Source organism: Flavobacterium zhairuonense (assembly GCF_004352915.1).
In the GTDB taxonomy this organism is placed as follows: Bacteria; Bacteroidota; Bacteroidia; order Flavobacteriales; family Flavobacteriaceae; genus Flavobacterium; species Flavobacterium zhairuonense.
Map to the genome: position 1 here is coordinate 403,700 of NZ_SJSY01000076.1, position 57,671 is coordinate 461,370.

Annotated in this window: 48 protein-coding genes and 1 riboswitch (2 of these 49 running past the window's edge); of the genes, 14 read left to right on the forward strand and 34 right to left on the reverse strand. The window is 34.3% G+C overall.

From position 1 onward, the window contains the following. The 4 genes from EYY60_RS20755 to EYY60_RS20770 all read left to right on the forward strand — a co-directional run. A protein-coding gene (locus EYY60_RS20755) for a PKD domain-containing protein (RefSeq protein WP_132991185.1) crosses the window boundary here: on the forward strand, positions 1-4,220 show its end. The gene continues 8,569 nt to the left of window position 1, outside the view; the window shows 4,220 of its 12,789 coding nt (coding positions 8,570-12,789); its start codon lies off the left edge, out of view; the stop codon is at positions 4,218-4,220. 55 nt (positions 4,221-4,275) lie between these two features. Then, positions 4,276-5,199 (forward strand): PorP/SprF family type IX secretion system membrane protein, encoded by a 924-nt coding sequence (locus EYY60_RS20760; protein WP_132991186.1) that lies wholly within the window; start codon positions 4,276-4,278, stop codon positions 5,197-5,199. An 11-nt stretch (positions 5,200-5,210) separates the two neighbouring features. Then, positions 5,211-7,139 (forward strand): OmpA family protein, encoded by a 1,929-nt coding sequence (locus tag EYY60_RS20765; RefSeq protein WP_132991187.1) that lies wholly within the window; start codon positions 5,211-5,213, stop codon positions 7,137-7,139. Between the two features lie 209 nt (positions 7,140-7,348). Continuing rightward, complete coding sequence (locus EYY60_RS20770; RefSeq protein WP_132991188.1) at positions 7,349-7,924, forward strand: phospholipid scramblase-related protein; 576 nt, start codon at positions 7,349-7,351, stop codon at positions 7,922-7,924. A 289-nt stretch (positions 7,925-8,213) separates the two neighbouring features. Here EYY60_RS20770 and EYY60_RS20775 read toward each other — a convergent pair whose 3' ends face one another. After that, a complete protein-coding gene (locus tag EYY60_RS20775) occupies positions 8,214-10,175 on the reverse strand; it encodes a sensor histidine kinase (protein ID WP_235832372.1) in 1,962 nt (653 codons plus the stop codon). Positions 10,176-10,411: 236 nt separating this feature from the next. On the opposite strand from EYY60_RS20775, the gene EYY60_RS20780 reads away from it, so the two are divergent. Continuing rightward, positions 10,412-11,083, forward strand: a complete 672-nt coding sequence (locus tag EYY60_RS20780; RefSeq protein ID WP_132991190.1) for a response regulator transcription factor — start codon at positions 10,412-10,414, stop codon at positions 11,081-11,083. Positions 11,084-11,203: 120 nt separating this feature from the next. Further along, positions 11,204-11,824: a hypothetical protein gene (locus EYY60_RS20785; RefSeq protein ID WP_235832373.1), complete on the forward strand. Its 621-nt coding sequence runs from the start codon at positions 11,204-11,206 to the stop codon at positions 11,822-11,824. Positions 11,825-11,986: 162 nt separating this feature from the next. Here the strand turns inward: EYY60_RS20785 and EYY60_RS20790 are convergent, their stop codons facing one another. Genes EYY60_RS20790 through EYY60_RS20810 form a run of 5 tightly spaced genes read right to left on the reverse strand, consistent with a single transcriptional unit; the run spans position 11,987 to position 17,821 of the window. Further along, entirely contained in the window at positions 11,987-13,084 is a 1,098-nt protein-coding gene (locus EYY60_RS20790) for an AI-2E family transporter (RefSeq protein WP_132991191.1), read from the reverse strand. Positions 13,085-13,122: 38 nt separating this feature from the next. Then, positions 13,123-13,812 (reverse strand): ion channel, encoded by a 690-nt coding sequence (locus tag EYY60_RS20795; RefSeq protein WP_132991192.1) that lies wholly within the window; start codon positions 13,810-13,812, stop codon positions 13,123-13,125. Positions 13,813-13,842: 30 nt separating this feature from the next. Beyond that, complete coding sequence (locus EYY60_RS20800; RefSeq protein ID WP_132991193.1) at positions 13,843-15,411, reverse strand: efflux MFS transporter permease; 1,569 nt, start codon at positions 15,409-15,411, stop codon at positions 13,843-13,845. Positions 15,412-15,414: 3 nt separating this feature from the next. Next, entirely contained in the window at positions 15,415-16,476 is a 1,062-nt protein-coding gene (locus tag EYY60_RS20805; protein WP_132991194.1) for an HlyD family secretion protein, read from the reverse strand. A 10-nt stretch (positions 16,477-16,486) separates the two neighbouring features. Beyond that, positions 16,487-17,821 (reverse strand): TolC family protein, encoded by a 1,335-nt coding sequence (locus tag EYY60_RS20810; RefSeq protein ID WP_132991195.1) that lies wholly within the window; start codon positions 17,819-17,821, stop codon positions 16,487-16,489. Between the two features lie 258 nt (positions 17,822-18,079). On the opposite strand from EYY60_RS20810, the gene EYY60_RS20815 reads away from it, so the two are divergent. Continuing rightward, positions 18,080-19,153 carry a BamA/TamA family outer membrane protein gene (locus EYY60_RS20815; RefSeq protein WP_132991196.1) on the forward strand — a complete coding sequence of 358 codons (1,074 nt, stop codon included), beginning with the start codon at positions 18,080-18,082 and terminating at the stop codon, positions 19,151-19,153. Positions 19,154-19,156: 3 nt separating this feature from the next. Here the strand turns inward: EYY60_RS20815 and EYY60_RS20820 are convergent, their stop codons facing one another. The 5 genes from EYY60_RS20820 to EYY60_RS20840 all read right to left on the reverse strand — a co-directional run bounded on the left by EYY60_RS20820 (position 19,157) and on the right by EYY60_RS20840 (position 24,657). Next, positions 19,157-19,900, reverse strand: coding sequence for a ZIP family metal transporter (locus EYY60_RS20820; RefSeq protein WP_132991197.1), 744 nt, complete (start codon positions 19,898-19,900; stop codon positions 19,157-19,159). A 209-nt stretch (positions 19,901-20,109) separates the two neighbouring features. Further along, positions 20,110-21,177, reverse strand: coding sequence for a type II asparaginase (locus EYY60_RS20825; RefSeq protein ID WP_132991198.1), 1,068 nt, complete (start codon positions 21,175-21,177; stop codon positions 20,110-20,112). 24 nt (positions 21,178-21,201) lie between these two features. Further along, entirely contained in the window at positions 21,202-22,650 is a 1,449-nt protein-coding gene (locus EYY60_RS20830; protein WP_132991199.1) for an aspartate ammonia-lyase, read from the reverse strand. A 46-nt stretch (positions 22,651-22,696) separates the two neighbouring features. After that, on the reverse strand, positions 22,697-23,920 hold the full coding sequence (locus EYY60_RS20835) for a DcaP family trimeric outer membrane transporter (protein WP_235832374.1): 1,224 nt from the start codon (positions 23,918-23,920) through the stop codon (positions 22,697-22,699). 485 nt (positions 23,921-24,405) lie between these two features. Beyond that, a complete protein-coding gene (locus EYY60_RS20840) occupies positions 24,406-24,657 on the reverse strand; it encodes a hypothetical protein (RefSeq protein ID WP_132991200.1) in 252 nt (83 codons plus the stop codon). 474 nt (positions 24,658-25,131) lie between these two features. On the opposite strand from EYY60_RS20840, the gene EYY60_RS20845 reads away from it, so the two are divergent. Then, entirely contained in the window at positions 25,132-26,316 is a 1,185-nt protein-coding gene (locus EYY60_RS20845; RefSeq protein WP_132991201.1) for a hypothetical protein, read from the forward strand. Positions 26,317-26,402: 86 nt separating this feature from the next. Here the strand turns inward: EYY60_RS20845 and metQ are convergent, their stop codons facing one another. The 11 genes from metQ to EYY60_RS20900 all read right to left on the reverse strand — a co-directional run bounded on the left by metQ (position 26,403) and on the right by EYY60_RS20900 (position 36,857). Continuing rightward, the gene (metQ, locus tag EYY60_RS20850; RefSeq protein WP_132991202.1) at positions 26,403-27,215 is read right to left on the reverse strand and encodes a methionine ABC transporter substrate-binding lipoprotein MetQ; all 813 of its coding nucleotides are present in this window, start codon (positions 27,213-27,215) and stop codon (positions 26,403-26,405) included. A gap of 37 nt (positions 27,216-27,252) precedes the next feature. Next, positions 27,253-27,906, reverse strand: a complete 654-nt coding sequence (locus EYY60_RS20855) for a methionine ABC transporter permease MetI (RefSeq protein WP_132991203.1) — start codon at positions 27,904-27,906, stop codon at positions 27,253-27,255. Next, on the reverse strand, positions 27,899-28,930 hold the full coding sequence (metN, locus tag EYY60_RS20860; protein WP_132991204.1) for a methionine ABC transporter ATP-binding protein MetN: 1,032 nt from the start codon (positions 28,928-28,930) through the stop codon (positions 27,899-27,901). Before metN ends, EYY60_RS20855 begins: the two co-directional genes overlap by 8 nt. 260 nt (positions 28,931-29,190) lie before the next feature. Next, on the reverse strand, positions 29,191-30,666 hold the full coding sequence (locus EYY60_RS20865; RefSeq protein ID WP_132991205.1) for an aminotransferase class V-fold PLP-dependent enzyme: 1,476 nt from the start codon (positions 30,664-30,666) through the stop codon (positions 29,191-29,193). A 190-nt stretch (positions 30,667-30,856) separates the two neighbouring features. Next, the gene (locus EYY60_RS20870; RefSeq protein ID WP_132991206.1) at positions 30,857-31,846 is read right to left on the reverse strand and encodes a TlpA disulfide reductase family protein; all 990 of its coding nucleotides are present in this window, start codon (positions 31,844-31,846) and stop codon (positions 30,857-30,859) included. Positions 31,847-32,139: 293 nt separating this feature from the next. Continuing rightward, a riboswitch (SAM riboswitch) is annotated at positions 32,140-32,240 on the reverse strand. Between the two features lie 684 nt (positions 32,241-32,924). Further along, a complete protein-coding gene (locus EYY60_RS20875; RefSeq protein WP_132991207.1) occupies positions 32,925-34,010 on the reverse strand; it encodes an NAD(P)H-dependent flavin oxidoreductase in 1,086 nt (361 codons plus the stop codon). A 17-nt stretch (positions 34,011-34,027) separates the two neighbouring features. Further along, entirely contained in the window at positions 34,028-34,477 is a 450-nt protein-coding gene (locus EYY60_RS20880; RefSeq protein WP_132991208.1) for a nuclear transport factor 2 family protein, read from the reverse strand. A gap of 2 nt (positions 34,478-34,479) precedes the next feature. Then, positions 34,480-35,214 carry an SDR family NAD(P)-dependent oxidoreductase gene (locus tag EYY60_RS20885; RefSeq protein ID WP_132991209.1) on the reverse strand — a complete coding sequence of 245 codons (735 nt, stop codon included), beginning with the start codon at positions 35,212-35,214 and terminating at the stop codon, positions 34,480-34,482. A 5-nt stretch (positions 35,215-35,219) separates the two neighbouring features. Continuing rightward, complete coding sequence (locus EYY60_RS20890; RefSeq protein ID WP_132991210.1) at positions 35,220-35,438, reverse strand: tautomerase family protein; 219 nt, start codon at positions 35,436-35,438, stop codon at positions 35,220-35,222. 4 nt (positions 35,439-35,442) lie between these two features. Beyond that, on the reverse strand, positions 35,443-35,997 hold the full coding sequence (locus EYY60_RS20895) for a YceI family protein (RefSeq protein ID WP_132991211.1): 555 nt from the start codon (positions 35,995-35,997) through the stop codon (positions 35,443-35,445). A gap of 287 nt (positions 35,998-36,284) precedes the next feature. Further along, positions 36,285-36,857 carry a Crp/Fnr family transcriptional regulator gene (locus EYY60_RS20900; RefSeq protein ID WP_132991212.1) on the reverse strand — a complete coding sequence of 191 codons (573 nt, stop codon included), beginning with the start codon at positions 36,855-36,857 and terminating at the stop codon, positions 36,285-36,287. Positions 36,858-37,020: 163 nt separating this feature from the next. Between EYY60_RS20900 and EYY60_RS20905 the strand changes: the two genes are divergently transcribed. Together EYY60_RS20905 and EYY60_RS20910 are read left to right on the forward strand one after the other, a co-directional pair. After that, positions 37,021-37,419, forward strand: coding sequence for a DoxX family protein (locus EYY60_RS20905; protein WP_132991213.1), 399 nt, complete (start codon positions 37,021-37,023; stop codon positions 37,417-37,419). Positions 37,420-37,631: 212 nt separating this feature from the next. Next, positions 37,632-39,221, forward strand: a complete 1,590-nt coding sequence (locus EYY60_RS20910; protein WP_132991214.1) for an ABC-F family ATP-binding cassette domain-containing protein — start codon at positions 37,632-37,634, stop codon at positions 39,219-39,221. A 207-nt stretch (positions 39,222-39,428) separates the two neighbouring features. Here EYY60_RS20910 and EYY60_RS20915 read toward each other — a convergent pair whose 3' ends face one another. The 7 genes from EYY60_RS20915 to EYY60_RS20945 all read right to left on the reverse strand — a co-directional run bounded on the left by EYY60_RS20915 (position 39,429) and on the right by EYY60_RS20945 (position 45,763). Next, positions 39,429-40,196 carry a LytR/AlgR family response regulator transcription factor gene (locus EYY60_RS20915; RefSeq protein WP_132991215.1) on the reverse strand — a complete coding sequence of 256 codons (768 nt, stop codon included), beginning with the start codon at positions 40,194-40,196 and terminating at the stop codon, positions 39,429-39,431. Then, complete coding sequence (locus EYY60_RS20920; protein WP_132991216.1) at positions 40,177-41,193, reverse strand: sensor histidine kinase; 1,017 nt, start codon at positions 41,191-41,193, stop codon at positions 40,177-40,179. The genes EYY60_RS20915 and EYY60_RS20920 overlap by 20 nt, the downstream gene beginning before the upstream one ends. A 345-nt stretch (positions 41,194-41,538) precedes the next feature. Next, positions 41,539-42,297 (reverse strand): DUF1223 domain-containing protein, encoded by a 759-nt coding sequence (locus EYY60_RS20925; RefSeq protein WP_132991217.1) that lies wholly within the window; start codon positions 42,295-42,297, stop codon positions 41,539-41,541. A gap of 55 nt (positions 42,298-42,352) precedes the next feature. Further along, complete coding sequence (locus EYY60_RS20930; RefSeq protein ID WP_132991218.1) at positions 42,353-42,763, reverse strand: organic hydroperoxide resistance protein; 411 nt, start codon at positions 42,761-42,763, stop codon at positions 42,353-42,355. A 125-nt stretch (positions 42,764-42,888) separates the two neighbouring features. Next, the gene (locus tag EYY60_RS20935; RefSeq protein ID WP_132991219.1) at positions 42,889-43,896 is read right to left on the reverse strand and encodes an alpha/beta fold hydrolase; all 1,008 of its coding nucleotides are present in this window, start codon (positions 43,894-43,896) and stop codon (positions 42,889-42,891) included. Between the two features lie 297 nt (positions 43,897-44,193). Next, the gene (locus tag EYY60_RS20940; RefSeq protein ID WP_132991220.1) at positions 44,194-44,607 is read right to left on the reverse strand and encodes a cupin domain-containing protein; all 414 of its coding nucleotides are present in this window, start codon (positions 44,605-44,607) and stop codon (positions 44,194-44,196) included. Positions 44,608-45,019: 412 nt separating this feature from the next. Then, positions 45,020-45,763 carry an SDR family NAD(P)-dependent oxidoreductase gene (locus tag EYY60_RS20945; protein WP_132991221.1) on the reverse strand — a complete coding sequence of 248 codons (744 nt, stop codon included), beginning with the start codon at positions 45,761-45,763 and terminating at the stop codon, positions 45,020-45,022. A gap of 261 nt (positions 45,764-46,024) precedes the next feature. Here EYY60_RS20945 and EYY60_RS20950 point away from each other — a divergent pair, with 261 nt between their 5' ends. Together EYY60_RS20950 and EYY60_RS20955 are read left to right on the forward strand one after the other, a co-directional pair. Next, positions 46,025-47,050: a BT4734/BF3469 family protein gene (locus tag EYY60_RS20950; RefSeq protein ID WP_132991222.1), complete on the forward strand. Its 1,026-nt coding sequence runs from the start codon at positions 46,025-46,027 to the stop codon at positions 47,048-47,050. Positions 47,051-47,188: 138 nt separating this feature from the next. Then, positions 47,189-48,976, forward strand: coding sequence for a reverse transcriptase domain-containing protein (locus tag EYY60_RS20955; RefSeq protein WP_132991223.1), 1,788 nt, complete (start codon positions 47,189-47,191; stop codon positions 48,974-48,976). A 74-nt stretch (positions 48,977-49,050) separates the two neighbouring features. On the opposite strand, the gene EYY60_RS20960 is transcribed toward EYY60_RS20955, so the two are convergent. Together EYY60_RS20960 and EYY60_RS20965 are read right to left on the reverse strand one after the other, a co-directional pair. Then, positions 49,051-50,724, reverse strand: coding sequence for an AIPR family protein (locus EYY60_RS20960; protein WP_162847915.1), 1,674 nt, complete (start codon positions 50,722-50,724; stop codon positions 49,051-49,053). 354 nt (positions 50,725-51,078) lie between these two features. After that, positions 51,079-53,601, reverse strand: a complete 2,523-nt coding sequence (locus tag EYY60_RS20965) for a hypothetical protein (RefSeq protein WP_235832375.1) — start codon at positions 53,599-53,601, stop codon at positions 51,079-51,081. Between the two features lie 370 nt (positions 53,602-53,971). Between EYY60_RS20965 and EYY60_RS20970 the strand changes: the two genes are divergently transcribed. Together EYY60_RS20970 and EYY60_RS20975 are read left to right on the forward strand one after the other, a co-directional pair. Next, positions 53,972-54,388 carry an OsmC family protein gene (locus tag EYY60_RS20970; RefSeq protein WP_132991226.1) on the forward strand — a complete coding sequence of 139 codons (417 nt, stop codon included), beginning with the start codon at positions 53,972-53,974 and terminating at the stop codon, positions 54,386-54,388. 177 nt (positions 54,389-54,565) lie between these two features. Next, positions 54,566-55,336, forward strand: coding sequence for an alpha/beta hydrolase (locus EYY60_RS20975; RefSeq protein WP_132991227.1), 771 nt, complete (start codon positions 54,566-54,568; stop codon positions 55,334-55,336). Between the two features lie 381 nt (positions 55,337-55,717). On the opposite strand, the gene EYY60_RS20980 is transcribed toward EYY60_RS20975, so the two are convergent. The 3 genes from EYY60_RS20980 to EYY60_RS20990 all read right to left on the reverse strand — a co-directional run. Further along, a complete protein-coding gene (locus tag EYY60_RS20980) occupies positions 55,718-56,686 on the reverse strand; it encodes a hydrogen peroxide-inducible genes activator (RefSeq protein ID WP_132991228.1) in 969 nt (322 codons plus the stop codon). 270 nt (positions 56,687-56,956) lie between these two features. Beyond that, positions 56,957-57,439 (reverse strand): MarR family winged helix-turn-helix transcriptional regulator, encoded by a 483-nt coding sequence (locus EYY60_RS20985; RefSeq protein WP_132991229.1) that lies wholly within the window; start codon positions 57,437-57,439, stop codon positions 56,957-56,959. A 2-nt stretch (positions 57,440-57,441) separates the two neighbouring features. After that, positions 57,442-57,671 carry the end of a GNAT family N-acetyltransferase gene (locus EYY60_RS20990; protein WP_132991230.1) on the reverse strand. It continues 262 nt past the right edge of the window, so the window shows 230 of its 492 coding nt (coding positions 263-492); its start codon lies off the right edge, out of view; its stop codon occupies positions 57,442-57,444.

Here is a 57,671-nt window from a genome sequence, read left to right on the forward strand (position 1 = left end):
ATTATGCAACGGCAACAATTACGCCAACAGCTCAATCTTCAGATTTATCTTTAACTAAAACTGTCAATAATGCTACTCCATTAGTTGGCGGTCAAGTCACTTTTGAAGTCGTTGTAACCAATAATGGTCCGCAAGACAATACTGGAGTTACCGTAACGGATTTACTTCCAACAGGATATAGTTATACTAGTTTTACAGCTACAACTGGAACTTATAATCCAACAACTGGATTATGGACAATAGGCAATTTAATCAATGGAAAATCTGAAACATTGCAAATTACGGGAACTGTAAATCCAACTGGAGATTATCTGAATATTGCGGAAATAACTGCTGCCGGTCTGCCTGATCCGGATTCAACTCCAAATAATGGAATTACAACTGAAGACGATTACGCAACAGCAACAATTACACCTACTGCTCAATCTTCTGATTTATCTTTAACTAAAACTGTCAATAATGCTACTCCATTAGTAGGTTCTCAAGTGACTTTTGAAATTATTGTTACTAATAATGGCCCACAAGATAATACTGGTGTGACAGTAACTGATTTACTTCCGACAGGATATACTTATAACAATTTTACAATTTCAACAGGAACTTATGATCCTGCAACAGGATTGTGGAACGTAGGGGAACTAAAAGCGGGAAAATCACAAACATTACAGCTTTTAGCAACGGTTAATCCAACTGGAAATTATACAAATGCGGCCGAAGTCACTGCAAGTGATATTCCTGATCCTGATTCGACTCCAAATAATGGAGCAAATGCAGAAGATGATTATGCCGAAGCTACAACTGTTCCGGTACAGCAAGCCTCTGATTTATCTTTATCTAAAACAGTCAACAATGCAACTCCATTAGTAGGCGGTCAAGTGACTTTTGAAGTCGTTGTTACTAATAATGGTCCACAAGACAATACTGGAGTGGAAATAACTGATTTACTTCCTACGGGATATACTTTTAGCAACTTTACGGCGACAACTGGAACTTATAACGCGACAACAGGATTATGGACTGTTGGTAATTTAATCAATGGAAAATCTGAGACATTGCAAATTACAGCAACTGTAAATGCAACAGGAAATTATCTAAACATTGCTGAGGTTTCTTCTGCGGGACTTCCTGATCCTGATTCGACTCCAAACAACGGAGTTGCAACAGAAGATGATTATGCAACTGCCACGATTACACCAACAGCTCAGTCTTCTGATTTATCATTGACAAAAACAGTTAACAATCCAACACCATTGGTAGGCAGTCAGGTTACTTTTGAAGTTGTGATAACCAATAATGGCCCACAGGACAACACTGGCGTTACAGTAACTGATTTGCTTCCTACTGGATACACTTACAACAATTTTACAGCTACAACAGGAACTTATAGCGCAACAACAGGACTATGGACTGTTGGCAATCTAATCAATGGAAAATCTGAAACGTTACAGATCACAGGTACTGTAAACCTAACTGGTGTTTATTCAAACATTGCTGAAATAACAGCGGCCGGACTTCCTGATCCCGACTCAACACCAAATAATGGCGTTACAACTGAAGATGATTACGCAACCGCAACCACAACACCAATTACTCAGGCTGCGAACTTATCATTAACCAAAACAGTTAACAACCCTACTCCATTAATTGGTTCTCTAGTAACATTTGAAATTGTGGTTAGCAACAACGGCCCTCAAAATGTAACTGGTGCTGAAGTGACTGATTTATTACCTTCTGGATATACTTTCCGCAGTTATACTGCAACTAAAGGAACTTATAACAAAACGACAGGTAAATGGAATATTGGTTCTTTAATCAATGGAGACTCCCAAACACTTCAATTAACAGCATCTGTAAACGCAACCGGTAATTATACCAATACTGCTGAAGTTACTGCGAGCAATCTTCCAGATCCAAACTCAACACCAAATAATGGAGTTACAACTGAAGATGATTACGCCATGGCAACAACTACTCCTGTTGCTCCTGTCGCCGATTTATCATTAACAAAAATTGTCGTTGGAGGAAATCTAAGTCCAATATTTGGAGCGACAGTAACATTTGAGATAACAGTAAGAAATAGCGGTCCGCAAGCCGCAACCGGAGTAAGTGTAAAAGATATACTTCCTAGCGGTTTTGAATATGTAGTTTACAGTTCAACTTCGGGACAATATTTTAATCCGACTGGAATATGGAACATTGGAACAATTCCAAATGGAGGATCAGAAACACTTTTAATTGGTGCGAAAGTCAATACTACTGGTAATTATAATAATCTTGCAGAAGTTTTCTCATCAAACGAATTTGACCCTGACAGTACTCCAAATAATGGTGTACTAAGCGAAGATGATATGAATGGAGTATTGCTTACTCCTGTTCCTGCTGTAACTGATCTTTCGATAGAGAAAAATGTAGTTGGCAATAATCTCACTCCTGCTGTTGGATCACAAATTACATTTTCAGTCACGGTGACTAATGACGGCCCAAGCGTTTCAACTGGTGTAACCATCAAAGATATTCTTCCTTCTGGTTATCAATATGCCTTTTTTAATTCGACATCTGGAAGCTATAATCCGGCAACAGGAATCTGGACTCCTGGAATTATTTTGCCAGGAAATAGTCATACGTTATTGATAAATGCGTTTGTAAAAGCACCAACAGGCACAGCAGATGAATACTTAAATACTGCCGAAATAATGACTTCAGATCAATTTGATCCCGACAGTACTCCAGGAAATGGCGTCACTACAGAAGATGATTATGACAGTATTTTTGTAACGCCTGTAATTGTCATGGCCGATTTATCCCTCACTAAAACAGCATTAAATGCTAATGCAACCTATGATGTTGGATCGACGGTTATATTTACTGTTACCGTTAAAAATGATGGTCCTGCAAATGCCAGCGGTGTTTCTGTTAAAGATTTACTGCCTCCTGGATTCAAGTATTTAACTAGCGCTCCTACAAGCGGACTTTATAATTATATTACCGGTGTTTGGAATGTGGGTATTGTTACTGCAGGGAACGATGAATCTCTGGACATCTATACAACTGTAAATCCTCCTACAGGAGTTGCAAATGAATATACAAATACAACCGAAATCATCGCCAGTAATTTACCTGATCCCGACTCAACTCCAAATAACGGAGTGATTACGGAAGACGATTATGCTAGCCTTCAAATTAATGTAGCAGTTGCCGATTTAAGTCTTGACAAATCTGTAAGCAATAAAAATGCAAATGTAAATGAAGTAATTACGTTTACATTACAGCTTAATAACGAAGGGCCGAGCACCGCAACTGGGGTAAATATTGATGATATAATTCCGTTAGGCTACCGCAATATTTCAAACATTAGTAATGGAGGATTATTCAGTAACAATACTATAAAATGGGCAAACCTTACAGTCCCTGTTGGAGGTGTAACATTGACTTACCAAGTTACCGTTAATAATCCAAAAGGGCTTGAACAGGAAGATTATAAAAACATGGCGCAGGTAACTGCATCTAATCAATTTGATCCAGACAGCAAGCCAAATAATGACAATGGCGATCAAAGTGAAGATGATGAAGATTCTGAATTCATAAACATTCCATCAACTGATATTGCCATCATCAAAGAAGTTGATAAAACAGATGTTGCCATGTACAGCAGTGTCGTATTTACGATTACCGCTCAAAACCTTGGAAATCTAGCAGCAACAAATGTTGCGGTGAAAGATCTGTTGCCAAAAGGATACGAATTACAATCGGCTACGACATCGTCTGGAACATACGACAGTGCAACCGGAATTTGGGAAATTCCAAATGTTGCCCCTAAAGGTATTCAAACGCTAACTCTTAACGTAAAAGTAGTTGATTTTAAAGATTACCTGAATATTGCTAATCTAGTTTCGATGGATCAAATCGATACAAATGCATCTAATAACCAAGACAGTGCTACCGTATCGCCAAGCTGTTTGAAAATTTGGAATGAATTCTCTCCAAATGACGACGGACAAAATGATACTTTCTATATTGATTGTATCACACAGTACCCTGACAATCAATTGTCCATATTTAATCGTTGGGGTAATTTGGTTTATTTCAAAAAAGGTTATGACAATACTTGGGATGGAAAAGCGGAAGGATCTGCTAAAACACTTCCTGAAGGCACCTATTTCTATATTCTTGATCTAGGAGACGGTTCTCAAAAAACCTCTGGATGGCTTTATCTAAAATAAAAACATCGGAGTACTAAAAATTAAGAATTAGGATTAACCAAAATATGAATTGGCTATGATTAAAAATATTAAAAAAGTTTTCACTATACTCGGTCTGATGACATTCTCCGGAGCATTAGCACAGCAAGATCCGCAATACACGCAATATATGTATAATACAATGACGGTAAACTCTGCGTATGCAGGATCATTAGGGCATTTAACGGTAACTGGACTTATAAGAACGCAATGGGTTGGTATTGATGGTGCGCCAGATACGCAAAGCTTTTCATTAGATACCCCAATTGCAAAAAATCTAGGTTTGGGAATCTCGATTGTAAATGAAGAAATTGGTCCAATGGAAGAACAATATCTAGATGCCAACTTCTCCTACACCATTCAGTCCGGTCAAACACACAAGCTATCGTTTGGTATCAAAGGAGGCGGAAGAGTTTTAAATATTGACTGGACAAAAGGAAGTCATAGAGATCCTGATGTTCAGTTTCGTGAAAACATCACAAACAAGTTTCTGCCTGTAGTTGGCGCTGGATTATACTGGCACGGTGAACGCGATTATATTGGATTATCAGTTCCTAACTTTTTGACGCGAGAGCGCTATAATTATGATGATATTGCCGATGATCTTATTAACGAAAGAATGCACCTGTACCTTATTGGAGGAATTGTTTTTGACTTATCAGCACACACAAAATTCAAACCGGCCGCCATGGTAAAATATGTAGCAGGTGCACCGCTTATTGCTGATATCTCGGCCAACTTTATGTTCAATGATGCCATTACGCTTGGAGTTTCCTATAGAACTTCAGATTCAGTAAGCGCTATCGCAGGTTTGCAAATTTCACCAATGTTTATGGTTGGGTATGCTTATGACTATACTCTAACTGATCTTCAAAATTACAACAGCGGCACGCATGAAATTGTGCTTCGATTTGAATTGGTTAACCGTAAAAAAGGACTAAAATCACCAAGATTCTTTTAATACAATTGTCTATGAAAAGAAGAATTACTATACTCGTACTGCTAGTCATTCAATTGGCATTTTCGCAGACCAAAAACAAAACAGCCGACGCACTTTTTGATAAAATGTATTACGTCGAAGCTGCAAAGTCTTATGAGCTTTCTGTAAACAATGGGGACAATTCTAAAGAGATGCTACAGAGGCTTGGCGATTCATATTATTTCAATACAAAAATGTCAAGCGCTTCAAAATGGTACGAAAAACTAATTTCTGCCTATTCAAATGAAGTTTCTGCCGAATATTATTTTCGTTATGCACAATCATTACAGGGAGTTCAAAATTATGAACTGGCAAAAAAATGGATGAAGCTTTACGCACAAAAGCAAAAATCAACCGATTCAAGAGCTCAGAATTTCTCTCTAAAAAACGTAACATTGGAGGATATCGAAAACATAAAACCTTCCTTTTTACTTGAAAACTTAGACATCAACTCTGCTTATTCTGATTTTGGGCCAATGTTTTACAAAGGCGATCTCGTTTACTCTACTACAGTCGATTCTTCATTTCTAAAAACAAATAAATACGGATGGAATGATCAACCTTACTTGAACATGCAATTGGGCAAAATAAACGATATGCAGTCGAATGTCACTTTCAAAGAAAAATTCGGAAAAGACATTACAACGCAATATCATGAAGCCTGTGTAGCATTTTCTCCAGATGAAAAAACAATCTATTTTACTCGAAACAATTACAACGGAAAACTAAAACGAGACAGCAAAGGTGTCAATAACATCAAAATTTTCTCGGCAACTGCTGTCGAAAACAATAATGGAACTGTTTCCTGGAAAGATGTAAAAGAACTTCCTTTCAATAGTGATGATTATTCTGTTGGACATCCTTCTGTGAGCAAAGATGGCAAAAAACTTTATTTTGTTTCAGATATGCCGGGAACACTTGGTTCAACTGATATTTTTGTAGTCGATATTTTAGGAAACAACCAATTCTCTCAACCTAAAAATTTGGGAGAAAAAGTAAATACAACCGGACGCGAAATGTTTCCATTTATAACAGATCAAGCACTTTATTTTGCTTCTGATGGTTTCTTGGGACTTGGCGGTCTCGACGTTTTTGAGAGCCGAATAAATGATGGTGTTTTTGATACTCCGGCTAATCTAGGCGCACCTTTAAACAGCAACAGAGATGATTTTGCTTACATAGTAAATGAAGACACAAATAAAGGTTTTGTATGTTCTAACCGAAAAAGTGGTAAAGGCGACGATGATATTTATTCGTTTGAACGTTTTTGCGTGCAAGGCGTAAAAGGATATGTTTTTGATGCAATTTCGAATAAAAAAATTGCGGGTGCTGTAGTGACCTTAAAAAATGCTGGCGGAGTTGCAATTGAGGAAACCGTTTCACAAATCGATGGAAAATATGAATTCGGCAAAACATTAGATTGTGGTACTTCTTATACTATTGAAACTGCGAAAGATAATTATGCCCCAAGCTCAAAAGTGATTCTGATGCCAAAAAACTCAGGAAAAACCGAAGTGCCGATTGGTCTGGATCCCGCTCTTATTGTTCGTGAAAATGGTCTTTTGAAAATCAAAATCGGAATTATTTTCTTTGATCTTGATAAATCTGATGTTCGATATGATGCAGCAATTGAGTTAAATAAAGTGGTGCTTTTAATGACACAATATCCAAGTGTTGTTATTAAAATTGAATCCCATACTGATTCAAGAGCAAACGATCAATATAATCTTGAACTTTCCGACCGAAGAGCTAAAGCCACCAGAGATTATATTATTTCGCAAGGAATTGCTCCTGAACGTATTGAAAGTGCAATTGGTTATGGTGAGACACAACTTTTAAACAATTGTTCAAATGGAGTTCCATGTACCGAAGCTCAACATCAAATGAACAGACGAAGCGAATTTATCATTACTAAAATGTAATTTCAAACTTTTAAAAACTTCTTTTAAGAAAGTTTGAATCATACACTCTAGTGCAATGATTATCAGTGTAGTTATTTTCTTTCAGAGTCGTTGTTTATCTTATTTTTTTGAGATACAAACAGGTATTTATACTTGTTTGTACTTGTAATTTAAATTCTAATTTTGAGCATCAAAAACTAAAAATAACCAAAACCAACCAGCTCAAAACTATGATTTCAGATTTCTTTGAAACTAATAACTATTTTGTCGATAAAAAAGATGGCTTTCAGGAAAGTTGCCATATTTATAACGAAAAAAAAGAAAGAATAGGCCGAATTAAACAAAAATTCAGTTTCATTCAAAAAGTGCTTCCAATAGCTTTTGTAAAATCAATACTTCCTTTTAATATTGAAATTAGAAGTGCAAATGGTGGATTAGAAGCTACTATTTCTAGAAAAGGCAGTTTCTTAAAATCTGAAATTGTGATCCAAGATGCTTCTGGAAAAAAAATAGGTGCTATAAACCCAAATTCCAGCTTTTCTAAACCTGTTTTCAAGATTCTAAACACTTCCAATCATGTCATTGCAGAAATTTGTGATGTTTGGAAAAAATCTAATTTCATTATTAATGATTCTTCCGAAAACCAGATTGGCTCAATTGATAGTAAGTGGAGCGGAAAGATGAAAAACGCTGCAATTTCAGCAAGTGGCTATACTGTAAATTTTATGGCAACATATTCTAACCATGAAGAAAAGATTGCCATCTTGTCTAGTGCAATTGCGCTCAATATGTGCTTTTTAAATTAAAAAACTTCTTTTAATTAAGAGGCTGTTTTAAAAAGAACAGCCTTTTTTTAAGCTTCTGAGAAGCAAAATATTTATAGAAAAGTATTAGCATTTAAAATAAAGCCCTATAGGAGCGACATTTTTTCTATAAACTAAATCTATTTCGCTCCTATGGAGCTTTTCTTCATTTGCTGTATCGAGATTCTATAAATATTTTACCCCGCTGGGGTTTTGATCACAAAATACTTTTTATAAATAGTACCTGCATTCAATCGAACATTACTTTTGAAGCATTTCTGTAAAATTTACTTTAAATATCAAACAAAATAGTAAGTTGAGTTCCCTTTCCTCTTTTAGACAAAATTTCAAGATGGCCTTTTAAAGAATTTATTCTTTCTTTAATATTATTAAGTCCGATTCCTTTTTTTTCCGCTGCAACATCAAATCCCTTTCCGTTATCTTTAATAGATAATTTTAGTGACTTATTACCAATCATTTCAATTTTTATCACGGCTTCTGAAGCATTCGAATATTTATGGATATTCAAGATTCCCTCCTGAATTATTCTGTAAATATTTATTTTATGAATATTTGAAATTGCATCCCAATTAAATCCTTCATCAATTACATAATGAAATTCGATATCATTTACCTCTTTTTGTTTATCGACTAAATTTGATAACAAAGTATTAAAATCACTGTTTTCCAGAAAAGACTCTTGGCTCAAGTCATGAGAAATTGCCCTAATTTCGTTTTCTACATTTTGGAGTTCAAAAATATATTCCTTCCTTTTCTCTATTGTTTTTTCATCCACTTTGGCATTAAAAAAACCTAAATTCATTCGTATCGAATAAATTTTATTCATTACACCATCGTGAAGTTCTCTGGCAATTTTGTTTTTTTCTTCGTCTTTTGCTCTGTTTATTTTTTCATTCTGTTCGCTTAAAAGTTGAAATATCTCATCACTGTCGCTTTGCTGTTGTTTTACAAATCGCAGTTCTTTATTTCTAGATCTCAAATAAATGTAAAGTGAAATTCCAGAAAGCACTAAAAAAAGAGAAAACGAGAAAATCAAGGTATAAAAATTTTTTCTGGTCAAGACCCTATTTTGGTCCTCGATACTTTGTGTTTCATATTCTATTCTGGCATATTTATTACTCATTTTTGTCTTAACCTTTTCAATACTATCAGTCATCGAAATGTATCGATTGGCATAGAAAAGACTTTTCTTTTTATCTATTTGAGACAACAACTTAATAGTAGTTAAAACCTCATTTGTGTTTCTGATACTTACGGCAACGTTGTGAGCTTCTTTTATATTTTCAAACGCTTTTATGGTATCTTTTTGAGTGATATAAAACTCCCCTAAATGGATTTTAGTGTAAATATAACCTGTTTGATTATTAACCTTTTTATTAATTTTGATGGCCTCTATAAACATAGACTCAATATTGTTGTACTCTTTGTTTTTCATTTTACAATACGCCAAATTTGTTAAAGTGTTAGCGTATGTACTAGGTGCCTTATCAAATAAATCTTTAGTCAACAAAGAACTTAATTCCCTTATTACTTTAGAATATTCTCCTTTTCTTTCGTAAAGATTACAAATATTAGTAATTGAAGTTGCATTGTAATCATCTATAGGGTCAGTTGCATCTAAATTTTTTTCTTTCATTGTTTTTAATACTCCCAATGCTTTTTGATGATACTTTAATGCTTCATCATATAAATAAAGTTTTTCTAAACAATTACCCATTAAATTATTACACGCATAAAGAAGTTTAAAGTTTTGTGTTTCTTTTAAATAACGAAGTGCTTTTGCAATTTCAATTTCGCATTCAACAAAATTTGCATCATAAAATAAAACATAGGCTTTATTGAAATGCACACGGCCTAATTTGTTGTCATCATGAATTTTTTGATAAATTTTTTGAGCTTGTAAATAATAAAAATAAGCACTGTCTTTTTGAACATCTTCATAACAATCACCCATAAAATAAAGTGATTTGGCAATTCTTGAACTGTCTTTTTCTTTTATTGAAAGCTTTAAAGCGGTCGCACTTACCTTATATGATTTATCTAATTCCTTGATAAAATAATATTCTTCTCCTGCTTTTAAGTAAAGATCACGAACAATCGTATCGTTCTTTTTGCTCGGCAACAGCAATACGATTGAATCTAAATATTTTACTTTTTCATCACTAGACAGCGATTTATAATACTTTTCATTAAAAAGATTGTCTTGATCTCCATTAAAGCGTGATTTATCCAAATAAATAAGACACACAAGAGTGATTAAAAAAAAGACTAAAAGCTCCAACTTTAAATTAAACTTCACAATATTTGATATTTATTGAACCAAATATAAAGCAAAAAAAAAATCAAATATGAAATAAAGTTTTCAAACAGAAATGATTGTCTTGAATTCAACTTAAACTAAAGATTTTTAAAAAATATTATTACTATTTTAACATAATCATTATTTATGTTTGTAAAAAAATTTACAAAATGCCTCTAAATATTTTGATTGTTGACGACCATCCGATGACCGTAGACAGCTACGTCAATCTATTATCCTATGAATCATTCAATACAGCCTCCGAAACCATTTTTTACAAAAATTACAATTGTGAGAATGCGTACAAACAAATAACACAACTAAAAAAGCAGCATCAAAATATTGATTTTGCAATTCTAGATGTTAATTTGCCTCCTTATACCGAATTAAATATTTTAAGCGGAATCGACTTGGCCGCCGTTATTAGAAAGACACATCCGGAATGCAAAATTTTATTACTAACAATGCATACCGAAGTATTTATCGTTAATAGAGTATTAAACGATATAAAACCTGAAGGATTCATTTATAAAGGCGAAATAAATTTTGAGTCTTTCCCTTCAACATGTGAGAAAATTTTATCGGGAGAAACTATTTATAGTTCAGAAATCAAAAAATCACAAAAAGAATTCTCTCAAAAAAATTATGATTGGGATAAATTTGATACTGAAATTTTAAATCTGCTTGCTAAAGGCATAAAAACAATTGACATTCCAACTCACATTCCTTTATCTATCAGCTCCGTAGAAAAACGAAAAGCCAATATAAAAAGTAGGCTCTTATTAGGAAAAGGAAGCGATACAGAGCTAGTAAACAAAGCTCGGCAACTGGGGCTTCTGTAAAATGTTTTTATATTAATTTATAAAGCTACTGTTAACGATCTAAAATTGGCCCAAAAGGCAATAAATGCTTTAATTAAATGTTTATACCTATAGAGATAAACAAATTAATTTAAAGAATATATGTATTTAGTACAATTGAAAAATAGAATCGGATTTTTGTTTTTAATTCTTGCAATCGGAATTTCGGTTCAAGGATTTGCACAAAAAGAACTGGATAACAAATACAAGCCAATTCCGGCGAAAACTCCAAAAACAAAAGAAGTTGTTCCGCCAAAAGAAGAAGCTCCAAAAGTGAATCCGCCGGCACCTGTCGAAAAACCAGATCCTTCGAAAATTGATCCAAACGAACTTTTTAAAGATACCAATTTGTATAAAACACCTGCAAATGTAGAAGGTATTTTTTACAGACAAAATCAATTTTTAGGAAGCTTTAAAACTTCGACTTATACCTCAACAATTCGCTATCGTGATGCCGCTTTTGTGGATGGCGACAAAATCAAAGTATATTTAAACGACAAAGTAATCGAGCCCGAAGTAACCATGAATGGTGAATATCAAGGTTTTAAAATTACCTTGGTTCCTGGTATTAATAAAATAGATTTTGAAGCTTTGAATGAAGGTTCTGCATCGCCAAATACAGCCGAATTCCAAGTTTACGACGACAAAGGTGCAGTAATTGAATCCAGCCAATGGAATGTTGGTACAGGATACAAAGCAACTATTGTATTGTATAAAGAATAATTTTTCGCTTTTAGCTTAGCTAAGATCTTATTTTATACTTTATTAATTCACACAACCACTAAAAGTTATTTTTATAACAGAATAAGATTTATTTTATTCGGAAACAAAAAATCCCATTTTGAAAGAAATGGGATTTTTTACATTATAGATCTTACAACTGATTTACGCCAGAGGTTCAATATTTTCTAAAGGTTCTGGCTCAACTTCCGTATCTGCATTATCATCCAACCAAGCAATAAATAATTTATAACCTATTGAAAATACAATTGGTCCTACGAAAAGCCCAATGAATCCTGACATGATAAAGCCGCCAATAACTCCAAGGAAAATAATTAGCATTGGCACCAATGCTCCTTTTCCTAACAAAAGCGGTTTCAATACATTATCTGAAAGTCCGCTGATAATGAAAAATATGGTCCAAAAAATGGCATAACCAGAATCTCCGGTAGAAAATAAATATACGATAACACCAATATTAATGATAATTGGTCCAATTTGCAGAATTGAAAATACAAGGCATATCAAAGTCAAAATTCCGGCATACGGAATATCAGCCATAAATAATCCGATTGCTTGAATAATAGTTTGAATCACGGCTACGCCCAATATTCCTTTAACAACTTGATAAATTGTTGAAACCGAAATGGTCATGATTTCATCTGCTTTATTTCCGGCAATTTTTTTAAGGAATTTCATTGCAAAAGTTCTTCCTCCAGTAACCAATAAAACTCCAGCAATAATTACGGATAAAATAAACTGCAAAAATGCAGCTCCAGAACTCAAAATGCTTCCCATAATTTTTGAAGAAAACTCCTTGATCTGATCCTGATATTTTACTACGCCTTGCTCTAAATCTGTTGACATCATTAGTAAGAATTCATATAGCGGTTTACCAATTATTGGCCATTCTTTTATGTTTTGTCCAGGAGGCGTAATTTTCAAGGTTCCAGCTTCAAAACTATTTTTCAATTCTAAAAAATTGGCTATTGCCGCTTTCAAAAAATAAATAAGCGGTACTAACATTACTGCAATAATCACAATTGTTATGATAACAGATGCTAGGGTTTTCTTTCCTTTCAAAATTCGTTGCAGAAAATCAAACAACGGATAAAATACGACCGAAAGTATTACAGCCCAAAGGATTGGCATAAAAAACGGCAACAGCAATTTAAGACAAAATCCAACGATCAGGAAAATGAAAAATAACTGCAAAATCGTATCAAAGAGTTCTTTACGTTTAATTGAATTGGTTGTTTTCATGTTTATTTTGATTTAGATATGATTGGTTAAATTTGATTTTATTTTTTTTGGATAGAAAAATTAGCATCAGAAACTAATCGTCCTATTAAGACCACTGGATACAAAACTCCGGTAAGCACTTCTATCTGCACCAAAGAGCGCGCTAGTGGATGCAAAGGCACAATTTCGCCATAACCTGTAGAACTCATGGTAATATAGCTGAAATACATAAAACTCGCCTGATCACTGTTGATCTCAAATTTAGATTCTGCTAAATTAAAAGAGCCTTCAATGTGCCTAAAAAGAAACAAGTAAAGCGTACACCAAAGATGCACCAGAAGCATATAAACTACAACAGAGCCAATAATTCGGTACGTTGTAACAGGTCCCGGTTCTAAAACTTTTCTTAAAACCAGTATTATTAAAAGTCCCATGACCGCTATAGTCAAAAAAAGGTCTGCAAATAAAATGATAATGTTTCTGTTGAAATAATCAATCCACTGGATAATGACAAACAAAATCGGGATAATAGAAATAATAAACGCCTGCTTTTTGTGTTTAGAAAGCGAAAAAATTCCCGCAAATAAAAACAACATCCAAAAAATATTGAGGCCGATCATAAAATGTGGATAGCTTCCAAAAAATGGAATGGCAATAAAATGCATAATGAAAAGCAAGATGAGCATACCTCCCAGCCCACTTTCATTAGCCCATAAACGATATAAAAGGCGATTATTTTTTATCATCATTTTTTTATTTTAAGTGTGATGTTTTTAAACTCAAATCGGTATCGGCTCTACTTCTACTCTGCCAATTGGTCTGCGCCACAATTTGAAAAGCAGAATGATCAAAATAGGAAAAAAGCATATGGCAGACATTACAAAATAAATATCTTTGTAAGCCAATAATATTGAGGCTTGAGCGGTTTGATTTGAAAGACTTTTTTCTGCTTTTTTCTGCGCCTCAGCATCTGATAATCCCATATATAAAAAATTTCTTTTGTAAGTTTCCAATTGATTTTCTGCCATTTTATTAACCTCTGTCAATTGCTGGCTTAGACCTGTTTTATGTTGAATATTCATATTTGTAATAAAAGTTCCGAGAATAGCGCTTCCAAGCAAAGACGCAAAAACAGCTTGTGAAATAATTCCGGTCATCATGCGCGATGTGCTCAAAATTGGAGGAACACCTTCTGAAATATAAAGCAAGGAAACAGGAAATAGAAACCCCATTCCTAAACCTTTAAAAACAAGCGGTACAAAAAAATCAGTAGAATCAATTCCGGGGTAAAATCTAAAAAACAGAATCATATGATAAAATCCATAACATGCAAAACCAATTACCCAAATAGTGGCCAAATAAATCCTTTTAAACAAAAGATACGTTGAAAGCGGAATCGAAATACATAATCCAAATAATATTGCCAAATGCGTCAAAGCGTTAAGTACTGGGTCAAAACCCAAAACATTTGTCATATATCCTGTTACAACACTCCCGGTGCCATTCATCACTCCGATATAAAACATCAAAAAAGCGCCAATGACAACATTTTTGTATTTATAAACATCTGGATTAATAATGGGATCAGAAGTAAAACGAACATGCAGCAGATAAATCCCAGCCATTATAAACAATAATCCTATTGCCAAAACTACTTTAGGGTCGCTGAACCAATTTCTGGTTTGTCCTTCAGCACACAAAAAAAGAATTATCAGAAAAAATAAAAGCATAATAATCCAACCGCGCCAATCAAATTGAAAGACGTTTTTCATTGGAGCAACATCTGCTCTATAAAAAAACCAAGCCAGTAGAATGCAAATCAAGAAATTCACATTCAAAAAATAAATTCCAAAAGTCCAATTATGCAAACTTGTAAAATTTGTTCCCAAATATTGATAAAGATGCTGGCTTCCTTTTTGAATAAACTGCAGAATTCCATACAATAAAGCCATATTAAATGCCGGATTGTATTTTATCAAAATAGGAACCATTGATGCAAATATTCCAATTACAGAAACAATCGCTAACAACGATCTAAAAAACACAAACCATTCAATAGTAGACACAAACAACAAAGCAGTATTGAAAATCAAAGACAGAAAACTCGCTGACAAAATCAAGGTTCGAACCTTGATTTGTTTTCCCAATTTTAGCCCCAAAGGCATAAAACCAAGCATAGCAAAAATGGGAATATAAATGGAGTATGTAAAAACAGTGGTCGATTCTCCAAAATGCCCCATGATTTGCGAATTATCATAAGTTGTAACATTGAGGCCATTAAAAAAAGGAATGGTAAGGATATATAATCCTATTAGGGTAAAAACGCTTCCTTTTTTTCCTGCAAACATCTCTTATTTTTTTACGTCAACCGTCACATTCATTCCTGGTCTTACATCTTTCAAATCTTCGGCAGGAGTTTCAAACTCAATCTTTACGGGAATTCTTTGTGTGATTTTCACAAAATTCCCTGTAGAATTATCCGGCTCAACCATTGAAAATTTAGCGCCCGTTGCTGGAGAAAATCCAATTACTTTTCCTTTAAATTCTTTTCCGTCAAGGGCATCTATCGTAATAGTCACTTCTTGTCCGCTTTTGATTTTTTCAATTTGGGTTTCTTTGAAATTGGCAGAAATCCATAATTTTTGATTCAAGACAATGGTCGCCACAGTTTGATTTGAATTGATTAATTCTCCAATCGACAAATTGCGCTCGCCTATATATCCATCTCCTGGTGCAATAACACTGGTATATGATAATTGCAGTTTTGCTGCAGCTAAATCAGCTCTTTTTCTCGCAACTGTAGCTCTTGCTGCTTCAAGATTAATTGTACTTTGTTTGGTTACAGAACTGCTTGCTTCCAGATTTTTTTGGCCTGCCTTTACATATGCTTCTTCCGATTTTAATTTTGAAATTACTTGATCGTATTGATTTCGTGTCACAGCCGAATCAGCATACATATTTTTAAATCGTTGATAATCTTTTTGTGCTTTTTCAAGGCTTGCCATATCTCCGGCAAGTTTTTCTTTTCCCGATGCCTGATTTGACATCGATGTTGTAATGTTTTGTTCCAATGAATGAAGATTTCCTTCGGCGATAGCCAAATCAGCTTCCGCCTGATTTACTTTTATAATATATTCTGCATCATCTAAAACGACCAAAGTATCTCCCTTATGAACAAATTGATTGGATTCAAATCTGATTTCTTTAATATGTCCTGTAGCTCTTGCTGCAACATTGTTGATATAAGCTTCAACCTGAGCATTATTAGTGGTTTCATAAGTACTAAAGTCAAAAAACAAACTCAAAATCCATAAACCGCCGGCAATCAAAAAACCAAAAGACAGCACAGTAAGAATGGTATTTCTCTTTTTATCTTTTTGAATCGTTTCGTTTTGGACATTTGCTTCGCTCATACTTTTTAAATTAAAGTTTTCCCATTGCGTATTGCAAAGAATAATATTGAATAATTAAATCTAAATTGGCATTAACCAATGAGATTCTGGAATTGTTCAGCTGCAGCTCAGCATCGACTATTTCGCTGATTAAGGCAAAATCATTGTCATACCTACTTTTTACGATTTTATAATTGCTCATTGAAAGCTCAACATCTTTCTTATACGTTTTGATATTTTCTTTACTTTCTGCATATCTGACATAAGCATTTTTAACTTCTGTACTAATTTGGTCTTTTGTAACCTGAAGAGCTATATTACTTTTGTCGATTTCTAGTCTATCGCCCGAAATACGGTGTTTAAGATTGTAGAAACTCGAAACATCCCAATTCAATGAAACGCCCGCTGCCCAGTAATTCAGAATATTGACATAATTTGGCCATTGCGCGGGATATTCGGTATTCAAAATAAGATTAGCATTTATATTTGGCATAAAACCGCTTTTAGTCAAGCTCAAAGACGATTCAGACAATTTGATTTTTACTTCGGCACGTTTTATTTCTTCTCTATTTTGAAAAGCTTCAGCCAAACTTTCCTGCAGGTTTACATTTTCTGTCGGAAGCATGCTTTCTGTAACTATTGGCTTCAAAATGGTATTGGTTGGAAAACCAATTAAAATATCCAAATAATTGCTGATCAATTCTATGGTATTTGTGCTTCTAAAAACCGAAACCTTAAAATTCGATTGCTGCAGTTCTGTTCTTAAAAGATCACTTTTTATATTCTGCCCATTATCTACACGTGATTTCAATTGTCTGATTCGCAAATCAGTATTGATGATGTTTTGTTTCGTTACTTCAATTTGCCTATACAGTTTTTCAAGTGTAAAATATTGTTCTGTAATGGCGTTTTTGACATCGGCTTCCGTCATTTTTACGGCCGATTGTTGCATTTGGCTTAAAAGTTCTTGTTGATCAATTCTCTTGTTAATGGCGCTTCCGTTGTAAATTGGCAACGATGATATGATATTGGCAAAAACCTGATGATTATAATAATCTACCGAAATATTGCTTTCATAAAAACCTTCATAAATTTTAGGATCGCCTATATAGGTATATCCTCCGTTGACGCCAATTCGTGGCATTTTAGCAATTTTTGCCTGACTGACATTTTCATTGGCAATGGCTAAATCTGCATTTGCAATTTTAAGTTGGCGATTATTTTGAATTCCTAATGATATTGCTTCATCAAGCTTAATTATTTTTGCCGATCCAATACTATCTTGTTGTGCAAAACTCAAATTGACACAACAACATATCAAAGCCAGAAACTTTAATTTTAAATCTTTTAATTGCCAATATCTCATTAAATTTTATGCGTTTAAATTTGTTTTTTGAGATTGCTTTTCTTGTCTTCAGAAGCGAGCTTTAAATATTCCGTCTTAGTTTTACTTTAGGCTTTTTTAAGAAATAAATTTAGAGAATTCTTAAAGAGAAAATTGCACGAACTTGTTCCATTTTATAAAATGGAACGTCTTAAACAGCCCTTAAGTTTCATGGAAAATAAATTGGTTTTAATTTAGTTGTCAAACAGTTGTCCACAACCACCTCATTTCTTAAATCATATGCAAAAGCCTTTCTTTATAATACTTTTACTATTTTGTTTTTCCTGTACTTTGGCTCAAGAAAAACCGACAGACAGCACAAAGACTAAAACAGCTAAAACCAAGAATATTGATTTTAATGTAATGCCTTATATAAGTTACAATAGAACGTTGGATTTCATGTTTGGAGCAATCCCAATGATGATGTACAAAACGGATAAAACCGATACGATTTCGCCAAAATCTTTGTCTGGGCTTACCGCAATTTATACCACAAACAAATCATATTTTATATGCTCTTTCAACAAATGGCATTTTAACGAAGACAAATGGCGTGCACAATTGTTTCTTATGACTGGAAATCAAAATTCTCAATTTTTCATGGACGATTTTGATGCGCCTACTTTTTATGATTACAGCACCAAAACTACTTTAGTAAGTGTAAGTGTATTGCGAAAAATCTTCAAATCATTTTATGGCGGATTAGGTTATTCCTACGCACATTATGACACTGCTTATGAAGATGATATACAGCCAGCTTCTACCTCACACACCAACGGACTGCAAACAATTTTGCTCTATGACACTCGAGATGCCATTTATTATCCTACGAAAGGAAATAAAATAAGAGCAAGATGGATTAGTTATCCCGAATGGTTTGGAAATGAAGTCAATGCAAATAAAATTATTTCCGAATATAATTCTTATTACTCTGTAAGAGATAAAAAAGATGTTGTAGCAGCTCGTTTTGCTGGCAAATTTGGATTGGGAAATATTTCTTTTGAACAGCAAGTAACAATTGGCAACGATGACATCAGGGGTTATTCTGAAGGAAAATATCGTGGTGATGGACTTATGGCAATACAAGGCGAATATCGATACAATTTTAGTAAAAGAATGGGTGCTGTAGGTTTTGCCGGCGTTGCAACAATTTATGGATCAGATACACCTAGTTTTGATTGGAAATTATATCCAGGAGCTGGAGTTGGTTATCGATATAGGGCTTTTAAAAACGAAAAATTCAATGTTGGTTTAGATGGTGCAGTAGGAAAAGGTGATTGGGGAATTTATTTTAGAATTGGAGAGGCTTTCTAGAAATCAATGCGCCATATTTTCGTAAACAACGACACAAACTGAAACGAAAAAGCCAATAACAGTATAAACGCCAGCTGATTTTTGCCCATGTTCATAGGCTTCCGGAATCATTGAATTTGCCAACATCATCAATATCGCACCGCCAGCAAAAGCTTGGATAAATGAAAGCCATTTGCTTGAAGCATGACCAAAAAATGAGTATCCTCCCAAAGAAGCAAAAGCACATAAAACCGAAATAAATATCCAGAGCAGTATTATTTTTTTATTGCTCCAATTTCCTTCCTTCATCCCTGATGAACCAGCAATGGCTTCTGGAAGATTTGAAATAAAAACGGCGACAAGCATTGCAAGGCTTCCTGTCTGATATTTAAAAAAACCTAAACCTATAATTATCGATTCGGGAATTCCATCAAGAATAATGGCCAAAACCATTGGAACAATTAAATTTGATTCTTTTGGAGCTCCCAACTTCAAACGATTTTTAGTTCCAAAATGACTTATAAGCTTATCTGCTCCATAAAACAAGAGTGCGCCACCAAAAAAACCAAACGTGGGATAATTAGTGCCTTTTCCAAGTTTTACGGCTTCAAAAATCAATTCATAAGAAATAGCAGAAATCAAAGTCCCTGCCCCGAAGCCCATAATTTTTCCGATAAGACGATTGCTTAAATTAAACCGAATAGCGATAATTCCGCCAAGAATCAAAGAAGATGTCGCTAATAAACCAAATAAAAAAGCCTCCAGCATGGTAATTGTTTAAATTCAGGTTTCATTGATTTTAAAAGATAGCTCCATAGGTTTTATTAAACCCCTTGTAATAAAACCTACTCGGCCATCATTAACTAAACCAATAATAAAAAACGAAACAAAGATTCTAACTTTTGCAAATTGAGTATTGAGATGTTTTCTTGATAGCAAAACAACTCAATACTCAACAATAATTTTTCACAAAACTCTTAGTATTCCAAGAATATTTTTTGAAGTTCGTCTAGTTTTCGAGGTTTCAATAGAGCCACTGTCAATAAAATTCTGGCCTTTTGCGGATTTAATCCATAAGATGCAATAAGTCCTAATTCATCATCATTGCATTCTACATTACGCCCAACGATACCTGTTGCAACACGTGTGCTTCGTACTACAATAATTCCTTTTTTGCTGGCTCTGGCGCAAGCATCAAGCGATGCTTTGTTCATGTTTCCGTTTCCTACCCCTGCAATTACGATTCCTTTAGCTCCTTTTTCGATAGAAGCGTCAATCAAATCTGGTTTCATATCCGCATCAGCATAAATAATATCTACACGAGGAAAAGAAGTAACGCCTTTTACATCAAATTCAGAAGTTTTTCCAAACTTTTGATCTGGATAATGGTAAAAATCATTTACTCCGTAGGCTGTTGTTCCAATAAGTCCGCGAATTGGAGACATGAACGTCTGAACTGCAGTAGTGCTCACTTTTGTAAGCGATTGTGCAGAATGAATCCAATCATTCATAACCAAAAGCACCCCATGACCTTTAGCATTAGGATCTGCCGCAACTGCAATTGCATTGTACAAATTCAAAGGTCCATCGGCGCTTATGGCTGTCGAAGGGCGCATAGAGCCAACAAGAACTACAGGTTTATCTGTTTTTGCTACAAGATTTAAAAAATAAGCAGTTTCCTCCATAGTATCTGTTCCGTGAGTAATTACAAAACCGTCAACATCTTTGCTGGAAGCCAATTCATTGATTCTGTTTGCTAATTTCAGCATGATTTCAAAAGACATATCCTGAGATCCTACATTCGAAATTTGCTCGCCTTTGATGTCTGCCAGTTTCAATGCATCTGGAACTGCGTTTACCATTGCATCTATAGTAACTTGACCAGAAGTATATCCTGATTGCACGCCACTTTTAGCTGCTCCGGCGATAGTACCTCCCGTTGCCAAAATAAGAACCTTAGGTTTTGCTTGTCCAAACATGCTGATGCTTAGTGACAACATCACCAAAAGAAGCATTTTTTTATAAAAATTTATATTTGATTTCATGGTTTTTTACTTTTTAAGTTGATGTTATTTTTGTCCTGTCAAGGTTGCGGGATCAAGAAGTTTTTTAATTTGATCTTCAGTCAGCAATTTCTTTTCACGAATAAGCTCGAGAATTCCTTTATTAGTTTCAAGTGCTTCTTTAGCTAGTTCTGTTGTTTTTTCATATCCTAAAACTGGATTTAGAGCGGTAACAATACCTACACTTCTTTCCATATAATTGTTCAGGATATCTTTGTTTACAGTAATGCCTTCAATACAATTTTTTCTGAACAATGGAAAAGATTTAAAAAACAATCCTTGCGATTCCATCATTGCAATGGCTTCAATAGGCTCATAAGCATTTAACTGCAATAAACCTGAATGTGCCGCGAGTGTCACAGTTAGATCATTCCCCATTACTTTAAAGCAAAGCTGGTTCATAAGCTCTGGCATTACAGGATTCACTTTGCCCGGCATAATTGAAGATCCAGGCTGAAGTGCAGGCAAATTGATTTCAAAAATCCCTGTACGAGGTCCAGAAGTCAAAATAATAAGATCGCCGCTTATTTTAGAAACAGCAACCGCCATACTTTTTAGCGCTGATGAATAGAGCACAAATCCTTGTTGGCTGGTTGTAGCCGCAATAAGATCCTTGCTCATTACAATTGGTTTTCCTGTAATTTTTGCCAAATGTGTCGCAACCTTTTCAGCATATCCTGGTGAAGCCGTAATTCCTGTTCCAATGGCAGTAGCTCCCATGTTTTGTTCGCATAAAAAGACTTCGACTTTGCGTAGCGTATTAACTTCGGCATCTAATTGATTTCCAAAAGCATGAAACTCCTGTCCTACCGTCATTGGAACTGCATCTTGTCCTTCAGTACGCCCCATTTTCAAAACATCTTTGAATTCATCTCCTTTTTTATGGAATGCTTTTGCAAGCAAATCGGCTTCTTTTACCAGTTTGTCATTATGAAGCAACAAAGCTACTTTTATAGCTGTTGGGTAAACATCATTTGTAGATTGCCCCATATTTAAATCGTCATGAGGTTCAATATATTGATATTCTCCTTTTTTATGTCCGCTCAATTCGAGGGCGATATTGGCAAGAACTTCATTAACATTCATATTTGCCGAAGTACCAGCTCCACCTTGGTATAAATCTACCAAAAACTGATCGTGATACTTGCCATCAATAACAGCTTGACACGCTTTTTCTATCGCTGCAAGTCGGTCTTTTTTTAGTCGGCCAACATCAGCATTTGCTCGAGCGGCTGCTAGTTTTACCATAGCAAAAGCCTTAACATAATCTGGGTAAAATTGTGTTGTCGTGCCACTGATCTGAAAATTCTCTAATGCACGAGCTGTTTGAACTCCATAATATGCATTTGCAGGAATTTGTTTTTCGCCCAAAAGATCTTTTTCAGTTCTGGTTTGAGCGTTTAGAGAAGTAATACACAAACCGCACAGTATAATGTATTGTATTTTTGTATACATATTTTCTGTTTTTTTTGTTTTGATAACTTTTTACAGCTATCAACTATTAATTTTTTCTATAGAATGTTTCCGAGAAATTGTATTTAAAGGAAAACTGCACTTTTGTAATCGAAGTACTCCAGCCGTCTCTAAAGTTATCTCGGTCTCCCCATTGAAACTCTCCACCGATCAAGCAGTTTTTTGCTGGTGAATAAAGTACATTTCCAACAACATATTGTCCTTTTTTGAAAGCATCATTGGTCATTGCATTAGAGTTATCAATATCAATCATTGAGTAGCCTATAGAACTTGTGAATTTTTCATTCCAGGAATGATCAAGAAAAGCAACTATTCCGAGCAAAGGCAATGCAACACCTTTTACAGGTCTTGTTGGATTCCCTGTGTTTTCAATTCCGATATCTACAGGAGCGTCATTCATGTAGTTCTGAATTCCTTCTCCGTAAACAACCTGACCTCTGAAAACATCACTTTTGCCAAATTTGACATTCGTACTCAAGTTCAAACCCCATCCAAGAGCATCACCTGACAAATCATACTGGTCATTGTTTTGATCTTTCCACTCCACTTTTCTCAAAATTCCAGCTAGCTCAAGGTATCCCCAATTGAATGCATGACGATATTCTGCTGACAAATCCGGAAATGGAAATCTTGCATTTACACCTTGAAGTTCGATACGATCTGCATAAATTCCCTGATCAGCACTTGCTCCTGGTCTTTCTAATGCAATCGTCAAGCGGGTATCACCTTGAATTGGCATATAACGAATTTGAATGTTTCTAAAAAACACCATTCCGGTAGGTCCCCAATATTCTAATGTATTTGGAAAAACATCAATATCCATAAACGGGCTCCAAGTTTGTCCAGCTCCAAATTTGCCTAATTCAGCATAAGCATGACGCAAACGAAAAGTAGTTTGGCCAGCATCAACTCCAGTTCCAAACAACTCAAATTCAAAATGAGTTTTTAATTCTCCAATTCCAGTATCAAAATAATTTTTGATTCCAAATCTTGTTTGGCGCACAGATGCATAATAGTTTCCGTCTGGGCCGTATTGATCTTTGTAAGATGGTAGTTTTGTTGGTCGGACAACATCGTACCAATCGGGTTGAATCTGATTAAAATTATAACCAATATCGGTCATAATGAAACCATAGATTTCCATGCTCTTTTTCGCTCCGTCATCCTGTCCATGCATGAGGTTTATGGCCAGAAAGCTGATAACAATGGCCAGACACCTAATCTTGACCATACGCAAACACTTTTTTTTCATAATGATTCTAGTTTAATTTATATTTATTTTGAGGGATTTAAATGAAAATAATTTAAAACTGTCTTTCTTTATGGATGGGCTTTTTTTGGCGTTTATAAATTCAGGTATAGTATTAATCTTACCAATTAAGGTTTAGTGATTATTTGAAATATTTGATTTTCAAAAATATTGTGTTAAATCTTGCTAAAATTACAAAGTAAAATGACTGACAATCAAATATTTATGTTTCAGTTTATAATTTGCAACCTAAAAAATTATCTTGAATTGATGTTAGAAAAGATGCGTGAGGTACCGAAAAAACAAGGGTTTTAGCTTTTTTTGAGAAAAATGCAACAAAAATTACTTGCTAGAAAGATTAAACAATCGTTAAAATGAATCTTGATATTTAAATTTGATAAATAACAATGCATAACAAAAAAAATCCCATTTAAAAATGGGATTTTCATAACTACTAACCAATTCACTAAAACAAAACTAACAACCATTTATTTTTTATCCCATCCATTGCGGATCAAATAAATCAAAATTTCTTCTTCTAATTCTTTAGCTAAATTTTCTGCTTCCAATTTATATTGAAAATACTTTTCAAACTTTTTCTTATACTTCTCCGTTTTCAGCATATTGGAACAATAGTCATCACAGATTGCCTTAAAATTATCATCTACTAGATACAAAACCTTTAGCGATTCTAAATATTCTGAGAATTTTAAATTATATAACTCTTTGGGAACAGACATACTATACAATTTATAAAATTAAATGAATCCTTGTTTTTGGTGAAAACAAAATGACAATCAAAAAAATAATCGATTAAGAAAAAGAAACAAACAATTTCTTATTCGATATACATTTAAATATTCTATAAAGTTAGGCAGGAATAAAGCTTAAAATATCTTTTTTTTAATACAAGTCTGTTTCATATTATAAAATGAAACCTTTTGATTTTTAACAACCTAAATTGAACCATTTTTGTTAAATGCATTCTTTTAAGCCAAAATCAAAAGAAACATTGGTATTCAACAGATTTTAATAGTTATTATTTTAAAGAATAGCTTTCTTTTGAAAAATTCATTTTAATATGCCCGATTACTTATGTACTAGATGTTATGCAACATCATTTTAAGTAAAAATCTAATTACGCATTCCAAAATCGGTAAAACTTCTTATATATTTGTTTGTCGCGAACTATCAATTTTAACCTAATTAATTAGATGAAAGAATATAAAATGAACAAAGGATGGGCAGTTTTCATGTACATCTTTGGCACACTTTTAATTGCTGTTTTCGGTTTCTTGTTGTTGATGCCAATTATTCCAGCCGTAAAAAATGATCTTGCTCCAAATTCATATTGGTTTATTGGGCCACTTTCGCTTGTTATGCTTTGCGTATTTGTAATTGCAGTTTTAGATACCGCGAAAGGCAAATTTGTAATTGACAAAAACCGTATTTATAACATTACCACACTTTCAAAAAGAGAATTATTTCTTCATGAAATCAAAGGTTACAGAATCAATGACAAGTTTATCATTATTGAATCTAAAAGTGAGAATAAAAAAGACATTAAAATCAGCACTTATTTTGGTAAAACCGATGAAATAAAAAAATGGCTTAGAGATAATAACTATCGTGATTTGGATGTGATTGAAGAAATTGACGAAAAAAAAGAGATTTTAAACAATCAAGAATTTGGTTGGAACAAAACCGAAAGAAAGAATAAACTAAATCGCGCACGAATATTTGCAAAAATCATGAATGGAATTGGGGCCGTTGCAGGAGTTTGGGTATTATTTTTTCCAAATCCGTACAAATATGCCATTATTCCGTGCATTGCATTTCCTATTGTATCTCTGATTGTTTTGCGCATCTTTAAAGGCTTAATAAGGATTGATGAGAAAAAAAACAGTGCATATCCTAGTATTTACTTTGGTTTCTTAATGAGCACTTTGTGCATATTTTTAAGAGCATTGATAGATTTCGAATTACTTGAATACTCAAATGTTTGGATACCGACACTATTAATTGCTTTGACTTTCGCCTCTACTTTATATTTTACTAATCTAAAAACAGAGCATACCAAAACTCCAGATATTTTAAGTTTTTTGGGAATTTTTGCACTTGTAATATGTTACACGTTTGGTACATTCATAACCGTAAATTGCCTTTATGATCATTCTGAACCTGAAATATTTAAAACTTCTGTACTAGATAAAAGAATTTCTACGGGAAAAACAACAACCTACTATTTACAGCTTGGCCCTTGGGGACCTCGAAAAGAAAGTGATGAAGTCACGGTCTCTAAAGAACAATACAATAATTCTAAAATAAATGATGAAGCAGAAGTTTATTTAATGAAAGGGCAATTTGACATTCCATGGTTTGAGGTTTCAACAAATTAATTTATTGCTTCTATTAAAAAAAAGACAGATACCATCAATTATTGATTAATATCTGTCTTTTTTTATTTTAAAACCTTAAATTTAAATTACCAACCCTTTACAGCTCCGCCTTTAAATTGTTGTTCCGCGGCTTTCTCAACTTCTGCAGATTGAAAAGCTTGCAAAAACTGTTTTACTTTTTCATCATTTTTATTGTCTTCACGACTTACCACTAAATTCACATAAGGAGACTCTTTATCTTCAACAAATAAAGCATCGCGCGAAGGAACCAATCCGGCCGCAGAAGCAAATGTATTGTTGATAATTGCTATTGAAACATTTGCATCATCTAAAGCTCTTGGCAATTGTGGCGCTTCTAATTCTAAAATTTTTAAGTTTTTAGGATTACTGATAATGTCTGTTACTTTTGGAAGCAGACCAACACCATCTTTCAATTTCAATAAACCGTTTTTCTGCAAAAGTAATAAAGAACGTCCTCCGTTTGTTGGGTCATTCGGAATAATGATTGTGCTTTCGTTCTTCAATTCCGAAAGGCTTTTTATCTTTTTAGAATAAGCAGCAATTGGGTAAACAAATGTTTTTCCAATAATTGCCAATTTATAACCACGTTGTTTCGATTGCTCATCTAAATAAGGTTTATGCTGAAAAGCATTGGCATCAATATCACCTTGACTTAAGGCTTCGTTTGGAATCACATAATCGTTGAAAGAAACCAATTCAACTTCTAATCCAAATTTTTCTTTCGCTACTTTTTTAGCAGCTTCGGCCACTTTTAATTCCGGTCCAGAAGCAACACCAACTTTTATAAAATGCGGATCATTCTTTTTATCATTTCCACAATTTGATAACACAAGCCCCAAAGCCAAAACTCCGGCAGTTTTTAAAATATTTAGTTTCATATTAATTGTTAATTATAAATTATTAATTGTTAATTGATTATCTATGATCAAATCGTTTTGATAATTTGTCTCCGGCAAATTGAATGATGAATACTAAAATTACCAGCAATGCCAAAACCGAATTCATCGTTACGGCATCATAACCAATATATCCGTATTGATAACCCACTTGTCCTAATCCTCCAGCGCCAACAGCTCCACCCATTGCAGAATAACCTACAAGCGTGATTAATGTAATTGAAGCTGCGTTTATTAAAGAAGGCAAAGCTTCTGGAAGCAAAACTTTATATACAATTTGTAACGGCGTTGCGCCTAAAGCTCTTGCCGCTTCAATTAATCCTGAAGGAAGACTTAACAAACTGTTTTCTACCAAACGTGCAATAAACGGTGCTGCTCCAATACTTAACGGAACTAAAGCCGCGCTTACGCCAATTGAAGTTCCAACAATGGCACGTGTAAACGGAATCATCCAAACGATTAAAATAATGAATGGAATGGAACGAAAAATATTCACCAAAACCGATAAAATTCTGTTTAAAACTGGCTGTTCTAGAATTTGATTTTTACGCGTCAAGAACAATAAAATTCCTGTTGGAAGTCCTAATAAAAAACCGAAAAATCCCGACACAAATGTCATTACAATGGTTTCCCAAGTTCCTTTTAACAATAAATCTATAATTGAATCAGACATAACCTATAATTTCTGTTTTAATGTGTTTTGAATTAAAATATTGAATCGCAGCATTGTAATTTTCGCGTTTTCCTGAAAGTTCAATCAGCATAACGCCAAAATTAACTTCGCCCGCCTGATCCATTTGTGCGCTTACAATTTTGAAATCGGTATCAAAAAGTCTGGAAACTTCTGAGATAACGGGTTCATTTACCGATTTTCCTGTCATTTCTAATTTCAATAACGGATTCAGATTTCCGTTGTCTTCTTTTTGCAATTTTTCCTGATAAACCGACGGAATCTCAATATGAAGCGAAGAAGAAATAAATTCTCTTGTCAGTTCGTGTTTTGGATCAGCAAAAATTTCGCCCACACTTCCCTGCTCGATTAATTTTCCATGACTGATTACCGCCACTTCATCACAAATCGATTTTACCACTTCCATTTGGTGCGTAATCAACAAAATGGTAATATTTAGTCTTTTATTAATGTCTTTCAATAAGTTCAAAATTGATCTTGTTGTTGCAGGATCCAGCGCACTTGTCGCTTCATCGCACAAAAGCACTTTTGGATTATTAGCCAAAGTTCTTGCAATGGCTACTCTTTGTTTTTGTCCGCCTGAAAGACTTGCCGGATAATCGTTTGCCTTTTCTGCCAAACCTACTAACTGCAATAATTCTGAAACTCTTGTTTTAATTTCTCCTTTTGAAATTCCAGCCAATTCCAATGGAAAAGCGACATTTTCATAAACTGTTCGTGACGAAAGCAGATTAAAATGCTGAAAAATCATTCCGATTTCTCGTCTTTCAATAGCAAGTTCACTGTTTGACAACTGCATTAAAGCTTTTCCATCAACAATAATTACTCCCGAAGTTGGCCTTTCGAGCAAATTCACACAACGAATCAAGGTACTTTTTCCGGCTCCCGAAGTTCCTATTACGCCAAAGATTTTCCCAGGCGGAACCGTAAGCGAAACATCTGAAAGCGCCGTGACAATTCGGTTTTTCTGATGAAACGTTTTGGTTACATTTTTTAATTCAATCATTTCTTATTCCAATTTAAAAACAAAAAAGCCTTTCAAATACTCATGAAAGGCTTTAGAAATAAATACTATTATTTTATATAAAAGCCAGATCCACAAAGTGCATTACAACATTACAGCACATTATACTGCCGTTATAATAATTCTTCATATTCTGGTTATTTTTTCTCATTGCGGTTGCAAATTTACATAGTAAATTTCAATTTTAACGCAAAAACCATTAAAACTTTTATTAACCTATCAAAATAATAGACTAAATTTCATTACAGCTTAAACCAATCATCTACTTCTCTTGCAATTGTATCGCTAATTCGAGGATTTTCAAACTCATTTGAAACAGGATTGTATTCGTAATCTTTTTGCCAATTTTTATAATTCAGAGCCACCTGCTCAATTGCTTTGCAAATAAACAAAAGCTCTTCATTTGTCATAATAGGATGAAGCGACAAACGAACCCAACCCGGTTTATTACTTTGGTTGCGTTGCTGTAATTCAGTCGTAATCGCTTTTGATCGCTTTTCATCAATATTAAAAAGATAATGCGCATAAGTGCTCGCACATGACCAGCCACCACGAACTTGAATCCCAAAACGATCATTTAAAAGTCTCACAATCAAATTATAATGAATATCTTCAATTACAAACGAAACGCATCCAATTCGTTTGCTTGTTAAATCCCCTAAAATTGATAAGCCTTTTATTTTTTGAAGCTTTTCAAAACAGATGTTCAATAGTTCTTTTTCTCTTTTGGCAATCTGCTTCACTCCCATTTTTTCTTTTAATTCTAAAGCCAAAGCGGTTCTAATGACTTGTAAAAATCCCGGAGTTCCGCCGTCTTCTCTAACTTCGATTAAATCACTGTACGAATGATTTCCAAATGGATTTGTCCATTTTACATTTCCTCCCCCAGGATTATCAGGGAATTCAGCGCTATATAATTTTTCATTAAAAACCAAAATACCGCTGGTTCCCGGCCCGCCCAAAAACTTGTGTGGCGAAAAGAAAATTGCATCTAGCTGTTCTTCTGGATCGTTTGGATGCATATCAATTTTAACATAAGGTGCCGAAGCAGCAAAATCAACAAAACAGTAGCCACCGTTTTGATGCATGATTTTAGCTAATTCCTGATAAGGCGTAATAATTCCTGTTACGTTTGAACAAGCTGTAAACGAACCAATCTTTAAACTTCTGTCAGCATATTTTTTTATTTCCAAAGAAAGAATAGCAGGATCAACCAAGTTATTTTCATTTGGCGGCAAGATCACAACATCAGCATCGATCGCGTACCAAGAAACCTGATTAGAATGATGCTCCATATGTGTAATAAAAACTACAGGTTTGTCATTTTCATTGGTATAATTTTTCTTCAAACCAATAATTCGCTGCAGTTTTGATAATGCTGCAGTCATTCCTGTGCCGGCAGTTACTAAAACATCTGATTCATTTGCATTAACAGATTTTTTAATTATGTCTCTTGCAAGCTGGTAAGCATATGTGGAAGTTTTTCCTGTTTGACTCGAAAGTGAATGCGTATTGGCAATCATTGGACCAATTTTATTGAGCATTATATCTTCAATCGGCATGTATAATCTTCCGCTGGCAACCCAATCTGCATAAATCAGATTTTGTTCTCCGTAAACCGATTCGAAAATATGTTCAATTCCTACCGTGTTTTCTCTAAATTTAGAAAAGTAACATTCAGGCTCCGTTGGTTTTGTTGTTGGCTCAATAGCATTCATTTCCCTATCATTTTTAAATTAACTAATTGTATTATTTTGTATTATTAAGTTCTGTTTGTCATTCCTCGTTCCTCGGAATGACACTAGTAATTCCACAATCAAAGTCGCCAATCTTTGTCGAGTTTCGAGTGCGATTCCTCGTTCCTCGGAATGACAAGATTGTGTATAGTTTTGAGCTATGTTCGAATTCTTAAATCTTTTTCTCTAAAAGCCCTTTAAGTGTTGATTGCAATTCTTCTCCATGAAGATTTTTCGCCACAATAATTCCGTTTGAATCCACTAGATAATTGGCAGGAATTGCTCTTACGCCATATAATTTTGCCACTGCACTGTTCCAAAAAAGCAAGTCCGAAACATGAGTCCATGTTAACTTATCATCCTGAATTCCTTTGATCCAGTTTTCTTTCTTTTTGTCTAAAGAAATGGCGATTATATTAAATCCTTTATCGTGGAATTCTTTGTAAGCGGCAACAATATTCGGATTTTCTCTTCGGCATGGACCACACCAAGAAGCCCAAAAATCAACTAAAGTATAGCCTTTCAAATTTTCTGAAAAATGAACTGGTTTTCCTTCAGTATCATTGGCAGTAAAATCTGGCGCTTTTTTCCCAACCGCTAATCCGTCTAGTACAATGGCCAAATCTTTCAGTTCTTTCACGTAAGTTGTATTTTGAAGGCTTTTATCCAACAAAGCAATATTTTGTGTGATTTGCTCCGGAGTCAATCGATACGACCAATTTCTATACAAGACATAAGCAGAAACAATCGATTTTGGATTTTCAGTAATGAACTTGCTGATTTCTACATCTTTTGATTTTTTATACGTTTCAAACAAATCTTGAGTTGCAGAACCTTCTACAACAGAATTTGTATAGTACTTTTTCGGACTTAATTTAACTGTAATTGGCCCTTTTTCAAGAAAAACATACAATGGAGAATCTGCAGTATTTACGCTTAAACCATATAATTCTGGTGTTTTTACTTTTGTTTTAAAACTAAAATTCCCGTCTTTGACTTTTACCGAATCGATTGTGGTAAACATCTTATTGTGAAACTTTTGCAGATAAACATATTGTGCAACAGTATCGACAACAGTTCCTTTTAATTGCAAATTATTTTCTTGTGCTTGGGTTTGTATGATTCCAAAAGAGAAAGCTAAACCTAATAGTATTTTTTTCATGTAATTTGATTTTTAGTGGATTAATTATGTTTTAGTTTTTATTTGTGATTTTCGTTTAAAATTGGACAATAAAAGCCTTTAAGACATTGTTTAACGCCCTTTTGTATGATTTAAAAAAAGTAAAAAAAGAAGAAAACCTAACGTGGTCGCATTCGGAAAACCATCTTAATATTTTCTTGAAAGAATAAATTCAAACGATCAAAATCGGCGTGTAATAGAACTGACTTGGTTTTCATTTTTGAAATAATAAATTTTAATACTGATGATCTTATTCAGATTCACTTCGGAAATCTTTCTTATCTGTCCCGCAAGATGGGAAGGATTTAGCACCTTGTTTGGCAACAGGTTGCTAAGACTTCATTGGGCCTACTCCCTCAGTCTTTCTGGATAAGTATCATTGCAGAAATTTTCTGCATTACAAATATATATTAATTCTACCGAATTAGTCAAGTTTAAAGCTGTTTTTTTTCGATTTTTTTTGAATTAAACGAACCTCACTCAATAACAAACTCAAAAACAATCATTTATAAAACATAAAAATTAGCTTATTATGGATGAAATTAAGCCAATTTTAGTTTTTCTATTTCAATAAAGACATAAAAAAACTCATTCCGCTTCTGAAATGAGTTCTAATTCCTTTTCTATTCTTTGCCATATACCGCCCCGATGGGGCTAAAACTGTAACTTCATAATTCTTTCTATAAATATAACACTCCTATGGAGTTGACTATACAACCTTGTAAAGACATAATATCTATAGCTAAATTAGACTTCATAATCCTTTCTACAAATATAACACTCCTACTGAGTTGACTATACAGCCTTGTAAAGACGTAATATCTATAGCTAAATTAAACTTCATAATCCTTTCTACAAATATAACACTCCTACTGAGTTGACTATACAGCCTTGTAAAGACATAATATCTATAGCTAAATCAAACTTCATAATTCTTTCTAAAAATATAACACTCCTCTGGAGTGACTATACAGCCTTGTAAAGGCGTAATATCTATAGCTAAATCAAACAACCTAAAATCTAAAGCTTCAGAGAGGCGAAATATCAATTCTTTGCTAAATTAAAATTTCAATTCATCAAAATAAGCTGTTGTTTCTTCGATCAAAGAATGCATCAACTCTCCTGCCCTTCTATGTTTTAGGATTGGCGAAATTTGTCCGCCCCAAAAAAGTATCATATCCCATTTTTCCTGATCCAATGCCGCTTTTCTTAAATGCGACATAAAAGTAGTCTGTAACGGAAACGGAAGAACATCTGCTTCTTTTCCCATAATCTCTTTTGCAATTCGGCTCGTGATGCCACGCCCGAGTCTTCCTGTATATGCGCGTGATAAAGTTGTGTATTTAGAAGCTTCGGAAAAAAGCATTTCTCTATGAATTGGTAATGCGTTTGATTCTTCAGTAGCTAAAAATGCGGTCCCAACTTGGGCCGCGCTTGCTCCTAATGCCAATGCTGCAGCAATTCCTTTTCCGTTTGCAATTCCACCTGCCGCAATAACGGGCACTTTTACTTTTTCCTTAATCAATTGCAATAAAACAAAAGTTCCAGTTACTGAAGATTCGGCAGAAGCCAAAAATGAAGGTCGATGCCCGCCAGCCTCAAAACCAGAAGCGATAATCATATCAACTCCGGTATTTTCCAAAAATAATGCTTCATCTAAAGTAGTTGCGGCGCCAACGGTTGCAATTCCTAATTTTCGACATTGTTCCAAAATATCCTGAGAAAGCGTTCCAAACATAAAACTGAAAACCTTCGGACGAATATCCAGAACTACTTGCAACTGATTTTCAAATCGGGATTGAAATGGCGCTGGTTTTTCTGGCAACGGAATTCCGGCATCGTCAAAATAGGGTTTGAACAATTCTTTTGCTTTATTGTATTGCTCATCTGAGATTCCTCTTGGATCAGCATCTGAATCAGAAACCCAAAGATTTAGATTATAAGGTTTATTGGTTAAAGCTTTTATCTGTTTGTCAGCTTCATAAATTTCCTGCGGACTCAAAGTATACGCGCCATATCCTCCCAAACCGCCCGCATTTGAAACGGCCGCTGTAAGTTGAGGCGTCGAAAGATTGCCACCAAATGGCCCTTGTAAAATTGGATACTGAATCCCTAATAATTCCGATGCTTTTGTATTGTACCACATCACTTTAAAATTTAAAATTATTCGCTTAAATCCGTCAACATTTTATTGACAATAAGCCATTTTCCGTCAATTTTATGAAAAGATAAAAAATCTCGATAATTGAAATCGTACATTTTTACATTTAGTTCTGCAATCGCGATTGAATTTACGACTTTTATATTCAAAATTTCACCTTTAAAAGGTTTTCCGGAATCTTTTGGGCTTTGTCTATTTTTTACGCCATCCAAATAAAGATCCACCGTTTTAAAGTATGGTTGCCCTTTTACATCTCCAAAAACAAAACTTCCGGGATAAAAAATACTTCCCAAACGCATGACATCTCCTTCGTAAATTCCTTTAAAATAATAGTTTTCAACTGCATCTGTTATTGCTGCAATTTCAGCTTGATTTTCCATTTTGATCGTATTTTGTGCTTTCATGCCCTGAAAACTCCAGAGCATAAAAGCAGTTAATAAAATAGTTTTCATTTTTAATTTAAGTTGTGTCCTGCGCCTTTTCCTCCGTCAACATTGATAATTGAACCGGTAATAAAATTGCTTTTGGCAACGGTGTACACCATTTCGGCAACATCGTCAATTTCTCCAACTCGGTTTAGCAAATGCAAACCAGCCGCCGCATCAGCATTATCACCGTGCATTGGCGTTCTGATTACTCCGGGAGCAACGGTATTGAAACGAATGTTTTGTTTACCAAATTCGGCCGCTAACTGAACCGTAATAGCGTGAATTGCACCTTTACTCGCAATTGGCGCCGAAGCAGGCCATCCGCCCAAACCATGATTTACAAGCGGTGTTCCAATATTAATTACAACACCACCTTTTTGTTCTAACATTTGAGGAATCACAGCCTGAGTAGTGAAATAAGTTCCTTTTAAGTTGGTTGTCAGAAATTTATCTAAATAAGCTTCATCAACTTCCAAAAATGGTTTACTGTCAAAAATTCCAGCATTATTAACCAAAACATCTACTGAACCAAATTTTTCGATTGCAATTTTCACTAATTGTTCACCTGTTTGTTTGTTGCTGATATCTCCGGCATACATGGCTAAATTCTCACCTCCGCCAAATTCATTAAAAGCATTTTCTAATGATGCTGGTGTTACTGAATTGATGACAACATTATCTCCTCTGTCCAAAAAATATTTGGCGATTCCTTTTCCAATACCAGATGCTGCTCCGGTAACGATTATAGTTTGTTTTTTCATGATATTTATTTTTTATCGGCTGTAATGCCTTTTTCTCTTAATACGGATACTTGTTCTCCTGCGTAACCCCAATCGTTTAATTCAACTTCCTGAATTACAACGTGAGTCAAATGTGGATCTTTGTTTAAAACCTCGGTAATCAAATTGGTTATTCCGCTTATTAATTGCTGTTTTTGCTCGCGTGTTACGCCTTCGCGAGTCAATTCTATTTTTACGTAAGGCATGGTCTTAGTTTTTAGATTGTTCTGAAAAAATGGCTTCGGCAGTGATATTAAAATCAAGATCAAAGTCATTGTAGATTAATGTATCGCCTAAATCGACAAAGAAATTCCCTGAGCGGAATTTGATATCGTATTTGGTACGATCAATAATCATTTTCCCTGTAAGGGCAATTGCATTTCGGTTGTTTTCTAACGTTGCTTCAAAACCTGCAACGTGTGTAATATCTTTTATGGTAAGATTGCCTTCAAGATAAAAAATGGTGTCTGATAATTCTTTTACAGAAAGAACATCAAAAGTTGCTGTTGGAAATTTTTCGATTGAGAAAAAATCATCTGAGGCAAGATGACCTCCGAATTGTGTGTTTGTTGCCGGATCTGTTACATCCAGAATTTTAATAGAAGCGGTATCAATTACAACTTTACCGCCTTTTACCTTTCCATCTTGCAAGATGAAATTACCTTCTTTGATACCAATTGTACCATTATGTGCACCGGTTACTTTTCTTCCAGTCCATTCTACGTTGCTGTTTGAGCTTACGATTTTATAATTTGTTGTTTCCATTTTTATTGTATTTAAAAGTACAATACAAAGGAACGGCGGTTATGAAAATTGGTTACGTGACCTAGATCACATTCTTTTTTTTGAGGTTCAAAGGTTCAAAGGGACAAAGGTTCAAAGGTTTTTTACTCTCATTTTTGTCATTTCGAGGAACGAGAAATCACACTAGCTATTCTGCAATGCATATCGACAATCTTTGTAGAATTTCTTGTGTGATTTCTCGTTCCTCGAAATGACAAACTACACGAAATAAAATCTGCTAATCCGCTAAATCTGCGGAAAACAAAAAACTAAGAATTATAAAGCCGGCTCAGCGTTTCTCTCGAAACTCCTAAATATGCGGCTATCAAATGCTTTGGTACAAGATTATATAATTGAGGATATAATGCCAAAAGCTCTTCATAACGCACTTTGACATTATTGTTCATGAAAGACAAAAGCCTTTTTTGAGAAGCGATATAACCTTTATTCGTTCTCCAACGAAAGAAATGTTCAACTTGATGAAATTCTTTGCAGAGTTTTTCGCGGTCTTCGTTTGAAAGGCAAAGCACTTCAGAATCGGTAATGCAGTCAACGTTTATGGTAGCTTCTGTTTGATTGTATAAAGCAGTATAATCTGATGCCCACCAAGTTGGCATAGCAAACTGAAGAATGTACATTTTGATTTCATCATTAATAAAAAAAGACTTCAAACAGCCTGAAATAACGAAATATTCGCAGTTTACCTTGTCGCCCGCACTAATGATCGTTTGGCCTTTTTTGAAGGACAAAGGTTTGAAATGAGAATAAAAATAGTCAAATTCCTCATCAGTCAATACAGCCGTTTTGGCGATATGTTGTTGCAAAATGGTTTTGGCTTCCATCGTTAATTTTGGGATTTTAAATCTACCGTAAAGTTATAAAATCAGATGAACTTTCGGATTGTCTATTTCAGAAATCAATTTGTCCGTTTCACCCAAAAACCGATATGTTTTCTGTTGGATCTGGCGCAATTTTGTCCTGTTTAACAACTTAAAAATTAAAATCATGAACACAAAAACAACAAAAATTATTTACTGGACAGGAATCATTTTAACTTCATTATGGTTTGGTGCCAGCGGTTTTTTCGAATTAACTTCAAATCCAATTGTTTGGGGAATAACACAACAATTGGGCTATCCAGCACATTTTATTTACATTCTGGGTGTGTTTAAAGTCGCTGGAGTAATCACATTATTGATTCCAAATAAATTATTGCGATTGAAAGAATGGGTCTTTGCTGGAGTTTTCTTCGACATTATTTTTGCTTTTTTCTCAAAATTGGCCGTTTTAGGTTTTCCTGCTACAATTGATGCTATTATAGCTTTTGCAATGGTGAGTGTAACGTATGCGATGTTTAGAGAATTATATGCAGCTAATTATTCTAAAAATGCGATTGTAAGCTAATTTTAAGGCTTTTTAAGGCTACAAAAATATAAAAGCGTCTAAGAACTTCTCAGACGCTTTTTGTTTTTGTTATGAGTTTTTAAAACATTTATTATCTTTGCACTTTCAAATAAAAACACTTCCGTAAATGTGAATAAATAATTTCTTTCAGATATAGAGACAGCAAGCCAGACTTGGTTTTTGCTGATTTATTAATGCTTAAGAAAGAGATTATGATCATTCTGCAAAACATTTCATATACACATTCTAATACAGAATTGCTGTTTAGCGCTGTAAGCTTAACAGTAAACACAGGCAATAAAATAGCCTTAACAGGACATAACGGTTCTGGAAAATCGACTTTGCTTAAAATTATTGCAAAAGAATTATTTCCGTCAAGCGGAACCATCGAAATTGAGACCGAACCGTATTATATTCCACAAATCTTCGGACAATACAATCATTTGACGATTGCCGAAGCTTTACAAATCGGGCCAAAACTTACCGCTTTCCGCGAAATTCTTGAGGGAAATGTAACTGAAGCCAATTTGAATATTCTCAACGACGACTGGACGATTGAAGATCGATGCAACGAAGCTTTAAATTACTGGAAATTAAATGATTTTGATTTAAATCAGAAAATGGATTCTTTGAGCGGAGGCCAGAAAACAAAGGTATTTCTCGCAGGTATCATGATTCATGAACCAAAACTTATTTTATTGGACGAACCCAGCAATCATCTTGATCTTGAAGGAAGAAAGCTGCTGTATCAATTCATCAAAGATTCGTCCTTGACGATGCTGATTGTGAGCCACGACCGCAAACTATTGAATTTACTCGATACAACTTGTGAATTAAAGTCAAACGGAATCAAAACCTACGGCGGTAATTATGATTTTTATTTGGAACAAAAGAATATCGAAAAGAATGCTTTAGCACTTGATATTCATTCGAAAGAAAAAGCGCTTCAAAAAGCCAAAGAAAAACAGCGGGAAACGATTGAAAGACAACAAAAATCTGATGCAAAAGGCAAAAAGAAACAAGAAAAAGCTGGAGTTGCCCGCATTATGATGAATACGTTGAAAAATAAGGCCGAAAATAGTACATCAAAAACGAAAAGCGTTCATGAAGAAAAAATTGGCGGTATATCACAAGAATTGCGAGAACTGCGTGAAAACGTTTCGAGCTTGGATAAAATGAAATTCGGGCTTGATAATTCACGTTTGCATAAAGGAAAAATAATGGTTGATGCAACATCGTTGAATTATAGTTATAACGAAAAAAATATTTGGAAAACCGATTTGAGTTTTCAGATTCTTTCGGGCGAAAGAATGGCTTTAAAAGGAAATAACGGTTCCGGAAAAACAACGCTGATTAAATTAATTTTAAAAAAATTACAGCCAAAATCAGGAAATCTGAAAATTGCAGATTGCCAAAGCGTTTATATTGACCAGGATTATTCTTTAATCAATAACGCGCTAACGGTTTACGAACAGGCGCAACAAAGCAATACTTCGGGTTTAGAAGAACACGATATTAAAATGCGATTGAATCGTTTTCTTTTCGGAAAATCAGATTGGGACAAACCTTGCCAGTTTTTAAGCGGAGGAGAAAGAATGCGCTTAATGCTCTGCGGATTGACAATCACAAATCAGGCTCCCGATTTAATCATTTTAGATGAACCAACAAACAATCTCGACATCCAGAATATCGAAATTCTGACTGCTGCTTTAAATGAATATCAGGGAACTTTAATTGTAGTTTCACATGATGAAATATTTTTAAAAGAAACAAACGTAAACAACAGTATTACTTTAATTTAGAATACTATATATAAACAAAAACTTGAAATGTAATTTATAAATATTTCATACTGAAAGATAGATAATCTAACCGCAAAGGACGCAAGGGTTTACGCTAAGTTCGCAAAGTTTTTTACACATAGCTTTGCGTGCTTTGCGATTATACTAAACCTTGAATGTAAAAATCTTAGCGTGCTTTGCGGTTAAACTATTTACATTTCACAATTATCAACGGTTTTCGAGCCAGCTCAAAAAAGCCGTCGCTTTCTCTTTTCCGACTAAAAGTTTTTCCTCTGTCGGAATCGTTAATTTGATCAAAAGCTTTCTTGAAAAATAATGCTCCGCTTCTCTAATTGCCGAAAAATTCACCAAATACTGCCTGTTCGTTCTGAAAAACTGAATTGGTGACAACAACTTATGCACCTCATCCAAAGATTGCGTAATCTGATATTCGGTTTTATCAAAAGTCATAATCGTTGGCGTTTCATTTTTGATAAAGAAAAACGCAATATTCTCGGTTTGAATCGTTTGGTATTTATTGTTTTTAAAAACCAAAAAGCTTTTTTTGCCTGTGTTTTCGCCTGTTCTAGTTAAAAGATAGTCGAAATCGGGCATCATTTTTTTATTTCTTTGGAAGAAATTCTTCAGTTCACCTGCTTTTTTGATCGCTTGCGAAATGCTGTCTCTTGAAAAAGGCTTCAACACATAATCAATTCCGTTTGATTTAAAGGCTTCAATCGCATAATCATCAAAAGCCGTACAGAATATCACCGGAGACAATACCTCAACGTTTTTAAAAATCTCAAAACAAAGTCCGTCCGCCAGCTGAATGTCCATAAAAATCAAGTCCGGCTGATCATTTTCCATAAGATAACTCACCGCGCCATCAATACTCTGAATGTACGACAAAATCTGCGCATCAGGCCTGATACTCAAAATAAGCTGACCTAGTGCTTTGGCCGTTTTTACTTCATCCTCAATTATTACGATATTCATAAATAAGCGGTATTTTAACTTTAAAAATAGTGTCGTTTTTGTCAATTTCGATTTCCTTGTGAGCCAAATGCATAAAACGCTGATTGATATTATCCAAACCAACGCCCGTTGACAAGACGCCGCGTTTCAGCTGAATTGGATTTTCAATCACTAGAAAATCATTTTCAGTATATAATTTAATTCGCAAAGGTTTGTCTAAAGAAACGACATTATGTTTGATGCAATTTTCAATCAAAAGCTGAAGCGAAAAAGGCGGAATAGCGCAATCGTATTGTTTTGGATTAATTTCATTCAGCACTTCAAATCCGTCTTCAAAACGTGCTTTCAGCAAATAAACATACGAATCCAGAATCTGAATTTCCTCTTTTAAGGATATCAAGTCAAGCTTTCGGCTATCAAGTGTAAAACGGTAAAAATCAGATAATTTTAAAATAAAATCTGAGCTCTGCGGATCCTGAATATCCACCATTGATTTTAACGTGTTTAAACTATTAAAAAGAAAGTGCGGATTTACCTGTTGCTTCAAAAGTTCATATTGCGCACCAAGATTTAAAGCTTTGGTTCGTTCAAGCTCAACTCCTATTTGTTGCGTTTGATAATTCTGAAAAAGCAAGTGCAAAAACATATATACAATCAAATTGATCAAAACACCTCGAAGTTCAAACATAATTGGCGCATCCATTTTTGAAACCTGAAAAAGCTCCTGATGCGCGATTACCAGTACAACCATAAGCAAAATCCCTAATACGACGCTCAACAACAACTTCCAGTTAAACAAGCTCTTATTAGTGCGCTGTGCCGAAAATTTCGGCAAACTGTAAATGTTGTAATACCAGATAAAAAGAGAAAACAGAAGTGTAATTGAAGAATTGATCACTAAATCGCCAGGCGTTGTGGCAGCATCGAATAATTTTGGAATTGAAGCAAGGATTGCAAGGGCTATAGAACTTCCCCAAATGACTCTCGGAGAAACCTGAAAGCGTTTTACTTTTTCCATATATTTTTTTTGTTTCAAGTTTCATCCCGATAGCTATCGGGACAGGTTTCAAGTTGGCTTTACTTTGCCAAAGATAGCAATAAATTAACGGGGTTTTGATTATAAAAAAAGTAAAATTACAAACAATAACCCGCTTTGTTTTTTTTGCATTTAATACTTAATTTATAAATTTACATAACAAATTAAAAATAACTGGTTTTCAACAATTTAAACACAAACAAAAACACACAACTGTCATTGTGTCAGAACCAAAAACCGCGCTTTTTTTGCCCTAAATCTTTCTCAAAATGACAGTTTAAGACATTCAAATTTCAGTTTAAAAATATTGAAAATCTGATTCTTTTATTACAGTAAATTTTGTGTAAAAACTGCTCGGTCGGCACCCAAAATAATTCCCGAATTCATGTCCTGAACGAAACCTATAATTTCAAAATCTTTAGAATTAAAACCTTTGGGTAAAGAAACCGAAACATTCCCTTTTTGATTTCCGGTCAAAACAAAACCATTCAAGCTTCGAACAATTTGAAAATGCGACAAAACACGATTCGCATTCTCTCCTCTTTTCACATTGCTTTTAGCCGATTTTTGAACCACGGCAACGTATAAGCGATTATTTTTGGAAATTTTATTGATGTTGTAATTCAAAATCAATTTATCACCTTGCTGATTAGCTTCTAAGGCAATTTCTGTAAATGCGGGTTTTGAAAGCGCTGAACGTATTCCGTTTTGAACGGCAGTTTCCTGAGAACCGATATAATCTATTTTGCCATTGATAATAAGCTGTGGCGTATAAATAGGCTCTTTTTCCATAAATTTTGCATAATCGTATTGTCTTTTAGTGTTTGCCGCATTGCTGAAAATATCTTTCCAACCTTGTTTGTCCCAATAATCGACATGATAAGACAAAACATAAACATTGCTGTCTTTGTATTGATTCTGGATTTTCCCCATCAATTCATCTGCCGGAGGACAGCTTGAACAGCCTTCGGAAGTATAGAGTTCTAAAAAGGCAAAACCTTTTTTTGTTGCATTTTGACTAAAAATAGTGTTTCCAGCCAAAAGAAACAGCATTACGAATACTGTCAATAATTTTATATTTTTCATGATTTCTTAATTTTATAAACCCGACAGGTTTTAAAAACCTGTCGGGTTTCTCTATTTACAGAATATTAAGTTCGACGTTTATATTTCCTCTTGTCGCTTTAGAATACGGACAAGTTTGATGCGCTTGAGCCGCTAATGCTTTAGAAGTTTCTAAATCCAAACCTGGCAAACTGATATTTAATCTAGCTTGTAAAGAATATTCGCCTTCAGTTACACATAAATCAACCTCAGCATCAACAGCAGTTTCTGCTGGAAGTTTGATGCCCAGTTTAGAAGCCGCAATTCCCAAAGCTCCAATAAAACAAGCCGACCAGCCCGCAGCAAACAATTGCTCTGGATTTGTCCCCGGACGTGAAGATCCCGGCGCACTTAATTTGATATTCAATTGTTCGTCTGAACTTTGAGAAGCTCCTTCTCTACCGCCTGTTGTATGTGTTTTTCCTGTGTATAAAACTTTTGTCTCCATGTTTTTAATTGTTAATTGTGAGTTGTTAATTGTAAATTTTTATATGTTTTATGTTGATTTTTTTTTGTTGAATGTAAAAAGTGAGTAGTGAAATTAATTAACCATTCACCATTTACAATTCACCATTATTTTGAAACATCAATTATTGCTTGCGCAAACGCTTTTGGATCTTCTTGAGGCACATTATGACCGATTCCTTTTAAAATTCTGTGTTCGTATTTTCCTGTGAATTTGTTAGCGTATGCTTTTCCATCTGCGAAAGCGCCGTCAAAATCGCTTCCAATTGTGATTGTTGGAACTTTAATTTCTGGTCTTGTGGCCAAACGTTTTTCAAGATTATCGTATTTTGATTCTCCTGCTTCAAGAGATTGTCTCCATCTGTAGTTGTGAATTACGATTGCTACGTGATCTGGATTGTCAAAAGATTGCGCGGTTTGATCGTAAGTTGCTTTGTCGAAATTCCATAACGGAGAAGCGATTTTCCAGATTAATTTATTGAAATCGTACGTATTTTGTGTGTAACCTTGTTTTCCTCTTTCGGTTGCGAAATAATATTGGTACCACCAACCTAATTCTGCTGTTGGAGGAAGCGGTTTTAAATTTGCTTCTAAATTCACCACCAAATAACCGCTTACAGAAACCAAACCTTTTACACGTTCTGGCCAAAGTGCTGAAACTACAACTGCTGTTCTTGCTCCCCAGTCAAATCCGCCAATTACGGCTTTATCAATTTTCAAGGCATCCATAAAAGCGATAATGTCACTCGCTAAAGCCGCTTGCTGGCCGTTTCTGAACGTATCTTTTGAAAGGAAGGTCGTAGTGCCAAAACCTCTTAAATAAGGCGTAAAAACGTGATATCCTTTTGCAACCAAAATCGGAACGACTTCGTTGTAGCTGTGAATATCGTAAGGCCAACCGTGAAGCAGAATAACTGGAGTCCCATTTGACGGACCAGCCTCTGTATAACCTACGTTTAATAATCCGGCGTTGATTTGTTTTAAAGTTCCAAGTGAAGGGTTTGTTTCAATTGTTTTAAGAGCTTGTGCATTCGTTACATTCACATTCATAAAAAGAATGACAATTAAGATTGATTTTGCAAAAATGTTGTTTGTAATTTTTAATAGTGTTTTCATAATTTTTATTTTTTGATTAGTTGATTATCAGTTAATTTCTTCGTCAAAGGTATCTTGACAATCCTCGTTTTAAAAGGAGAAAAAAGGTGAAGTGGACAAAGTTTAGGGTGAAATGGACAGTTAATAATTGTGAATTGTAAATTGTTAATTATAAATTGAAGTTTAACAGCAAAGGGCGCTAAGGTCTACGCAATGTTCGCTAAGGTTTTTTCGTATAGCTTTGCGACCTTTGCGTTTTTATAGAATCAGATAAGTCAAAATCTTTGCGTGCTTTGCGGTTAAATTTATCCTTGAAAACTATTTCTTCAAAGTCAAGACCGGTTTTCCTTTTTCGACTATATACGTCGCCAATTCTGAGGCTTTTGTATCTGTATTGTTTCGTGCTGAATGGACCACGCCTGCGGGAATAAAAAGTACTTCTCCGGCTTTTAAGGTAACCGGCGCTTGGCCTTCAACTTCATATTCTAATGAACCTTCGAGTACGTAAATTATCTCTTCACCCGGATGAAAGTGTTTCCCGAAAGCCGAATGACCATCAAAATCGATTTTTGCTTGAACGGTTTCTCTACCCGGAATACTTAAATCGTGTTTTTGCAAATCGGTGCGTTTTATTCCGGTTTGGGCTGCAATTTGATTCGGAACCAAAAAGGCGATGATGCCTAAAATGATAATTGCGATAATAACCCAGGTTTTTTGTTTTTTAGTTTCCATAATTTTATAAGTTTTAAAGTCGAATGTCGAAAGTCTTAAAGTCTTCTACTCTGTTTTTTTTATTTTGAAATTGACTTTATAACTTTAGACCTTAAGACTTTCCGACTAAATTCAAATTATTTGTTATCAGTTAATTTCTGAGTCAAAAGTAGAACTACAATGCTTCCTACGAAATGAGAAAATAGCCGAAACGGACAAACTTCAGGGTGAAATGGACGGGCTTGGAGTTAGGAGTTTTGGAATGGTGGTGATTTAACCGCAAAGCACACTAAGATGTTTTAAAGCTGGACTTATTAAAAACGCAAAGATCGCAAAGCTATGTGTTTATAACTTTGCGACCTTTGCATAAACCTTAGCGTGCTTTGCGGTTAAACTTCAACAGAATTAACAATTAATAATTCACCATTAACAATTAAGCCAAAACCATTCCCCCATCCATAATAAAATCGGCGCCGGTGATGAATTTTGCTGCGTCGCTGCTTAAATACGAAACCATTTTAGCTACATCTTCTGATTTTCCCATTTGTTTCAATGGCACTTTTTCGATAACGACATCCATAATTCCTTTTACGGTGGTTTCATCTAAACCGACTTTTTTCATCACTTCCGTTTCAGTAGGTCCCGGACTAACGGAATTCACTCTGATTTTTCGTGGCGCTAATTCCAACGCCGCCGATTTCATAACCGAATTCAAAGCCGTTTTGCTCGCCGAATAAACCGAAGATCCCGGCCCCGGCATACTCGCAGTATTCGAAGAAAGAAACACGACCGAAGCGCCGTCTTTTAAAATTGGGATAAATTTGCTCAGCGTAAAATAAGCGCCTCGCAGATTGACATTCATAATGCTGTCAAACAATTCCTCCGAAGTTTGCTCAATTGTTCCCAAACCCGCAATTCCGGCATTGATAAAAAGAATATCAACCGCACCGAAATCTTCTTTTACTTTAGCAACCAGATTCTCAATATCTGAAACACTCGCTTGATTTGCCGTAACGGCGGTCACGCCTAATTCCTGCGCTGCTTTTTCAATGGCTTCTTTTCGTCTTCCGGTAATAATAACCTGAGCGCCTTGCTCTTTTAATTGTTTGGCTGCTGCGTAACCTATACCGCTGTTTCCGCCTGTGATTACGGCTACTTTATCTTTTAAATTGTCCATTGTTTTTTTGTTTTTAAATTAATGGGACAAAGTTAGATTGGAAATTGGGTTGGTTTTTTGGTGGTATCATGGAGTATACTGGGATTGGATTTTGTTTTATGAAATACCTTAGAAATAATCTTTACTCTAATTATGTTTTTGGCTACACTTGCATCACATGAATTTTAAATCATTTACGGATTTCCGTAAAAAAGTTAAAAAATTAAAACCTAATATTGTTAAGCAAATAATCTCTTGTACCTAATTCATAACATCACAATTATGAGCACAATTAATGAAATTTTAAACTTAAATGCATCGTATCAAATAAATACTTGGTCTGAAATTTCCAACGAACCTACAATTCAAACGATTTTACAAGAAATAAAATCAGAAAAACATAAAGCACCAATCTCTACATTAAGAAAAAAATTAGAAGAGGGTAATAAAGAATATTATGACAATTATAAAAAACATTTACCAGCTGTAACCTTTAGCGCAACTTTTGATGTAAAAAGAACGAATGAGAAATTAAAATTTTATAACTCAATAATAGTAATAGATATTGACAAACTGGAATCAGAGCAGATAATTGAAACTTATAATTATTTATTGAATGATGAACATGTAATTTCATTTTGGAAATCCCCATCCAATAAGGGATTTAAGGGGTTAGTTTGTATTGAATATAGTATTGAGAAGAATGATGCTGATTTATATAAATTACATAAAAGTGCATTTAAAAAATTATCAGAATATTTTTTAGACAAATATAACATTGAACTTGATCAAAGCGGTAGCGATATAACACGACTTTGCTTTCTTTCATATGACACAGAGTTAATTCTTAAATCAAATTTAATCAAATTTAATATTACGGATGAAGATTTAATAATATCTACAAAATTAAAAAGTAATCCGAAATCGGACTTAAACTATTTAACCACAAAAGACAAACTATTTAACCCACATGAAAAAAATGATCAATATGATAGAAAAATAATGTCTGACATCATAAGGCATTTAAAAAATAAAAAATTAAGTATAACCTATTCATATGATGAATGGTGTAAAGTAGGAATGGCAATTGCTAATTCATTTACTTACGAAATTGGCATAAAATATTTTTTAAAACTAAGCTCATTAGATGGGGACAAATACAATGAAACTAATTCTACAAATTTTTTAAATAATTGCTATGAGACAAAAAAAGGAGATATAAATTTTAATAGTATAGTTTATTTAGCAAATCAAAAAGGTTATCAAACAAAAAATCAAAGAAATGCGGTGCCGAAGGCGGAGGATTAATTTCCATCGCAAGTATCATTCTCATCAACGGAATTGCAGTGCCAGAGAATTTAAAAGACTCAAGACATAATATGTATCGCATCAGTATCAATAGTCATACGTGAGTATTCACGTTACAGGAAACCCTTTCTTTAATTTATGAAACAGTTTGAAGATTTTTTTACCGAAAACGAAATTTTACGACAAATCTGTAAAATTCGTGTTAAACTTGCCAAAAGCAAATCTAAAAGACATTTATTACATCTATTGACTTCAAATGCTAAATATAATTATCATTTAAAAGCTAATAAAACACCAAGTAATGAATTCGAACAATACCAACATGATCTGACAATATTTCTTCGGACAATATTACCTCCTCGAAAAAGATGGATTAAGTTAGGTGAAAATTCTAGAAGAAAACAAAATTGTAGAAATGAATTTTTAACATCTAATGACAAAAACTTTTATTCTTTACTCAAAACTATTAAAGCGCAAAGTAAAAAAGAAACAAAAGAACAGTGGTATTTAAATTTGCAAGATTTTATCATTGAGGTTATAGAACTCTCAAAAAATCAGTCGTATTCTCTAAAAAAACCAATAATTTTTCCAAAACTGAAAGAAAAATTAAAAGAAAATTTAAAGGAGAATGAATTTAATGAATGCAGGCCAATTTGTATATTTAGTCTTAAAGACAGAATCATTCTAAGTGCGACAAATAAATTCTTAACACAGTTATTTGATGAGCATTTTCAAGATAGTTCATATGCTTTTAGATCAAAAAAAAATGATCTTGGCACAATACTATCTCATCACGATTGCATTAATGATATTTTAAAATACAAAAATAAAAATATCGAATCAAACTTATATGTTGCTGAATGCGACATGAAAAAGTTCTATGATACCGTAAATCATTCAATTGCAAAAAAACTCTTTTATAAATTAATTGAAAAATCACAACAGCTTCATAGTGAATTAGATCTTAGCATACCTATAAATATTTTTGAAAGCTATCTTAATTGTTTTGCTTTCAACATAGATATGCCAAAATCTTCTGATACGAAATATTGGTCATCATATAAAATACCTGATGGTGATTTTTCTTGGGTAGCTAGTATTATTTCTACTCACTATCCCGACATCACTCATGAAAGAATTGGTGTTCCACAAGGAGGAGCATTGTCTGGACTTATTGCAAACATTTATCTTAATGAAGCTGATCTTGCATTAAGTGGTGGTAATTTTTTATACCAAAGATTCTGTGATGATATGATAATAATTTCAGATAATATGGAAGATTGTACAAAGGCAAAGAATGTGTATGAGAATGCTTTACATGATTTAAAACTCTTTCCTCATCCATTTAAAGATGAAAACAATTTAGCTACAATTACTGAAAAAGGCATAAATTACAAAAATTTTTGGGATGGGAAATCTAAGGGACCTTATAAATGGGGAGAAGTAGGTGAAAAATCTTTTCCTTGGATTGGTTTTGTTGGTTATGAAATTAATTATTTAGGAGAAATAAGAGTTAGAAAAAGATCTCTAGAAAAAGAACTAGAAAAACAAAAAACAATTGTAAATGAAATAAGAAATGCTATTAAAAAAGGAATGCGAAAATCAAAAGGAAGCGTTACTGAATCTGCAATTAGTAGACTTATTGGGATGTCTGTTGGTCGGATTGGTTTAAATAATTTTGATGAAGTTTCAACAGATATGTGTTGGAAAAATGGTTTTAAAATATTAAATTTTAATAATCATTCTCTCAGACAAATAAAACAATTAGACAGAAATCGTAGTAGGCAATATTACACATTGTTAGAAGAAACAAAAACTATAGAGTTATTGCCTAAAAAAAGAAAAAATAGAGAAACCGTAAAATATAACAAACCCTTTAGTTATTATTATCAAATATTAGAAAGACAAAAGCTAAACATTAATTAAGTGTAATTAACTATTACTAATAAAACATAATGGGATTAAGATTAATCCCATTATGTTTTATTCAATTTTAAAAATTATTGCATTAATAATTTTATTTGTCTACACTTTGTATAATTTCTTAATGTATATACTATCATTGCATCAGGATACTCGTTTTCAATAACATCTTTTAAATCATTAATATATTTATCAACAAATGCAGGTAAGTCATTTTCAAGAAAATTATCAAAATTAGGATAACTATCCGATAAAATTCCCTTATTTATTTTTTGAAAAATAATATGAGATACAAATGCATTTCCATAGCGATAAATACTCCTTTCTCGACCCTCCGATGCTAACGCCATTTTATTCATTGTATTGGAAACATATCTATATATTTTTAAAGCTTTTATAATTTTTTGTGCAGATGTATTCTGATTAAAAAGATCCGTATAAGGTGCTTTAGTAACATCTTCCCAAAGCTTTCCAGATTCCTTTTTTACCATAGTAGAATAATCTACATTCTCAAAGAGTGATGCAAGACTAAAGGCAACTTCCTCAAGAGAAAAATTATTATCATCATTGACAAATTTTTCATCAGTTCTTTTATAATGATATTCTATATTTTCTAACTTTAATTCTATTTTGATCCTTGCTTGCTCATTATCCAAAGAAACAAAATCTTTTTTCTCTACTTTATTCTGAGTATTTGTTGCTACAGTTATTCTTTGACCAAAGCCAGATGGACTATCTTCAAGAGAAATAAATTTGACAATAACTTTTACCTTACTAAGCTCTTCTGGATTACTAGCGTGAAGTGAACCAATAGAACCAAGAGTTTGCGCTCCATTAACTACTGCAATACCATTACATGTAAATGCCCCAATTGCTTTATCAGAACCACCAATTAATTTTTTCTTAATGGCATCGCATAATATAGTTATACCATTGTTGAAGTAGATAAAATTGTCGGGTTCAGTTTTTATCGTTTTAATTATTTCTTCATTAACCGTAGATGCTCCTAAAAAATTCCTAATATTTTCTGTAAAAAGTCTTGTACCATATTTATCCCATAAAAGTCCTAGATCAACTCCAGTAATTTGTCCGTAATAAGATTTAAATGGTTCATCAATATGTCCCCAATTTGAAATAGTAATATCCTCATTTATTGGCGCTCGCCCCACTCCAGTTTCCAATCCTTTATAAACCTTGTCAATATTGAAATCTTTAAAAAACAAAACTTCTTCAGTATCATTTTGTTCCTCTAATAAATCATTTATAGAATCCCAATTATGACTTGAAAGCTTTTTACCTGTATAAGCAAATAAAATTTGGATTTTAACAGCTGAATTATCTAATGCTTCCAGTATTTCATCTTTTCTATCGTTTATTTTTTTATTAAATCTAGTAAAATCTCCGTCAATCAATTTTTTTACACCTTTAGCAAATTTTTCGACATCCCCATTATCAATACCCCCAGTTCCACTTTCGATAAATTTAGATTGAACTAGCCAAAGGGTCTCTGCAGATCTATCGTAATAAATGGCGTCAATACCATTATCATCAAATCCATCTGTAATTGCTATACTTGCTAGATCAACAGTTGCAACAGCTTCAATTGTTAAGGCATATGCAGATAAAGCTCTAGAAAGAAAACTTTTTTGCTGTTCATCAGTTGGCCGTTTTGCCAAATCTGAAATATCAATTTTACCATTAAAAGTTTTCTCCAGATAATTTTTAATTCTATTTACTATTAATTTACTCATTTTACTTAAAAATATTAAAAACAGTTTAACAACTCTAATCATTGAATTAATTACAAAGATTAATCAAAAAAAAAATGTTTATTACGGCAAACCGTAAAAGCCAAAATTATTGTGACAAGACTAGTAGTACATAAAAAAGTAATATAAAAAGTACATGTATTTTTTTATGGTTCACATTAAGATTATCATAAAATTTAAGCTTGCCACTAACCTTCTCAAGGATATAAATTACCAATATTAAAGCCTTGATATTAAGTTTATATAGCAATTACAGTAGACAAAAAAAATCAGGTCTAGTTAATAAACACTAAACCTGATTTTTTTTATGAATTAAAACTAACCTATTAAACAAATCTATCTCCTACCTCTAAAACCGCCACCACCACCTCTAAATCCGCCACCGCCAAAACCACCGCCGTTAAAACCACCTTGGCGTTGGAAATTTTGGAAATTACGGGTTTGCGATTCACCACGGTCTCTTGAAAAAGCAGAGCGGTCAAGATCATTTGTCACATCAGCACGGCCAGGTTCACCAAGCGGTTTGTTTGGTTGTCCTAGGGTTTGTTCAGGCCTGTTTAGATTATTTCCCTCGGTTCTGTCGCCTAAACGGGTTTCACCACCTAGGTTTTGGTTGGCATTTGGCAAGTTATCACGCTGGATTCGTTCTCCAGCGCCATTGGCTCCAAGTCCTTCGTTAGGTTTATCACGCTGGATGCGCTCCCCTGCTCCATTGGCGCCAAGTCCTTGATTCGCTCTATTCTGAATACCTTCACCCGCTTTTTTTGACGAACCTAAGGTTCCCGCTTGCGTCCAGCCACCGTTTCCATTATTATAGTGACTCCAGTTTCCGTTTGCATCTCTTTTATAAACATGTCCGTCGTGGCCAGCGTATAGATTGTTGTTGGTATGAATAGTAGTTCCTCCGCCACGGTGGTGCGTAATTACACCTTCTTTTCCGCCCGAAGTTTGATAAGCGACTGCTGTACCACGTCTGGTAGTAATATGTCCAGTTCGCGCCCATTGATTGCCATTTGTAGCTGCCGAATGTCCCCATTGTGCATACGCATTATGCCCTTGATTGGTTCTGGCATAATTTCCTGTCCACGGATTATAAGTACTTGCGGCAGTGCGACCGCCATACCAACCTTGAACACTTGCAGAACGCCCGTATCTTCCTGTTGCTGGATTGTACCAAGCCGAAGTTCCTGCAGCGCCATAAGGTCCGTACACGCGTCTTCCGGCTGCGTAGCCACCCGTCCACGGATTGTAAACCGCTCCGCCTCCGTACGCATACGGCCATGGACGGTAAATTGGATATAATCCGCCATAATATACATACGGTGGATAATACCATCCTGTACCATACGTCAATATGGCGCCAAACGTAGCTCCAACAATAAAAGCGCCCAAATAACCGGCAGTTGAACTGCTTTCTACAGTGGTATCGGTTGTGGTTTGCGTTACATAAGTGACATTATAAACAGGAGAACTTGCTGGAATCGTATAAATTTCTTTCGGAACAGAATCGCATGTTTTCCAAGGTCCGTTTGGACTTGTTGACATAAACCAAACGGCTTGAAAACATAAATAATACAAATCGCCTACTTTGATAATTTTCTCTTGCGTGTTGCTGGCATATTGCATTTTTGTGCCATCAATAGGTTTAAACTGAGGAGGTCCGTCATACGACACTTTTACTTTTGCTTCAGCATCTGATTTTTTCAAAATGGCCGTTGTTGGAACTTGCGACAACATTACCGCGTCGTTTGCTTCTTGCGTTCCGGGAACAGATGCCAATACATTGGCACGTGGCGAATCTTTAGGGATTTTTGCAAAATCGGCAGGTAAATTATTTCCCGCATACGCCCACGGCCCTGTCAATTCTTTCGACTTAAACCATCTCCCTGATAATAACACATAATATTGTCCATCGGCTTCATTGGCAAAAACATCATTTTCGGTATTGTCAATGTACATTAATTTGGTTCCGGCAATCTTAATGAATTTCGGATTTCCGGTTACTGCAATCAATTCGGCTGGTTTATTGCTGTAGAAAACCTCTGGAGCATTCCCTGAAGAAGGAGGCGGAATCATTTTTTTGACATCATCATAATTCTCTCCCGATGGCAGATTGCTCAAACCTGAAGGCAATTTTGTCGTTTTCGTCCATTTGCCGTCCACTTTTTTCGAAGTCAGCCAGATATTTTCGGCTAACAAATAATAATCTTTCGTCGTTTTATCAAAAAACAAATCCCAATTGGTGTTCACTACATATTCCATATCTGATTTGTCAATCGGAACTAAAACCGGTTCGCCTTGAACAATAAGCAAGAGCGACGGTTTTGTACTATAAAAAATAGTTGGCGGATCGTTTTTAGCGGCAATTCCCTTTGGCGGACTTTTGGTTTGGCTTAAATCGGCCAAAATGCGATCTACAGAAATAGGATCTCCGCCTTGAGGCAAGGTTTCTTTGAAGAGTTTTGTCATTTCAGGAACTTTCTTTTCGTCTAAAGCCGGAAATCGCACATCAGTTACTTGAAGGTTTTTGATATAAGCGCTTCGATTGTCTTTATCGACCAATGTTTCTGCTTTTAAAGAAGCGACACCCAAAACCTGTTTCCCATCTTTTGGAGTCAACGAAAAAGCTACCCGAGCGGTAAGTTCTTTAAAATCTTTCCAGTCATCCACCTGAGGCTGATAATAAACGAGTTTTGTACCGTTATTTTCAGCTTCGCGTGGCCAACCGGTATCAGCAAAAGTAGAATCGGCAACAGTATCAGACTTTTCAGCTTCTGTAGCTACTTGATCTTTATCTTTCTTGCAAGAGAACAAAATGGCGCTCAAGCAAACTGTAATTATTAGAAAAGCATTTTTCATACATCTAAAAGTTAGGTTATTCACTCAAAAAATTATTCTTCTGATATTCTTATAAAAATTGTTTCGGATAAAAATAATTTCAATGCTTTTAGAAAACTAAAAATCAGCGATCTACTTTGTTTCAAATTCTAACTTGAAACCAAATAACGAAGTGAAACACGCTCTTTTCTTCTTCTTTCTAAAATTTAGGAATAAAAAAATTTCAGCTCAAAGTTTTGTTCAACACTAATAAAACCAATACTTATAAATTATTTTTATAAGTATAAAAAATTATTAATTTGATTAATAACAGTCATCGATATAACTTTGTCCCATCAAAATCAAAGAAATGATTTGATCATCTTAAAAAATAACTTAAAAATCAGAAATCATGAAATTTACAAGAAGAGCAAACGCAAACTGGAAAGGTACAGGAATGGAAGGAAAAGGAACCATTAGTACACAAAGCACAACTTTAGACAATGCACAATTATCTTTTAAAACTCGTTTCGAACAAGGTGTTGGAACTAATCCTGAAGAATTAATCGCAGCGGCACATTCTGGCTGTTTTACCATGCAATTGAGCTTTCTATTATCTGAAGCTGGTTTTGTACCAGAAGATTTAGATACTGTAGCTAAAGTAACTTTTGAAGACGGAACGATCACTTTAATTGCTTTAGAGCTTACTGGAAAAGTTCCTGGAATCTCTGAAGAAGATTTTCAAAAAACGGCTCAAAAAGCGAAAGAAATTTGTCCTATTTCTAAACTTTTGAATACTGAAATCACATTATCAATTACTTTATTATAAATAAATTAAATTCCAATACAAAAATTCCAAATTCCAACTCTTTGCGGAATTACTTGTGTGATTTCTCCTTTCAGTCGAAATGACAAAATTACGAGAATTGGGATTTGGATTTTAAGAATTGGAACTTGTAATCAAATAATCTAAAATCTAAAATCAACAATCTAAAATTTTATAAAAATGAAAACAATATTTAAAAGCTTTTTAGCATTCGCAGTAATAATCTTTAGTTTAGTAGTTACAACAGCAAACGTAAACGCTCAAACTGCTCCTAAAATTAAAAATGTAGTATTGGTTCACGGCGCTTTCGCGGATGGATCAGGATGGAAAGGTTTGTATCAAATTTTGACTAAAAAAGGATACAATGTAACAATCGTTCAGAATCCGCTAAGCTCTTTGGAAGATGATGTGAGAGCAACTAATTTAGCTTTAGACAAACAAGACGGACCCACAATTTTGGTTGGACATTCTTGGGGTGGAACGGTAATTACAGAAGCTGGAAATCACCCAAAAGTTGCGGCTTTGGTTTACGTAGCAGCTTTACAGCCTGATAATGGCGAAACTTCTGTACAATGGCTTCAAACTGCGCCTCCAGCTCCTGAAAATGGTGTTTTGGCTCCAGACGATAAAGGAATTGCTTATTATGACAAAGCGAAATTCCACGCTGGTTTTGCAGGAGATTTAAGCAAAGAAGACGCTGATTTTATGTTTGCTTCTCAAGGTGCTTTTTTTGCTAAAGGTTTTGTAACACCAATCACAAAAGCGGCTTGGAGAACTAAACCTTCATACGGAATTGTTGCAACTGAAGACAAAAGCATCAATCCTGATATTGAACGTGCCATGTACAAACGTTCTAACACAAAAATTACTGAAATTAAAGGAAGCCACGTGGTTTTTATTTCGCAGCCAGAGAAAGTTGCAAATGTGATTATTGAAGCATCTAAAAAATAATTATTAATTGTTAATTGTTAATTATTAATTCAATATAAGCTTGTCATTTCGATGTTTAGAAACAAAGCGTGTTCTTAATTCGTTGCGTAAGATGGATTGAAATCCATCCCTACAATATAAATCGTTCCTTCGGAACTTATTAAAGAGCCAACGGCTCGAACTATATTGCAGGGATGGATTTCAATCCGTCCTGCATAAGAAGCTCTACAAAGATTGGCGACATTCTTTGTGGAGTTTTTAGTGTGATTTCTCTCCCGAAGCCTCGGGATCGAAATGACAATATTGTGTTTAATCTTTACACATAGAGCTATGTGCATTTAAAAAAGTGAAACGCCTTTCTGCGCAAAGTATAGCTATGTTTCTATGTGTTTAAAATCGGCATTACATAAACTTGCTAACCTCCTTTATAAAATAAGGCGAATCGTTCCAACGGATTTTTTTATAACTGAAATCTTTTTTGAGCGATTCAGGAAGACAATTCCAAATGGCTTCGTTCATTTTTTCGAGCAATAATTTTTTCGAAAACGAATCTGAAACTACTAAACTGATTTCCCTTACTGGAACAGGTTCTTTAAAAGGTTTGAAAAGTCCGCCAGATTCATTTACTGTTGAAAGCTTCGGAATAATCGCAAATCCTAAATGCGCGCGAACCAGATTTTTTAAGGTTTCTATGGAATTGATATCATACGTAAATTGTTCTTTTATTTTATCCGATGATTTTAATCCGCAAATGTCTAAAAGCTGCGCGTTGTAGCAATATTCATGATGCAGCAACAATAATTCGGTTTTATCGCCGAGTTGCATTTCATAAAACTCATTATTCGCCATCGGATGGGTTTGATTCAGATAAGCTACAAAAGGTTCTTTAAAAATAACGTGTTCAATTAAATTTGGATTTCCCGTTGGCGTTGCCATAATCGCAACATCAATCGCGCCGGTTTCTAACTCTTTCATCAACACTCCGGTATAAGCTTCTTTGATAATGAAATGCACGTTTGGCGCTGCTTCTTTCATGGCCTGAATAAAAAGCGGAATCAAATAAGGCGATAAAGTCGAAATTATTCCGAGTTTTAATTCGCCTTCCAATAGATTTTTCTCATTCACCACAAAATTCCTGATTTCATCAACTTCGCGAAGAATCTTTTTGGCTTTGTTGATGATTTCAACTCCTAAAACAGTTGGCGTAAGTGGCACTTTATTTCGGTCAAAAATCTTGATTCCAATTTCTTCTTCCAGATTTTTTAGCTGAATCGTAAGTCCGGGTTGTGTTACCATGCAAACCTCGGCGGCTCTTGCAAAATGACGTTCTTCGTCTAAAGCGACAATATATTTTAATTGCTGAATAGTCATCTTTATAATTTTATTTTATAAAGATACGCAAATATCAATTTCATTTATAAAACAAAATTTGGCAGATGTTAAAGTTTTGCAAAAACATCAAAATTCTAAAACCAAAACATACACTTTATCGTACATAATAGAAACGATTTTTAGGAATGTGGTAAATGAGAATGGAGTAGTTTTTGGAGCATATCGAACTTTATCACATCTCCTGAATATCAATTTATTCTACGCCAATTATAAAAAAGAAAGCGATCCTAACAAGATCGCTTTTATTATTTATTCCTCTTCACTCTTCAATTGCAAAGCCCTCTGCAAAAAACTCTGATGCAAGATTTTATTCTCAGCTTCTTCAATTGCTCTCAGCAGATTATTTTGATTGTTGGTGATTTCGGTTAAAGCATTTTTCATGACTTCCCAAACAGGTTTCATTTGTTCGATCAGCTCCTGCCCTTTTGCAGTTAGTTGAATCAGCCTTTTTCGTTCGTCGATTTTGTCTTTTTTGGAGCGAATCAGTTTTTGTTTTTCCAGTTCTTTCAACAAACTTATCGTTGACGGATGCGTGTATCCAATTTCATTGGCAATTTCAACGACACTTAATGTTTCTTTATAATGAAGCGTGTAAATAACTGGAAACCATTTTGGTTCAAAATCAATTCCGTATGATTTATAAACCAGTGCGCCGTCTTTTCGCAATTGCTCGCTCAAACGCTGCAATCGCGTCGAAATGGCTAAAATTCCTGATTCGTCTATTATATTCATTTCTATTTCTTTAAGTTTAAATGACAAAAAACATTATCGGGTTTCATTAACGGAAATTTTTCTGGAAGTGCCTCTTTTTCAATTCGCACAAAATCATTTTTTTCATAAAAACGCAATGCGGCTTCTAAAATGGCAACTGTTCCCAAATATAAATCATCAATTCCAGTTTCTTTACAATATTCGATTAAAGTCTCTAACAATTTCTGAGCAATCGAAAACTCTTTTCCTCGAA

Excerpts from the sequence above, each read along its gene's own strand:
- EYY60_RS20905 (WP_132991213.1), top strand. The coding sequence starts at position 37,021 with ATGAACACAAAAACAACAAAAATTATTTACTGGACAGGAATCATTTTA.
- EYY60_RS20930 (WP_132991218.1), bottom strand. The coding sequence starts at position 42,763 with ATGGAGACAAAAGTTTTATACACAGGAAAAACACATACAACAGGCGGT.
- EYY60_RS20880 (WP_132991208.1), bottom strand. The coding sequence starts at position 34,477 with ATGAAAACTATTTTATTAACTGCTTTTATGCTCTGGAGTTTTCAGGGC.
- EYY60_RS20935 (WP_132991219.1), bottom strand. The coding sequence starts at position 43,896 with ATGAAAACACTATTAAAAATTACAAACAACATTTTTGCAAAATCAATC.
- EYY60_RS20830 (WP_132991199.1), bottom strand. The coding sequence starts at position 22,650 with ATGTATACAAAAATACAATACATTATACTGTGCGGTTTGTGTATTACT.
- metN (WP_132991204.1), bottom strand. The coding sequence starts at position 28,930 with ATGATTGAATTAAAAAATGTAACCAAAACGTTTCATCAGAAAAACCGA.
- EYY60_RS20840 (WP_132991200.1), bottom strand. The coding sequence starts at position 24,657 with ATGTCTGTTCCCAAAGAGTTATATAATTTAAAATTCTCAGAATATTTA.
- EYY60_RS20910 (WP_132991214.1), top strand. The coding sequence starts at position 37,632 with ATGATCATTCTGCAAAACATTTCATATACACATTCTAATACAGAATTG.
- EYY60_RS20895 (WP_132991211.1), bottom strand. The coding sequence starts at position 35,997 with ATGGAAACAACAAATTATAAAATCGTAAGCTCAAACAGCAACGTAGAA.
- EYY60_RS20805 (WP_132991194.1), bottom strand. The coding sequence starts at position 16,476 with ATGAGCGAAGCAAATGTCCAAAACGAAACGATTCAAAAAGATAAAAAG.
- EYY60_RS20920 (WP_132991216.1), bottom strand. The coding sequence starts at position 41,193 with ATGGAAAAAGTAAAACGCTTTCAGGTTTCTCCGAGAGTCATTTGGGGA.
- EYY60_RS20900 (WP_132991212.1), bottom strand. The coding sequence starts at position 36,857 with ATGGAAGCCAAAACCATTTTGCAACAACATATCGCCAAAACGGCTGTA.
- EYY60_RS20885 (WP_132991209.1), bottom strand. The coding sequence starts at position 35,214 with ATGAAAAAACAAACTATAATCGTTACCGGAGCAGCATCTGGTATTGGA.
- EYY60_RS20810 (WP_132991195.1), bottom strand. The coding sequence starts at position 17,821 with ATGAGATATTGGCAATTAAAAGATTTAAAATTAAAGTTTCTGGCTTTG.
- EYY60_RS20945 (WP_132991221.1), bottom strand. The coding sequence starts at position 45,763 with ATGGACAATTTAAAAGATAAAGTAGCCGTAATCACAGGCGGAAACAGC.
- EYY60_RS20855 (WP_132991203.1), bottom strand. The coding sequence starts at position 27,906 with ATGTCTGATTCAATTATAGATTTATTGTTAAAAGGAACTTGGGAAACC.
- EYY60_RS20940 (WP_132991220.1), bottom strand. The coding sequence starts at position 44,607 with ATGGAAACTAAAAAACAAAAAACCTGGGTTATTATCGCAATTATCATT.
- EYY60_RS20760 (WP_132991186.1), top strand. The coding sequence starts at position 4,276 with ATGATTAAAAATATTAAAAAAGTTTTCACTATACTCGGTCTGATGACA.
- EYY60_RS20820 (WP_132991197.1), bottom strand. The coding sequence starts at position 19,900 with ATGCTGGAGGCTTTTTTATTTGGTTTATTAGCGACATCTTCTTTGATT.
- EYY60_RS20870 (WP_132991206.1), bottom strand. The coding sequence starts at position 31,846 with ATGAAAAAAATACTATTAGGTTTAGCTTTCTCTTTTGGAATCATACAA.
- EYY60_RS20780 (WP_132991190.1), top strand. The coding sequence starts at position 10,412 with ATGCCTCTAAATATTTTGATTGTTGACGACCATCCGATGACCGTAGAC.
- EYY60_RS20825 (WP_132991198.1), bottom strand. The coding sequence starts at position 21,177 with ATGAAATCAAATATAAATTTTTATAAAAAAATGCTTCTTTTGGTGATG.
- EYY60_RS20915 (WP_132991215.1), bottom strand. The coding sequence starts at position 40,196 with ATGAATATCGTAATAATTGAGGATGAAGTAAAAACGGCCAAAGCACTA.
- EYY60_RS20785 (WP_235832373.1), top strand. The coding sequence starts at position 11,204 with ATGTATTTAGTACAATTGAAAAATAGAATCGGATTTTTGTTTTTAATT.
- EYY60_RS20875 (WP_132991207.1), bottom strand. The coding sequence starts at position 34,010 with ATGTGGTACAATACAAAAGCATCGGAATTATTAGGGATTCAGTATCCA.
- EYY60_RS20985 (WP_132991229.1), bottom strand. The coding sequence starts at position 57,439 with ATGAATATAATAGACGAATCAGGAATTTTAGCCATTTCGACGCGATTG.
- EYY60_RS20770 (WP_132991188.1), top strand. The coding sequence starts at position 7,349 with ATGATTTCAGATTTCTTTGAAACTAATAACTATTTTGTCGATAAAAAA.
- EYY60_RS20865 (WP_132991205.1), bottom strand. The coding sequence starts at position 30,666 with ATGAATGCTATTGAGCCAACAACAAAACCAACGGAGCCTGAATGTTAC.
- EYY60_RS20950 (WP_132991222.1), top strand. The coding sequence starts at position 46,025 with ATGAGCACAATTAATGAAATTTTAAACTTAAATGCATCGTATCAAATA.
- EYY60_RS20960 (WP_162847915.1), bottom strand. The coding sequence starts at position 50,724 with ATGAGTAAATTAATAGTAAATAGAATTAAAAATTATCTGGAGAAAACT.
- EYY60_RS20815 (WP_132991196.1), top strand. The coding sequence starts at position 18,080 with ATGCAAAAGCCTTTCTTTATAATACTTTTACTATTTTGTTTTTCCTGT.
- metQ (WP_132991202.1), bottom strand. The coding sequence starts at position 27,215 with ATGAAACTAAATATTTTAAAAACTGCCGGAGTTTTGGCTTTGGGGCTT.
- EYY60_RS20955 (WP_132991223.1), top strand. The coding sequence starts at position 47,189 with ATGAAACAGTTTGAAGATTTTTTTACCGAAAACGAAATTTTACGACAA.
- EYY60_RS20970 (WP_132991226.1), top strand. The coding sequence starts at position 53,972 with ATGAAATTTACAAGAAGAGCAAACGCAAACTGGAAAGGTACAGGAATG.
- EYY60_RS20980 (WP_132991228.1), bottom strand. The coding sequence starts at position 56,686 with ATGACTATTCAGCAATTAAAATATATTGTCGCTTTAGACGAAGAACGT.
- EYY60_RS20835 (WP_235832374.1), bottom strand. The coding sequence starts at position 23,920 with ATGAAAAAAAAGTGTTTGCGTATGGTCAAGATTAGGTGTCTGGCCATT.
- EYY60_RS20765 (WP_132991187.1), top strand. The coding sequence starts at position 5,211 with ATGAAAAGAAGAATTACTATACTCGTACTGCTAGTCATTCAATTGGCA.
- EYY60_RS20800 (WP_132991193.1), bottom strand. The coding sequence starts at position 15,411 with ATGTTTGCAGGAAAAAAAGGAAGCGTTTTTACCCTAATAGGATTATAT.
- EYY60_RS20845 (WP_132991201.1), top strand. The coding sequence starts at position 25,132 with ATGAAAGAATATAAAATGAACAAAGGATGGGCAGTTTTCATGTACATC.
- EYY60_RS20795 (WP_132991192.1), bottom strand. The coding sequence starts at position 13,812 with ATGATGATAAAAAATAATCGCCTTTTATATCGTTTATGGGCTAATGAA.
- EYY60_RS20925 (WP_132991217.1), bottom strand. The coding sequence starts at position 42,297 with ATGAAAAATATAAAATTATTGACAGTATTCGTAATGCTGTTTCTTTTG.
- EYY60_RS20965 (WP_235832375.1), bottom strand. The coding sequence starts at position 53,601 with ATGAAAAATGCTTTTCTAATAATTACAGTTTGCTTGAGCGCCATTTTG.
- EYY60_RS20975 (WP_132991227.1), top strand. The coding sequence starts at position 54,566 with ATGAAAACAATATTTAAAAGCTTTTTAGCATTCGCAGTAATAATCTTT.
- EYY60_RS20790 (WP_132991191.1), bottom strand. The coding sequence starts at position 13,084 with ATGAAAACAACCAATTCAATTAAACGTAAAGAACTCTTTGATACGATT.
- EYY60_RS20890 (WP_132991210.1), bottom strand. The coding sequence starts at position 35,438 with ATGCCTTACGTAAAAATAGAATTGACTCGCGAAGGCGTAACACGCGAG.